Here is a 47241-nt window from a genome sequence, read left to right as displayed (position 1 = left end):
CGAGCGGCATGATCCGCAGTGCGGGTGCCTCGACGACCTGGGCGCCGTACCGGGCGAGCAGAGCGGTCAGCTCGTCGCGGCGGCGGACGGCGGTCTCCCCGCGCGGCCGACGCCGACCCCCGCTGCTGCTCCTGCTGCCGGCCGCGGTCATCATGATCCCGCTGGTGGCCTACCCGATCTACCAGCTCGGCCTGCTGTCCGTGCTGGACTTCGGGCAGGCGCAGGCCTCCGGCGGCGTGCCGACCAGCTTCGTCGGCTTCGGTAACTACCAGAAGATCCTGAGCGACGGGCAGTTCTGGTCGGTGCTGACCCAGACGATCGGCTTCGCCGCGTTCTGCGTGGTCGCCACCCTGGCCGTCGGCGCCACCCTCGCGGTGCTGCTGACCAAGGTGGGCCGGGTGCCCCGGCTGGTGCTGACCACCGCCGCGATGGCGGCCTGGGCGGCGCCGGCGATGACCGGCTCGACGGTGTGGAGCTTCCTGTTCGACACCAACCTCGGCCTGGTCAACAAGACCCTGGTGAGCATCGGACTGAACGGCTTCCACGAGTACAACTGGTTCTACGACAAGTGGACGGCGTTCCTGATCGTCGGCGCCGTCGTCGTCTGGCACTCGTTCCCGTTCGTCATGGTGACGCTGTACGCGGGCATCAAGGCGATCCCGGCCGAGGTCCTGGAGGCGGCGGCGCTGGACGGCGCCGGCTCCTGGAGCACCTTCCGCCGGATCACCGCCCCGATGCTCCGGCCGATCCTGACCATCGTGGTGATCCAGTCGGTCATCTGGGACTTCAAGGTCTTCACCCAGATCTACGTGATGACCGAGGGCGGCGGCATCGCCGGCCAGAACCTGGTGCTCAACGTCTACGCCTACCAGAAGGCCTTCGCCTCCTCCCAGTACGGGCTCGGCGCGGCCATCGGCGTGATCATGCTGCTGATCCTGGTGATCCCCACCGTCCTCTACATCCGCTCGCTGCGCAGGACGGGGAACGAACTGTGAACGCCCGTAGCCGCTGGCGCCTGGGCGCCAACACCACCGCCCTCCTGGTGGCCGTCGTCACCGCCTTCCCGATCTTCTGGATGGTGCTCTCGGCCTTCAAGCCGAAGGGCGAGGTGCAGTCGCTGAACCCCCGTCCGTGGACGGCGCACCCGACGCTGGAGAGCTTCCGCCAGGTGCTCAGCGTGTCCGGATTCGGCCGGTACTTCGTCAACAGCCTGGTGATCGCGCTGTCGGTGGTGGCGCTCTCCGCCGTGGTGGTCTTCCTCGCGGCGGTCGCGGTGACCAGGTTCAAGTTCCGCTTCCGCACCACCATCATGGTGATGTTCCTGATCGCCCAGATGATCCCGGTCGAGGCGCTGACCATCCCGCTGTTCTTCATGTTCCGCGACGCGGGCCAGTACGCGCCGGGCATCGGGCTCAACACCCTGGCCTCGCTGATCCTGGTGCAGCTGGCGTTCTCGCTGCCGTTCGGGATCTGGATGATGCGGGGCTTCGTCGCCGCCGTACCGGTGTCGATCGAGGAGGCCGCGCAGATCGACGGCGCGAGCCGGACCCGCATCCTGTGGACGATCCTGCTGCCGCTGGTCGCCCCCGGGCTGGCCGCGACCAGCGTGTTCTCCTTCATCGCGGCGTGGAACGACTTCGTCTTCGCCAAGACCTTCATCATCAGCGCGACCGAGAACCAGACCCTCCCCTCGGCCCTGCTGGTGTTCTTCAAACCGGACGAGAACGACTGGGGCGGCATCATGGCGGCCTCCACGCTGATGACCGTGCCGGTCCTGATCTTCTTCATCGCGGTGCAGCGCAAGCTGGTCTCCGGGCTGGCGGGCGCCGTCAAGGACTGAGACCCGGGCCTTGACGAAACCCCCGCGACGAGAAGCTGCGACGGGTATAGCGTCCGGTGCCGTGGAGGTGGGGTCCATGGACCGGGAGCGAGCCGACGGGCAACTCGCGCAGATCGCCGAGACGGTGGGCCTCGCCCACCGTCTCGGCACACGTGTGTGGCTGCGGGGCGGCTGGGCGATGGACTTCTTCCTCGGCGAGCAGACCCGCGACCACGAGGACGTCGACTGGTTCGTCCCGGCCGCCGACGCCGCCGCGCTCGCCGCCGGGCTGGACGCCCTCGGCTACCGCCCGCTGGCGGGCAGCCCGCCGGAGCAGCAGTTCGACGTCGTCAGGGACGGTCTGGAGTCCGGCTTCGCACTGGTCGACCTCGCGCCGGACGGCCGGGTGCTGGTGGCCGGCGGGCCCTGGGCGGGGACGGCCTGGCCGGCCGGGCTGCTGGACGGGCAGCCGGGGCGGCTCGGCGCTCTGGTCTGTCCGATCGTCGCACCGGCGGCGCAGATCGAGATCAAGCGGATGATGCCGGTCTGGGACCCGCGCCGTCCGCGCCGGGCGAAGGACGCCGAGGACGTCGCCCGGCTGCGGCAGGGGCTCACGCGGCAGGGGCTCACGCGGCCAGGGACTCCTCCGCCGACGGGAGGCCGATCAGGGTGAAGGCGGCGCCGGCGTCGTCGCGGACCACGGCGCGGCGGCCGTAGGGGGTGGGTTCGGGGGCGGTCAGGACGGTTCCGCCCAGGTCGCGGACCTGGTCGACCGCGAGGTCGGTGTCGGCGGTGCCGAAGTGGACCGACCAGCCGCTGTCGGGACGCCGGGCGATCGCGCCGGCCGGCAGGCCGTCGACCCGGAACAGGGTGGCGCCCTCGCTCTCGCGGCCGTACTCGTAGCCGAAGACCCGCCGGTAGAAGGCCCGGGCGCGGTCCGGGTCGGGGGAGTGCTGTTCGCTCCAGCTGAACGCGGCGGGCTCGTCGACCAGGCCGGCGCCCTGCCAGAGCAGTCCCTGCCGCAGGCCGAACACCGCTCCGGCAGGGTCGGCCGCGAGCGCGGCCCAGCCCTGTTCGGGCGGCACCTCGTACGGCTCCCGCAGCACGCGCCCGCCCGCCGCCCGGACCGCCTCGGCCGTCCGGGCGGCGTCGGCCACCGCCAGGTACGTCGTCCAGGACTGCGCGGTGCCCGGCGGCCGGGCGGTGAGGCCGGCGACCTGGGCGCCGCGCAGGGTGGCGACGCTCCAGCCGGGCAGCTCGACGAACTCCCAGCCGAACAGCCCGCCGTAGAAGCGCCGGGCCCGGTCGAGGTCCACCGCGCCCAGCTCGACCCAGCAGGGGACGCCCTCGTGGTACCTGCCGGCCTTCGGCATGCCGCGGCCTCCCGGGTCGGTGCGCCGACGGCCTCAGAAGACGCCGCGCGGCCGGAACTGGATGCTGATCCGGGGGCCCGCCGGGCGGGCCGTCTTGGGCACCGCGTGCTCCCAGGTGCGCTGGCAGGAGCCGCCCATCACCAGCAGGTCCCCGTGCCCGAGCCGGTGCCGCAGCACCGGGCCGCCGCCCCGGGGACGCAGCAGCAGCGGCCGGGGCTCGCCGACGGACAGGATCGCCACCATGGTGTCCTGGCGTGCGCCGCGCCCGGTGCCAGGCCACGCTGTCCCGGCCGTCCCGGTAGTAGCAGAGGCCGAGGGTGCGGAACGGCTCGCCCAGTTCCCGCGCGTAGTGCGCGCCGAGCGCCGCGCGGGCCTCGCCGAGCACCGGGTGCGGCGGCGCGTCCCGTTCGCCGTAGGAGGCGAGCAGCCGGGGGACGTCCACGGTGCGCTCGTACATCTCGCGCCGTTCGGCCCGCCAGGGCACCTCGGCGGCCAGCTGTTCGAACAGCCGGTCGGCCCCGTGCAGCCAGCCGGGCAACAGGTCCACCCAGGCACCCGAACCCAGCACCTCCCGGCGCACACCGGTCAGCGGCCCCAGGACGGGCCCGGCCGGGCCGGGGTCGTCGAACAGGGACGGCTGGAGGTGGACGGCGGCGGTGGTGCGCATGGCTCCAGCCTACGCCGAGAATCGAACACGCATACGAATGCGATCAGAGGGGGACGACCGTCAGCGTCCGCTCGAAGAAGTTGGTGACGTAGAGGCGGCTGCCGTCCGGGCTGACGGCGACGCCCCGCGGGCCGCCGGACACGGCGATGGTGCGGGTGACGGTGTTGCTGCCGAGGTCGATCACGGAGACCGTGTCGAACGGGAAGTGGGCCACGTACAGCCGCTCGTCGTGCACGTCGCCGGCGAGCCCGTACGGTCCCCGGTCCACCGTGATCACCGCGAGCGGCTCGGCCGGCTTGGGCCCGTCGACCTCGATGACCTCGGTCGCGTCGTACACCGACACCGTGTTGGCGAAGTGGTTGCTGGCGTAGAAGCGGTTGCCGTCCGCGCTCGCCGCCAGGCCGACCGGGAAGTCGATGCCGGTCAGGGTGCCGTGGCTCTTGGTGAGCAGGTCGGAGATCATCACCTGGTTGTCGATGGCGTTGGCGATCAGTAACTGCTCGGGGTGGACGGTGACGGCCAGACCGTACGGCCGGGCACCCATGCCGGTGCTGATGGTCTCCTTGCCGGTGGCGGCGTCGAAGACCTTGACGAAGGTGGAGGAGTTCTCGGCGACGTACACGTGGTCGCCGGCCGGGTCCACGGCCACCCCGTACGGGCCGACGGCGGCCGGGAAGGTCAGGGCGACGGTGTTCGCCGGGGTGTCGACGGCGGTGACCGTCCCGTCGAGGAAGTTGGTGACGTAGACCCGCCGGCCGTCGCGGCTCGCGGCCACGCTGTGCGGGCCCGTGCCCACGGGAATCGTCTCGAAGGTCTGGGGGCCGGCCCGGTCCGGGCCGGTCGTCGGAGTGGTGGAGAGTGACATGGTCCGCTCTTCCCTGTGTCGGGTCCTCCGCCGGCCTTCGACCGGGTGCGGCGCCGGGTGCCGCCGCAGGCGGCCGGGAAGCGTCCGGGGGCGCCGACCATCGCGTCCGCACCCCTGGACGAGGGGCGCGCGGGAGGCCGCCGCACTTCGATCGTACGCCGACCGGGTGCCCGGTCCACCGGGCACCCGGTCGGTGCGGGAGCGGCTCCGGCGCGGTGCCGAAGCGGGCTTCCCGGCGGGTTTCTCAGTGCGGATCCGGCTCGCCGTCCACGTCCGCGGTGCCGAGCCGGGCGTACACCTCCGGGCGGCGCGAGCGCAGCCGCAGGGCGAGCGCCACGCCGGCCAGGAACACCACCGGAACCACCGACACCAGCGGACAGTTGACCTCCGGTCCGGCCGCCGTGAACAGGTCGAGGCGCCAGACCACCAGCGCGGTCGCACCGCACAGCAGCGCCGTGGAGAGCAGCGGCGCGACCGCCGTGCGCAGCCGGCCCGCGCTCGCCGCGGCCGCCCGTTCGCGCCGGAAGAACGCGTACACGGCCAGCCCGGCCAGCGCCTGGAGCAGCAGGATGCCCACCACGCCGGGGGAGTTCACCCAGAGGAAGAACTGGTTGTACGGGTCGGCGCCGATCAGCGCGGCCACCACGACGGCGCCCGCCGCGAGCAGGCTCTGGGCGATCCCGCCGATCCACGGCGAGCGGTGCCGGGGGTGGATCCGCCCGAGCGCGGCCGGTGCGGCGCCCTCGGAGGCCAGCGCGTGGCCGTAGCGGGTGATGGTGTTGTGGAAGGCGAGCAGCGCGGCCAGCAGGCTGGTGACGATGAGGACGCGCTGCAGGTCCGTCGCCCAGCCGCCGACGTACTCGGTCATCGCGGTGAAGAACATCCCGGCCGGGTCGTCGGTCGCGGCGGCCACCGCCCCGGCGTCGCCGAAGGCCTGCACGATCGTCCAGGTGATGAAGGTGTAGAACAGCCCGAGGAAGGCGATCGCGGCGTAGGTGGCCCGGGGCACGGTGCGGTGCGGGGTGCGGGCCTCCTCGCGGTAGATCGCGGTGGCCTCGAAGCCCACGAACGCGGCGAAGGACAGGCCGAGCACGCCGCCCATGCCGCCGGTGGTCACGTTCCCGGGGGAGAACGAGGCGAGCGAGAGGCCGTGCGCCCCGCCCCTGGCCAGGATCGCGACGGCGAGCACCAGCAGGATGCCGGTCTCGGCGATCAGCAGCGCGCCGAGCACCTTGGCGCCGAGGTTTATCGAGCGGTAGCCGAGGAACCAGACCGCCGCGACCCCGAGCAGCGACCAGAGCGGCCAGGGCAGGTCCAGGCCGAGCAGGTCCCCCGCGGTCTCCTTGGCGAAGTAGCCGAAGGCGCCGAACATCCCGATCTGGATCGCGTTGTACGACAGCACCGCGAGCAGCGCGGCGCCGAGCCCGGCGGGGCGGCCGAGGCCGCGGGTGATGTAGGCGTAGAAGGCGCCGCCGTTGCGCACGTGAGCCGCCATGGTGGTGAAGCCGACGGCGAACAGGGCGAGGACGAGGCCGGTGGCCAGGTAGGCGGCCGGGGCGCCGATGCCGCCGAAGGCGATGGCGAAGGGTGCGACCCCGGCCATCACGGTGAGCGGGGCGGCGGCGGCCACGACGAAGAAGACGATGTCGCCGGTGCCGAGGACACCGCGTTCCAGCCCGGGCGCCGGGGCCGGGGCAGGGGCAGGGGTCGAGGACGGGGCCGGGGGTGCGGCCGCGGGTGCGGCCGTCTCGGAGGGCAGGTGCATGGGGGAGCTCTCCTGGGGTCGTGCGGTCGAGGGTAGGGCAGACCGTCCGGTGGGGGGCGCGGACGGCTTCGGCGTACGCCCGGCATGCGCCTTTGACGCGCCCGGTGCGCGCGCCGTCGATCGGGTCGGGGCGCGGGCGCTCAGTGGGTGCGACGGCCGCCCAGCCAGGTGCCGAGGACGGCGACCCCGGCCAGCTCGCCCGCCGGGACGGCGTACGGGTCGGCGGCCAGGTGCACCAGGTCCGCCCGCAGGCCGACCCGCAGCACCCCCCAGGCGTCCTCCTCGAACGCCTGGTGCGCCACACCGGCGGAGTAGGCGGCGAGCGCCTCGGCCAGGCCGATCCGCTCCTGCGGCAGCCAGCCGCCCTCCGGCAGGCCCTCGGGCGTCTGCCGGGTGACGGCAGTGGCCAGCCCGGCCAGCGGCTCGTAGCGGGTGACCGGCCAGTCGCTGCCGAACGAGACCCGTGCGCCGTCGCGCAGCAGGGCGGCGATCCGGTACTGTCGGGCGCCGCGCTCGGGGCCGATCCGGGGCAGCGTCAGCTCGGTCATCAGCGGGTCGGGCTGCGCCCAGAGCGGCTCGAAGTTGGCGATCACGCCGAGTTCGGCGAAGCGCGGCAGGTCGGCCGGGTCGACCAGCTGGACGTGCGCGATCACCGGGCGGCGGTCGCGGGGCCCGTTGCGGCGCGCGGCGGCCTCGATCGCGTCCAGGGCGATCCGCACGCCGCGGTCGCCGATGGCGTGGATGTGCGGCTGGAAGCCGAGCGCGTCGACGGCGGTGACGGCGTCGGCGAGCTCCTCGGCGGTCCAGTTGGCGGCGCCGTGCGAGTGCGGGCAGTCGGTGTAGGGCTCCAGCAGCGCGGCGGTGCCGGACTCCAGGACGCCGTCGGCGAAGAACTTGACGGCCCGCGCGGTGAGCCGGCCGCGCCCGGCGGCGTCGACCCGCTCGCGGTCGGCGGCGAGCCCCGGCAGCCGCTCGCGCCAGCCGTCCGGCTCCAGCAGCAGCGCGAGGTCGGCCCGCACGGCGAGGGCCTCGTCGTCCCGGCCGGCGACGGCGGCGATCCAGGTGTCGACCTGGGCCGGTTCGACCCAGGCGTCCTGGACCCAGGTGATCCCGGCGGAGGCGAGCATGCGGGCCGTTCCGCGCAGCGCGTCGACCTGCTCGGCGAGGTCGGGCAGCGGCACCAGGGCGAGCACGGGGTTGAGCGCGCCGAACTCGCGCAGGGTGCCGAGCGGGCTGCCGTCGGCGCGGCGGACGATCTCGCCGTGGGCCGGCTCGGGCGTGTCGGCGGTGTACCCGGCCCGGCGCAGCGCCTCGCTGTTGGCCCAGCCGGTGTGGTGGTCCATGGTGCGCAGCAGCACCGGCCGGTCGGGCACGACCGCGTCGAGCAGTGCCGCGTCGAACAGTCCGCCCTCGGCGAGCCACGGGTCGAAGGCGTCGCCGGTGATCCATTCGGCCTCGGGGTGCTGCTCGGCCCAGACGCGGACCGCCTCGACGACCTCCGCCAGGTCGGCGCAGTCCCGGACCGGGACGCCGCGCAGGCCGAGCCCGCCGAGCAGCGGGTGGACGTGGCCGTCGCCCCAGGACGGCAGCAGGGCGCCGCCGGCCAGGTCGACGGTCTCGGTTCGCGCGTCGCGCAGGGCGTGCGCCGCGGCGCCGAGGGCGGTGATCCGCCCGGCGGTGACGGCGAGGGCGTCGGTGACGGGGTGGGCCGGGTCGCCGGTGTAGATCCGGCCCCCGGTGAAGATCGTGTCGGCGCGCATGCGGGTGCGTCCTCTCCCGGTGCGGTCTGGTGTGACCTGGTTAACTGAATGGGATTCGGTAACCGTAGGTGCGATCGGCCGGAACGCGGAAGACTTTTATTGAAAGCCATTCGATTACGTTTTCATCACGATGATCTTGCGCGATGATCGTAGGGCCGTGCCGCCGAGCCGCGCCGCGCGGCGACACCGCCATCGTCATCGCCGACGAGCCGACGAGCCGACAAGGACGGAAACCCCATGGCCAGGCCGCGCACACCCCTGCTGGACCGTGAGCGCATCGTGCGGAGCGCGCTGCGGCTGGTCGACGAGGCCGGCGACCTCACCATCCCCGCCCTGGCGGGCGTGCTCAAGGTCAGCCCCTCGGCGCTCTACCACCACGTCACCGGGCGTGCCGAGATCGTCGCCCTGATGCGCGCCGAGCTCGTCCGGTCCATCGGCGAGCGGTCGCTCTGGGACCGGCCGTGGGACGAGGCGCTGGGCGGCTGGGCCCGCGCCTACCGCGAGGCCTTCGCCGAGCACCCCGGCATCATCCGGTTGCTGGCCACCGCGCCGCTCGCCGAACCGTTCATGCATGAGTTGTACGAGCGGGCCGTGGGCACCCTGGAGGCCGCCGGCTTCGCGCCGGAGGACGTGATGGGCATGATCACCGCGCTGGAGAGCTTCATCCTCGGCTCGGCGCTGGACCTCGTCGCGCCCGCCGTCATGGTCGATGCCGTCGACCGGGTCGCCACCCCGCGGCTGGCCGACGCGCTGGCCGCCGTCCCGGCCGGGCGCCGCCGTGCCGACCAGGCCTTCGAGGTCGGGCTCGCGGCGCTGATCGCCGGCTACCGGACGCTGCTGGCCGCCGGTCGCGGGCGGGGCGGGGGCGCCGGGGATCCGATTTCTGACCAGGCGTGATGGCCTGCTACTGTTCTTCTCGTCGGAAGGGAACGATCTTCGCGGAGCGGGGATCGGGACCGGATCGACCAGGCGTCAGTGGTGCTACCAGAGCACGTCCTACTTTCAGTAGGGAGAGTCCGTGCAACCCGGGCCTGGCGCTCCATCGGAAGCGGTCGTTCCCCTGTGGGGGACGGCCGCTTCGTCGTTTTGTCGCTTCTCCGGGACGTGCCGGTTCGGGGCGCACCGGTTCGGGGCGCACCGGTTCTATCGCAAACCCGGCCCCGAAACCCATGGGAGCGGCCGACAATCGGCCAAGGTGGCGCCCCAGGTGGATCATTCGTTCGTGTCACGCGCGGGTGTGCGGTCAGCGGTGATTCCGTCCGGGCGCAGCTGACGGAGCGTCAAAGGATGGCCGAAAACGCGCTGCTGTGATGTGACTATGCCATTGGAACGTTCCCTGCATGGATTCCATCAGTAGCCTTCCGTGTCGAGCCCGCCACGGGTCGTGGCAGTCCGGCCGGCGTCCGGCGGTCATGCCCCGCCGCGCCGCTTCCTCCCCGAACCCCCTCCGAAGGAGCCCGAGTGCCGGGTATCGACGAGTGCCTGTCCCGGGCGATGGCGATCGCCGGGGCCCGCGCCGCCAGTCTGATCGACTGGAGCAGCGGGCTCGCCCTGGGCAGTGTCGGAGTCAGTCCGACCGGCGACCACGACACCACGGCCGCAGAGGCAACCGACCTGGTACGGGCGGCCGTTGAGGCCGCGACCTTCACCGCGGGGGAGGAGCGCGCGGCGCCGATGCAGGACATCATCCTGACCGCCGGCCGCAGTTACCACCTGCTCTGCTTCATCGACACCGTCTTCGACAGCCGGCTCGTGCTGCACCTCTGGCTCGACCGTGCCGAGGGAAACCTCGCCGTCGCCCGGTTCCGGCTGCAGTCGATCGCCGAGGAACTGGTGCTCGGATGACGGACTCCGGTGCGAATCCCGTCGCGGGGGGCCAGGGGGATCCGGGAGCCGAGGGAGCTCCGGGAGTCCGGGGTGCCGTCGGGTTCCGGCCACCGGACGGGGCCCTCGTCCGCCCCGTCACCGGTGCCGGTGCCGGCTGGACGCCCGGGGCGGCCGTCGAACGGCTCGCCGGGGAACGCGCCACCGGCGCCCTGCGCGGCCCCGCCGGCACCGTCTACCTCGTCGACGGCCTGGTCGCCCACGCCGAATCCGACCGGGCCCCCGACCTCGCCACCCTGCTCACCGCCTGCGGGCGGCTCACCCGTGAGACCTGGCAGGAGGCGGTCCACCGGTTCGGCCCGCACGCCCGGGTCGGCGAGGGCCTGGTCGAACAGGGCCGGCTGACCCGGGGCGAGCTCGAACTCTGCCACCTCGGCGCGCTCTACGACGCCGCCTGCTTCCTGTTCGACGCGCCTGACCCGTCCGGCGTGCTCGGCGTTCCCAACGGGCGTCCCGTTCCGGCCTGTTGGACCTTCACGCCCGGCGTGCGGCACTGGCTCGGCCCGGTGACCTCGGTCGGCGCCCACCGGCTGCGCCGGGAGGCCGCCCGACGGCAGCACCTGCTGGACCGGATCTGGCCCTCGGCGCAGTTCGACACCGCGCCGCTGTGCCGGGCCGCCCCGACGGCCGCCCCGGCCCCCGCGCGCCACGCCCGCCGGCTGCGCCCGCCGACCCGCTGTCAGCGCGAGCTGCTCGACCACGCGGACGGCCGGAGAACCCCGGCGGAGCTGGCCCGACTGCTCGGCCGCTCCGCGTTCGCGACGACGGCGGACGTGCGGCGGCTCGCCGCCGCCGGTCTGCTGGCCGGTCCCGACACCGGGCCTGCGACGGCCGGTACGGCGCACGGTACGGCTGACGGGGGACCGGTGCCGCAGGCCCCCGGCGGGCTGCACCGGCGGGTGCCCGGCGCGGCGCTCGCCGCCCTCACCGGCGAGCCGCGCGGGCCGGACCCCACCGTCCCGCCGGACCCCGCCGTCCCGCCCACTGACACCGACCCGGACATCGCCCTGCTGATCCGGGTCCGAACCCTTCTGGAGGCCCGACTTTGAACCACGCTCCGCCCGCGACCCCGGCCTCACGGTCATGAGGCGGGCGCTCAAGCAGCGTGTCGGAAGGAGACAACTGATCGCCTTGGAGACCGATCTGCTCGCCGAACTCCGCGCCCTCAGGCAACGGGTGCCGCATCTCGCGGGCGGCCTGGTCGCCAGCGTGGACGGCCTGCTGATCGCCCACGACACCCACGGGGCCGAGCCCTCGGGCCTGGCGGCGATGACCGCCACCTCGCTCGGCCTGGCGCAGCGGCTCGCCGACAGCACCGGCCAGGGCGAGTTCCGGGAGTCGCTGGTCCGCGGCGAACACGGCTACGTCGCCACCTACGCGGCCGGCGGCAGCTGCGTGCTCACCCTGCTCGCCCACCCGGACGCGAACATCGGGCGCCTGCACCTGGAGGCCCGCCGCTCCGCCCAGCGCATCGCCGCACTCCTCAACGACGCGTTGCAGCCCAAGGAGACCCGGGAGCTCTGACGGGCCGGCTCGTCCCACCTGTGACCGCACGGCCTGTCCACCGAACGACCGAACGACCGATCCACTGACTCACCGACTCACCGACTCACCGACTCACCGACTCACCGACTCACCGACGAACGGGAGATACCACCATGACCGACGCCGCAGGCGCGCTGAAGCAGGCCATGACCGTGATCGAGGGCGCGATCGGCGCGGCCCTGGTCGACTACAACAGCGGCATGGCGCTGGCCACCCTCGACGGCCCCGGCGGCCTCGACCTCAACGTGGCCGCCGCCGGGAACACCGACGTGGTCCGGGCCAAGATGCGCACCATGGACATGCTGGGCCTCACCGACGGGATCGAGGACATCCTCATCACCCTCAGCAGCCAGTACCACCTGATCCGCCCGCTCACCAGCCGCAGCGGCAAGGGCTTGTTCCTCTACCTGGCGCTGGACAAGAGCCGGGCCAACCTGGCGATGGCCCGCCACCAGCTCACCAGGATCGAGGCGGACCTGGAGGTCTGACCGGGGCCGGCTCCCCGGACCCGGCCACCTCGCCGCCGGGGAGTCCCGCCCAGACCGTGCCGTCGGGCGTGACCACCCGCCACGGCGCGAGCAGCGCGTGCGGCGGGACGGACAGCGTCCCGCTGTCCTCGTCCTTGCCCTCGTCGCCGCCCGCGAAGGTCAGCTCCAGCCCTCCGGCCGGGGTGACCAGGGCGGTGCCGACCGTCCGGCCGACCAGAGCGAGCAGTGGTCCGGTGGGCCGGAAGGTCAGCGCGGGATAGAAGATCGCGACCCCGGCGGGTCCGGTGAGCCGGAACTCCTGTGCCACCCGGACGACGACCGGCCCGTCGAGCACGAGGTCGAGCCGGTCGCCGCCGCGGACCGCCGTCACCCGGCGACCGGTCAGGACGGCGTCGAGGCCGTCCCCGGCGCGCGGAGCGTGTTGCGTGTTCTGCATGCGGCCAGTGTGGACCGGCGGGACGCCGCCTGTCCTGCCGCCTGTCCCGCCGGGTGCCCGGCCGCATGCCCGGCGCGGGTCAGTCGGCCGGGTGGCCGCCGACCAGTTCGGCCGGGCCGCCCGGCCGGTCCCGCGCCGCCAGCGCGGCCGCCGTCCGGGCCCAGGACGCCGGCGTCAGCAGCGCCCGCGCCTCCACCGGGTCGCAGAGCCGCCACTCGGCCAGCTCGTCCTCGGCCAGGGTGATCGACGCGAACCGCTCGTCCGCCACCGTGCCGCCGTCGAACAGGTACACCAGCACGGCGGTGTCGCGGACCGCCGCCGGGTCCGCGGCCCGGCCGGGCATCCAGTCCAGCGCCAGCAGCCGCCCCGGATCGCCGGACCAGCCCAGCTCCTCACGGATCTCGCGGCGGGCCGCCGCCCGGGGCAGTTCCCGGTCCGCCTCGACCCCGCCGCCCGGAAGCGTCCAGTACGGCACCTCGCCGCCCGGCAGGTCCCACGGCCGCTGCCGCACCAGCAGCACGCGGCCCGCCCGGTCCGTGAACACCGTGCGGGCCTTGGCCCGGATCCGCGGCCGGCTCGCGATGTACGCCTCCCGGTCCAGCAACGGCGGGGCGTCGGCGGGCGGCTCGGGCGCCGTTCCCTGGGGCGGCCAGTGCTCGGACAGTTCGGACAGCCCCGCCGCGCCCGTGTACGCGGGGGCCGGTCCCGGCGACAGGTGGTCGAGCGTGTGCCCGACCGGCAGACCGTCCTCCAGTTCCACCGGCCCGGCCGCGCGGGGCGCCCGCAGGCAGGCCGTCACCCGCCGGGAGAGCCGCGGCGGCAGTGCACGGCCCGCCTGCTCGGGCGTCAGCCACGCCCAGCCGCCCACCTCGGCGCGGTCCGGCGTGAACGCCGCCGCCTGTTCCGGTGTCAGCGGCTCGGACCAGTACAGGTGGGCGGCGATCGGAGGGCGGTGGTGGTCCAGGGTCCAGTCCAGGCAGGCCAACGGTCCGAGCCGCGGCGTGAAGCCCAGCTCCTCCTCGACCTCCCGCACTGCCGTGCGACGCGGCGAGACGTCCTGCGGATCCCACCCACCGCCCGGCACCGCCACCGGATGCCTGCGGTCGTACGGCAACCGCACCACCAGCACCCGCCCCCGCTCGTCCGGAAACAGCACCCCCGCCGCCGCCAACAACTCCCGCCCCGTCACCCGCACTCCCTCCGCCACGCCATCCGGACCCTGGAAGACACCCCACCCCACCCCACCGGTTCCCCACACCCGGCGGGCCGACTTCCCGCTCTGGCAACTCCCGCCGTGAGATCCGGATGCGGAGAAGCGATTCTCCCCATTGGTTCCCCGCCCCGCCGAGCACTACGTGGAGTGGGAAGTCGGCGGGTCCGACTTCCTGCCGCCGGCAGTTTCCGCCCTGCTGACTGTGCTTCCGCTGCGACGTCCGGATCTGGGAGGGACCTGACCCCACCTCGCCGGTTCCTTGCGCGGCCGAGCGTGGAAGTCGGCGGCTTCGATTTCCTGTTCCGGGAGTCGCTGGTTGGCGCCGCGCGGGGTGGGAAGCCGGCGGCTTCGACTTCCTGCGTCGGCGACTTCCGCCGTGAGATCCGGGTGTGGAGGAGATTCGATTTTCCGCATTGGTTCCTCGGCCCCGCTGAGTACTACGTGGAGTGGGGAGTCGGCGGGTCCGACTTCCTGTGCAGCTTGTTCGGGGGTAGCGCCATTGCTGCCGCCGGCAGTTTCCGCTCTGCTGACTGTGCTTCCGCTGCGACGTCCGGATCTGGGAGGGACCTGACCCCACCTCGCCGGTTCCTTGCGCGGCCGAGCGTGGAAGTCGGCGGCTTCGACTTCCTGTTCCGGAAGTCGCTGGTTGGCGCCGCACGGAGTGGGAAGTCGGCGGGTCCGACTTTCTGTTCCGCGGGCGGCCGGTGAGGGTGTTGGGAGGAGTTGGCGGGGTCAGTGGCGGGGGGTTGGGAGGGTGGCGAGGGCGGTGGTGGTGGCGTGGGCCATTCGGCGGTCGTGGTGGTCGGTGGTGCCGCGGAGGCGGGCGTAGCCCTCCACGGCGGCGAGGGCGACCAGGCCCGGCAGCAGGTCGGTGCTGCGGTCGGCGACCCAGCGGGTGCCCTTGGTGGCCATCCACCAGACGTCGGCCAGGGTGCCGGGCGGCGGCTCGGCCGGTTCCGGGGCGGGGGCCGGGCCGAGCGGGCGGCCGGCGGCGGTGAGCAGGTCGTGGAACCCGCGGGCGATCAGGTGGTGGCCCTCGGCGCTCGGGTGGAGGCGGTCGACGCTCAGCAGCCGGCGCTCCGCCGTCCAGGGCAGTTCGGCGATGTGCAGGTGGACGGCCCCGTGGCGGACGGCGAGCGCGTGCACCACGGTGTTCACCGCGCGCATCCGCCGGGCCAGCGGCCGGGCGAGCGGACGCGGCAGGCGCAGCAGGGCGCCCGGGTCGGGCAGGCAGGCGGTCAGCACCACGGCGCCGCTGTGTGTGAGCCGGCCGAGGACGGTGTCCAGGGCCAGGGTGGTGCGGCCGACGTCGAAGCCGGACCGCAGGGTGTCGTTGCCGCCGGCCACCACGGCGGCGAACTGCGGGCGCAGGGTGAGCGCCGCGGGCAGCTGCTCCGCCGTCAGGTCGGTGGTGAGCGCGCCGCTGCGCGCGAGGTTGGTGAACTCGACGCCGGGCTGCGGCGGGGCCAGGGACCGGGCGAGCAGGGCCGCCCAGCCGCGCCAGCCGTCGGCGATCGGGTCGCCGACGCCCTCGGTGAGCGAGTCGCCGAGGGCCACGAAGCGGACCGGCTCGCCGGTCCGCCTCCCGCCCCCGCGGGTCTCGCCGTGTGCGGCCCCCGGTACGGTGCCGCCTCCTCCGTCCACTGTGGTGATGGTGTTCATCGGACCTCCCACCCGTTCCCTGCTGTTCCGTTCCTCCCGTGCCGTCCGGCCGTGCGCGCGGACCCGCGCTCAGCGGGCGGTGACGGGTGCCGCGCCGTGGGCGGCGAGGAAGGCCGCCACGGCCACCGGCCAGCCGTACCGTTCGGCCTGGGCGCGCGCGGCGGCGCGCCGGGCCGGTTCGGGGCGCGCGAGGAGTTCGCGCACCGCCTCCGTGAACCCCGCGCCGGTCGGTTCGGCGGCGACGCCGGCCGTGCCGACCAGCTCGGGCAGGGCGGAGCCGCGGTGGACGGCGACCGGCGTGCCGCACGCGAGCGCCTCCAGCGCGGCGAGCCCGAAGGTCTCGACCGGCCCCGGCGCCAGCACCACGTCGGCGCAGCCGAGCAGGCGGGCGACGGCCGGGCGTCCCGCCAGGTGGCCGAGGAGGTGCACCGGCAGCCGCTCCCGCGCGGCCCGGGCGGCCAGCCGTGACCGCAGCGGGCCGGTGCCGGCCACCGCCAGCACCGCGTCGACCCCGGCGGACCGCAGCGCGGTCAGGGCGTCGAGGGCGAGTGCGGGGCGCTTCTCGGTGGAGAGCCGGGAGCAGAGCACCAGCAGCACCTGCCCGGGGGCCGCGTACCGGGCCCGCTCCGCCGCCCGGTCGTCGCGGGACGGCGGGCACAGCGCGGCGAGGTCCACGCCGAGCGGGGCGCGCGCGAGGTTCCGCACGCCCAGGCGGCGGAACTCGGCGGCGGCCCAGTCGGTCGTGCAGATCACCGTGTCGTACGACCGGGCGGTGCGGCCGTTGAGCCGGTCGGCCGCCGCGTCGGCGACCGGGCCGGGCGCGCCCCAGGTGCGGAGCACGCCGACGGCGCTCTCGTGCGACACCATCGCCGAGCGCACCCCGTGCCGCCGGGCCCAGGCGCCGGTCCAGCGCAGGGTGGTGCGGTCGGAGACCTCCAGCCGGTCGGGGGCCAGCCGTTCGAGTTCGGCCGCCACCGCCCGGCGGTCGGTGAGCAGCCGGTACCCGCCGCTGCCGGGGAGCACGGGGCCGGGCAGCGTGACGACCAGCCCCTGGTCGTCCTCCTCGACGGTGCGGCGCTCCCCGGGCACGACGAGCACCGGGGTGTGCCCGGCGGCCCGGTAGCCCGCGCCGAGGTGGCGCAGCGCGGTGCGCAGTCCGCCGGAGACGGGGGTCACGAAGTTCGCCACCCGGACGATCCGCAGCGGTGCGGCGGTCATGCGGGCAGTTCCTCCGTCAGCGGGGCGGTCGGCCGGCCGGGCCCGGACGCGGGAGCCGGAGCCTGCGACCCGGCGGGGGAGCCGCCCGAGGCGGGGGAAGCCGGGGAGGCCGCCACCCCGTGGTGCTCCGCGAGCACCTCGGCGTAGTGGCGCAGCAGCAGGTCCCCGACGGCCTCCCAGGTGCGGGCCGTCACCTCCGCCCGCCCGGCGCGCCCGTACCCGGCGCGCAGCTCCGCGTCCCCGGCCAGGGCGGTCACCGCCCGGGCCACCGCCGCGCCGTCGCGCGGCGGGACGAGCAGACCGGTGCGGTGGTGGGCGACCAGGTCGAGCGGGCCGCCGGCCGCCGGGCCGATCACCGCGACCCCGCTGGCCATCGCCTCCTGGATGGTCTGGCAGAACGTCTCCAGCGGCCCGGTGTGCACGAAGACGTCCAGGGTCGCGAAACATCGGGCCAGTTCCTCGCCGGTGCGCCGGCCGAGGAAGACGGCGCCGGGCATGGCGGCCTTCAGCCCGGGCGCGGACGGCCCGTCGCCGATGATCACCACCCGCACGCCGGGCAGCGTGGCGGTCTCGGCGAGCAGGTCGACCCGCTTCTCCGGCGCGAGCCGCCCGACGTAGCCGACCAGGACCTCGCCGCCGGGGGCGAGCGCCCGGTGCAGCGCCTCGTCGCGGTGGCGCGGGTGGAAGCGCACCGAGTCCACGCCGCGCGGCCACAGCTGGACCCGGGCGACCCCGTGCGCGGTGAGGTCCTGGGCGGCGGGGGTGGACGGCGCGAGCGTGCGGGCGGCGAGGCCGTGGACGGCGCGGATCCGGTGCCAGGCAGCCGCCTCGCCGAGCCCGCGCCCGGCCCGGTAGGCGTGCGCGTACCCGGCGAGGTCGGTCTGGTAGACGGCGACGACGGGCACGCCGAGCCGGGCGGCGACCTGCCCCCCGCGCGCGCCCAGCACGAACGGGCTGGCCAGGTGGACGAGGTCGGGCCGGTGGCCGCGGATCGCGGCGGCCAGTTGCCGGCTGGGCAGCGCGATCCGGACCTGCGGGTAGCCGGGCAGCGGGACGGAGGGGACGCGCACCACCGGCAGCTCGTCCGGCACGCCGCCGGCGCCGAAGGTGTGCGAGGGACTCTGCGCGCCGCGCGCGGGCGCCGGCGTGACGACGAGCGGCTGGTGTCCCCGGCGCAGCAGGTGCTCGGCGGTGCGCAGCACGCTGTGGGCGACGCCGTTGACCTCGGGGGGAAAGGATTCGGTGACGATGACGACACGCATGTCCGTGTTCTCTCCACCCCCGGCGTGCACGCGGCCAAAGGGATCTGTCGTACAAACGAACGCGGGTCGGCGAATTGTCCCGCCGACCCGCGTCCCGCCCGGTGAGGGGCGCCGCCGAAGTGCTCAGGCCGGCCCGGCGGCCGCCTCCTTCAGCTCCGCGTAGGGCGCGAGCTTGCGGATCGACTCGATGCTCTTGAGGCAGTCGTCCCGGCTCTCCTCCGGGTCGCCCGTCACCACGATCGATCCGTTGCTCGCCTTGAGCCGGAACCGGTGCATGCCGTGATCATCGGTGTACAGCTCGAACTTTCCCGCCATGGCAGTTGACACCTCTCGTTCAGGAAGCCCCCCGCAACCGCACCGTAGGGGCAAATCCCTTGCCACGCGCGCCAGATGGACCATCCGGGTGCGGGGTCGCCGGGTGTGCCCGCCCGGTGGACCACTGCGCTCCCCGGTACCCCGTCCGACCTGGGACAATGACCACTGCGCTCGTTGAGAGGCCGCCGTTCCCAAGGTGGTCGCGGACGGGCGTGGAACGAAAGGAAGTCCCATGATCTTCATCACCGTCAAGTTCGCGGTCCGCCCCGAGCGCGCCGACGAATGGCTCAGCCTCGTCGACGACTTCACCCGGGCCACCCGCAACGAGCCCGGCAACCTCTTCTTCGAGTGGTCGCGCAGCGTCGACAACCCCCACGAGTTCGTCCTGGTCGAGGCGTTCCGCGACGGCGACGCCGGCAAGGAGCACGTGGAGTCCGCGCACTTCGTGAAGGCGATGGAGGACATGTCCTACGCGGTGGCCGCCAAGCCGCAGATCGTCTCGATCGAGATCCCCGGCATGGACGGCTGGGGCGAGATGGGCGAGATCACCCCGCGGTGACCTCCGCGCCCTCCGGCAACGGCCGGTCGGTCCTCGGACCGTCCGGCCGTTGCGGTGTTCGGGGCTCTGTCAGTGGTGCGGATTAGGCTGGGAAGCCCGTTCTGCCCGTCCCCGCCCTGCCCGTCCCCGCCCTGCCCGTCCCCGCCCCGGAGAGGTGCCGCCCGCCGATGTACGCCCTGCACGCGCTCTGGCGGGCCGACGGCCGGCTCGCCGTCTGGGCGGAGGACGCGTCGGTGTACCGGGGCGACGCGCCCGCCCGCGGTGAGCGCGGCGGGACGGCGCACCCGTTCGCCTGCCCCGCCGCTGAGGTGGCGCGGCTGCTGGCAGCGGTCGGGCCGGGCCTCGGCTGGCTGGCCGAGCAGGCCGCCGAGCGGTGGACCGGGCTGCTGCTGCCGACCCTCGGCACCCGGCCCGTGCCGTCCCCGGACCTTCCGGTGGGCGCCGTGGCGCGGGGCGTGGCGCTGAGCCCGTGGCGGGTGCCCGCGCTGCTCTTCGACCGCTCGCAGGCCGCCCAGCTGCTCGGCGCGCTGCACGATCCGCACTGGCCGGGCGCGACCGTCCAGCTGCCCGACGGCACCCCGGCCGAGCTGGCGTACGGCGCCTCGGTGCGCTGGCTGGCCGCCGTGCACGACCTCGCCTGGCGGCTGGTCGGGCGGGGGCGGCTGCTGCCGGTGCTGGTCGAGGAGGCAGGGCGGTGGTACGCGCGCTGGCGGCCGGCCCCGGACGCGTTCGCCGGACGGGAGGCGGCGGCGCTGGCCGCCGGCTGCCCGCCGGTCTGCCGCGCGGAGCACCTGGCGGGCGCGCACCCGGCGGGCGGGCCCGGGGCGGGCGGGACCTCGACCGACGGGCCCTCGGCGGACGCGCCCTCCGCCACCGCGCTGCTCGCCGGGCTGCTCGACGCCCTGGTCGACCAGGAGGCCCGGGTCGCCCTCGCCGACCTCGACCCGCCCGCCGACCCCTTCCTCGCCGCCCTGCACGGCCCCGACGGCCGGCTCGACCAGGCCCCGCCCGCCGGACTGCCCGACCGGCTGGCCGCCTGGCAGGGCGCTCGCCCGGCCGACGCGCCGCTGCGGCTCGACTTCCGCCTCACCGAACCGCTCGGCCCCGACCAGGACGACCCCGACGGCGGGGTGCGTGCCGAGACCTGGCGGCTCGACCTGCTGGTCCGCGCCACCGACCGCCCCTCCCTGGTGGTCCCCGCCGCCGCCCTGTGGCCGGGCACCGCCGACCCCGCGTACCAGGCGCTGGCCGACGCCGTGCCCGCCGAGGCGGGCGACCCGGCCGAGGCCTACCGGGCCGAGCTGGCCCGGGCCCTGCGGGTGGACCCCGGGCTGCGCGCGCTGCTCCCGGGGGTCTTCGCCACCGAGGCACGGCTCGACCGGGCGGGCGCCCTGCGCTTCCTGCGCGAGGGCGCGCCCGCGCTGGCCCGCGCCGGATTCGGCGTACTGCTGCCCGCCTGGTGGCAGCGCCGCCCCCGGCTCGGCCTGGCCCTGACGGCCGGCACCCCGCCCGGCGACCCGTCCGCCGTGGCGCGCACCGCACAGGTCGACCGGGACGCCGTGCTGGCCTTCGAATGGCGCCTCGCCCTGGGCGAGTCCACGCTCACCGAGCGGGAACTCGCCGACCTCGCCGCCGCCCAGCAGGGGCTGGTCCGGCTGCGCGGCCGGTGGATCGAGGTCGACCAGTCCCAACTCGCCGCCGCCGTACGGTTCCTGGCCGAGCACGGCAGCGGCACCATGGAGCCGGTCGAACTGCTGCGGCTGGCCGTGGACGACACCGCCGTGGTGGACGGACTGCCGGTCACCGCCGTGCACGCCACCGGCCCGCTCGGCGACCTGCTGGCCGGCCGGCCCGGCCCCGCCGAGCGCGCCCCGCAGCTGCCCGCCGGCTTCACCGGCACCCTGCGCCCCTACCAGCGGCGCGGGTTGGCCTGGCTGGACGCGCTGGGACGGCTGGGCCTCGGCGCCGTGCTGGCCGACGACATGGGCCTCGGCAAGACGGTGCAGACCCTCGCGCTGCTCGCCCTGGAACAGGAGCGCGGGGCCCGCGGACCGGTCCTGCTGGTCTGCCCGATGTCGATGGTCGGCACCTGGCAGCGGGAGGCCGCCCGGTTCGCCCCCGGCCTGCGGGTGCACGTCCACCACGGCCCCGACCGCACCGCGCCGGACGCCACCGCCGACCTCGTGATCACCACCTACGGCCTGGTCCAGCGGGACGCCGCCGAACTGCGCCGCGTCCACTGGCGGCGGATCGTCGCCGACGAGGCCCAGCAGGTCAAGAACCGGTCGGCCCGGCAGTCCCGCGCCCTGCGCTCGCTGCGTTCCGGCCCGCGGATCGCGCTCACCGGCACCCCGGTGGAGAACCGACTGGCCGATCTGCACGCCGTGCTGGACTTCGCCAACCCCGGGCTCTTCGGCGGCCCGGAGGCGTTCCGCGAGCGGTTCGCGATCCCGGTCGAGCAGACCGGCAGCGTGGACGCGGCGGCCCGACTGCGCCGGGTCACCGGCCCGTTCCTGCTGCGCCGGCGCAAGACCGACCCGCTGATCGTCCAGGACCTGCCCGCCAAGCAGGAGTTCACCGTCCGCTGCGCGCTCACGGCGGAACAGGCCGGGCTCTACCGGGCGGTGGTGACGGACCTGCTGGAGCGGCTGGGCGGGCTGCGCGGCGTCGAGCGCAAGGGCGCGGTGCTGGCGGCGATCGGCCGGCTCAAGCAGGTCTGCAACCACCCGGCCCAACTCCTGCACGACGGTACGGCGGTGGCCGGCCGCTCGGGCAAGGTGGAGCGGCTGGTCGAGCTGCTGACGGAGGCGCTGGCCGAGGGCGACCGGGTGCTGGTCTTCACCCAGTACGCGGAGTTCGGCACCATGCTCCGGCCCTACCTGCGGCGGAAGTTGGGCGAGGAGGTGCTCCATCTGCACGGCGGGGTGCCGCGCGGACGGCGCGAGGAACTGGTCGCGCGCTTCCAGTCGCCGGACGGGCCGCGGGTGTTCCTGCTCTCGTTGAAGGCGGGCGGCACCGGGCTCAACCTGACCGCCGCCAACCAGGTGGTGCACCTGGACCGTTGGTGGAACCCGGCGGTGGAGGACCAGGCCACCGACCGCGCGCACCGGATCGGCCAGCGCCGGGCCGTGCAGGTCCGCCGGCTGGTCTGCGCCGGTACCGTGGAGGAGCGGATCGGTGAACTCCTCGACGCCAAGCGCACCCTGGCCGAGGCGGCGGTCGGCGACGGCGAGCAGTGGCTCGCCGAGCTGCCCGCCGAGCGGCTGCGCGAACTGCTGGCCCTGTCCGCCGACACGATCGGGGAGTGACCCGTGGCCGACTTCGAGCAACGACCGGACCGACCGGACCGGCCCCTGGCCGAGCTGATCGACGTCTTCTGGCAGGGCTCCGTCCCCGCCCCGGCCGACGATCCGGAGGGTGAGGTCGCCACCGCTCTCGACGAGTTGGGCCCCACCGGCCTGACCTCGCGCGGACGCCCGCCGGACGCCGCGCTGGCCACCGCCTACCGGCGGTTCACCGGGGCCGGCTGACCCGGGTGAACCGCCGCAGCCGCCGCAGCCGCCGCAACCGGCAAGCCGCCGCAGCCGGCGAGCCGGTCAGCCGGCGGTGACCGGGTAGTGGTCGGAGAGGTCGTTGTAGGTGTAGCCGGTGCCCCAACTGCTCACCGTCCACGGCGCGCTGTGGAAACGGACCACCGTGTTGGTGTAGGTCGCCGGGCGCGCGTGGTCGGCCCGGTAGAGGACGTAGTCGAGGTCCTCCTTCGGCTCGCCCGGGTAGCGGTAGGCGGCGATCGAGTTGTCCGCGGTGTCGAAGGAGTCGGCCCAGCCGTCGCGGGTGGTGGCCGGCGCCACGCCCGCGTTGGCCAGCAGCGCCGGGTACTCGGTGCCGTGCGAGTCGATGTTGAGGTCCCCGGCGAGCAGGATCGGCTCGGCGGCCGGGATGTTCTTGGCGTCGACGAAGGCCTTCATCGCCTTGAGCTGGGCGGCCCGGATCGCCGCCGGCCGGCCGGCGGAGCAGCCGGTGTCGGTGGACTGCAGGTGGGTGCCGATCACGTGCGTGCGCAGGCCGTTGACGTTCAGCACGGCGTAGACGAAGCCCTTGTTCGACCACCAGTCCGAGCCGCACGCGTCCTTGAACACGTACTGCTCCTTGCGCAGGATGGGCCACTTGCTGAGCAGGGTGACGCCGCCGTCCTCGGGGGTGGCGGAGCTGTAGCTGCCGGAGGTGGCGTCCCAGCCGCTGGTCGAGCGGCCGACCACCGGGGTGTGGTACGGGTACGCGGCCGAGGCCTGGGCGACCAGCGCGTCGGAGGCGGCGTTGTCGAAGGCCTCCTGGAGCACCACGACGTCCTGGCCCTGGAAGACGTCGGCGGCGGGGATGGCCTTGGCCCGGTAGTCCTGGCCCCAGTTGGGGTAGAGGTTCGTGCTCATCAGGAAGACGTTGTACGTCAGCACCTTGAGCGCGGGGACGGACGCGTTCCCGGTGGCGGCGGCGTGGGCGCCCGGCGCGGCGGCGACGGGGGCGAGCAGGGCTGCGGCGGCCGTGCAGACGGCGGCGAGGCGCGCGGAGGGAGTTGGCATGCCCGCAGTGAAGCGACGCAGGGCCACGTTCGTCCAGACGGTGAACGATAACCATATGAACGCATCGGTAACTTAAAGCTGTCTGGCCAACTCCTCCTTGGGCGGAGGAACTTGCCTGGACAACTCGCTCGGCCACCACATGTGGCGGTCCAGGTCCAGGGTCACCGCGGTGACCAGCACGGAGCGCACCACGAGGGTGTCCAGCAGGACGCCGAGCGCCACCGCGAAGCCGATCTCGGCGAAGCCGACGATCGGAAGGGTGCCCAGCACGGCGAAGGTGCTCGCCAGGATCAGACCGGCCGAGGTGATCACACCGCCGGTGGCGGCCAGCCCGGCCAGCGCGCCCGGCCGGGTGCCGTGCTGGACGGACTCCTCGCGGACCCGGGTCATCAGGAAGATGTTGTAGTCGATGCCCAGCGCGACCAGGAACACGAAGACGAACAGCGGGAAGGCGTTGTCCTGGCCCTCGAAGTGGAAGACGTGCGCGAAGAAGAACGCGCTGATGCCGAGCGCCGCCGCGTAGGAGAGCACGACGGTGGCGATCAGCACCAGCGGCGCCGTCACCGCACGCAGCAGCAGCGCCAGGATCACCAGGACGACGCCCAGCACCAGCGGGATGATCGTCCGGTTGTCGGAGGTCGCGGCCCGGCCCGCGTCCAGGATCACCGCCGTCGAGCCGCCCACCTGGGCGTCGGCGTTCGGTACGGCGTGCACGGAGGTCCGCAGGCGGTCCACGGTGTCCTTGGCGGCCTGGCTGTCCGGCGGGTCGGTGAGCGTCGCCTGGAACATCGCCCGTCCCTCGTGCGTCACCGGTTGCGTGGTGCCCGACACCCCGGCCGTCTGCTGCGTCACCGCGCGCACCGCCTCCGCCTCGCCGGCCGCGGAGATGACCGTCAGCGGCGCGCCGGTGCCGGCCGGGAAGTGCGCCGCCAGCACCTCCTGGCCGACCACCGAGTCCGGTTTGCCGGTGAAGGTGCCCGCCGTGCTCAGACCGGTCGCGTTCAGCGAGACCAGCCCGATGCAGCAGGCCGCCAGGGCCAGCGTGGTGCCGGTCCAGACCTTGCGCGGACGGCGCGCGATCCATGCGCCGACGTGCGCCCAGCGGCCGGTCCGCGTCGGCTCGGGCGTCCCGAACGCGGGCCGCACCGGCCAGAACACCCAGCGGCCGACGATCACCAGCAGGGCCGGCAGCAGGGTCAGCATCGCCAGCAGCGCCACCAGCACGCCGATCGCGCAGACCGGACCGAGGCCGCTGGTGGAGTTCATCTCGGCGACCAGCAGGCAGAGCATCGAGACGATCACGGTCGCCGAGGAGGCCAGGATCGCGGGCCCGGCCCGGTGCAGCGCGAAGGCCATCGCCTCGTGCCGGTCCTCGTGCCGGCGCAGTTCCTCCCGGTAGCGGGCGGTGAGCAGCAGCGCGTAGTCCGTCCCCGCGCCGAGCACCAGCACGATGAGGATGCCGGCGCTCTGCGCGTTGACGGTCAGTCCGGCGTGCTTGGCCAGCAGGTAGATCACCGCCTGTGCGACCACCAGCGCCCCGGCCGCCGAGAACAGCGGCAGCATCCACAGCACCGGGCTGCGGTAGGTGAGCAGCAGGAGGACGATCACCACGGTGACGGTGGCCGCGAGCAGCGTGGAGTCGATCCCCGCGAAGGCCTCCGCCTGGTCGGCGCCGACCCCGGCCGGGCCGGTGACATGGGTGGTCATGCCCTGGCTGTTCGCGGCGGCGGTGGCCCGCAGACTGTCCACGGCCGGGCGCAGGTCCTGCCAGCCGCCGGTGCCGATGTCGATCGGCACGATGGTCTGCAGCGCCTGGCCGTCCGCCGACTCGACCGGCCCCTGCACCGGGCCGAGCACGTGCGGGGCGGAGGCGAAGGCCTCGGCGTCCCGGGCCGCCTCGGCCCGGTCGGCGGGGGTGATGCCGCTCTCCCGCACGTAGACCACCACCGCCTGGGCGGTGTCCACCGGCTGGAAGGCCCGCTGCTCGTCCAGCACCCGGGTGGACTCGGCGTTGCTCGGCAGCCAGCTGGAGGCCTGGTTGTCCTCGGCGCCGGCGAGCTTTCCCGCCAGCGGGCCCGCCACCACCAGCAGCACCAGCCACAGGGCCAGTACCACCCACTTGCCGCGGCGGCCGCACGGCAGCTCGGCCAACTTCCGGGTCGGGCTCATCGGGAGATCCCCCGTCCTGGGGCGCATGATTCGCTCCAGCGTGCCACCGGGGGCGCGCCCCGGCAGCCCGGTGCGGGCCGGGTGGCCTACAGGGACCGCGCGGCGCGGGCCGGTCGGCCGACGCGGGCCGGGTCGTTCACGCCGGCCGTCCGGCGCGGGCCCGCAGCGCCTTGAGCGCGGTGATGTCCCGGGCGTGGCCGGTGCCGTCGCCGCCGTGCTTGCGGTCCGGGGTCTCCACGAGCAGCGGGACACCGGCCGTCGCCGGGTGCTCGAACAGCTCGCGGAACGGCTCGGCGCCGATCAGGCCGTCGCCGATGTTGGCGTGCCGGTCCTTGCGCGCGCCGACGGCGTCCTCGGAGTCGTTGGCGTGGATCAGCCGCAGCCGGCCCGGACCGGCGGCCGCGACCAGCGCGTCCAGCGTCCGGCGCACGCCGCCCGGCTCCGCCAGGTCGTGGCCGGCCGCGAAGGCGTGGCAGGTGTCCAGGCAGACCCCGACCCTGGGGTGGCCGTCCAGCGCGTCGACGTACTCGGCGAGGTCCTCCATCCGCGAGCAGAGCGAACGGCCCTGGCCGGCGGTCGGCTCCAGCAGCAGCCACGGCGCGTCGTCGCCGAGCGCGTCCAGCTCCTCCAGCAGCGGGCGCACGTCCGCCCGGACCTGCGCCATCGCCTCGGCCCGGCGCGAGCCGCCGTCCGCCGCCGCGCCGACCGCCGATCCGGTGTGCAACACCACGCCCAGCGCGCCGATCGCATGTCCGCGCAGCAGCGAGTGGCGCAGCGAGACGGCCGAGCGTTCGCGGGTGGCCGGGTTGTCCGAGCCGAAGTTGATCAGGTACGGCGCGTGCACGTAGGCGGGGATGCGCTGCTCGGCGCAGGCCGCGCGGAACTCCTCGTCCTGCGCCGGGTTGCCGGGCGGCGTCGCCCAGCCGCGCGGGTTCGCCACGAACACCTGCACCGTCTCGGCGCCCACCCGCCGGGCGTACGCCAGACCGGTGCCGGCCAGGCCCCGGGCCGCCACCGGCACGTGGGCGCCGACCGGGTTGCGGCCGGCCGGTGCGGGCCCCTCGGGGGCGGTCGGCGCGACGGGGGCTGCGGTGGTGGTGGCGGTGCTCATGGCTCCGAGCATGGCACGCGGGCGGCGGGACTCCCGACGGCGGTCGTTCCCACCCGGTCGGGCGGGCCGGCCGTCCCCGGACGGCGCGGGTGCCGCCGCCGCGTCCGACGCCCCGTCAGCCCGGCAGCCCAACCCTGGTGGCGCGGGCACCGGAGCGCACCTAGCGTCGGTTCGGCCGACACCCACCGGCCGTCATCTCCCGCTCACCTTGCGTCACCGTGCCGATGGCCCCCACGAACGAGCGCGTCGGGGCTCCCACGCGGCGGCGTGCCAGAAAGCAGGTCATCACCCATGCCCACGCGACGGGTCCACCACCTCGCCGCGGCCACCGCCGCCGCCACGACCGCCCTGACCACCGTCCTCACCGCCGTCGGCGCCGCGCCCGCGCACGCCGCCGGCGAACTGCACCTGGTCCAGCCCGGGGGGTCGATCCAGCAGGCCCTCGACGCCGCCCACCCCGGTGACACCGTGCAGCTGCTCCCCGGCGAGTACCGGGGCAGCGTCCGGATCACCACACCCGGCCTCACCCTGCGCGGGGCCGGCCCGGACAGCGTGATCCTCCCCGCCGACAGCGCGACGGCGCTCGCCACCTCCGCCGCGCCCGCCACGGCGCCCGCCGCGCCCACCGCGCCCGCCGCCAAGGCCGCCACGTCCGCCGCCGACACCGCCGCGGCCTGCTCCGCCGCCGGCCACGGCCTCTGCGTGGTCGGCACCGACGACCGGCCGCTCGACGGCGTCACCGTCGAGGCGCTCGCCGTCACCGGCTTCCGCAAGAACGGCATCAACGCCACCGGCACCACCGGCCTGACCGTCCGCGCCACCTACGTCCACGACAACGGACAGCAGGGCATCAGCCAGGAGAAGTCCACCCGGGGCGTGATCACCGCCAACGAGTCCGCCCGCAACGGCCAGTCCGGCGTCTTCCTCGCCAACACGGTGGACAGCGAGGGCGGCGCCCTCTCCACCGACGGCACCATGGTCACCGGCAACCTGCTCACCGACAACCGGATCGGCGTCACCGTCCGCCGGCTGCGCGACCTGAGCATCGAGCGCAACCGGATCCACGGCAACTGCGGCGGCGTCTTCATCGTCGGCGACGAGGGCGTGCCCCGGGCCGGCGCGCTCACCGTCCACCGCAACCAGGTCGTCGCCAACAACCGCTACTGCCCGCCCAACCCCCGGCTGGACCACATCCAGGGCGCCGGCATCGTGCTCACCGGCGCGGAGGAGACCGCGGTGACGGAGAACGAGGTCCGCGACAACGTCGGCGCCTCGCCGTTCTCCGGCGGCATCGTGCTCGTCCACAGCGTGGTCGGCGTGCCCAACGCCCGCAACACCGTCGCCGACAACCTCGTGCTCGGCAACGGCCCGGCCGACCTCGCCGACCGCGACACCGGCACCGACAACGCCTTCACCCGCAACCAGTGCGCGGTCTCCGAGCCGGCCGGCCGCTGCTGACCGGTCCGCCCGCCCCACCGCACCCGAAGCCGACCGAGGCCCCCCGCGCCATCCCGCTCCCGCAGAAAGCAGAGAAACGGTCCATGACCACCGCACCCGCCACCACCCCACAGGCCGCCATGCGCCTGCGGGAGCTCGTCTTCGGCGCCGCCTGCGCCGCCGCCGTCCGCGCGGCGGCCCGGCTCGGCGCCGCCGACGCGCTCGGCGACACCCCCGCCACCGTCACCGACCTCGCCGCCGACCTCGGCACCGAGCCCCGGCAGCTGCGCCGCCTGCTGCGCGCCCTCACCTGCTACGGCATCTTCGAGGAGCTCGACGGCGACCGCTTCGCCCACACCGAGATGTCCCGGCTGCTGCGCGAGGACGCCCCGAACAGCCTGCGCTACATCTCCCTGTGGTGCACCGAGCCGTGGACCTGGGAGGCCTGGCCGAGGCTGGACGAGGCGGTGCGTTCGGGCCGCAACGTCTTCCCCGAGCTGTTCGGCAAGGAGTTCTTCGACTACCTGCACAGCGACGGGGGAGAGTCCGCCAAGGTCTTCGACAAGGCGATGACCACCTCCAGCCGGCAGTCCGCCGCCGACTTCGCCGCCTACCTCGACCTCACCGGCATCGACGCGGTGGTCGACATCGGCGGCGGCCAGGGCCATGTCCTGGCCAGCCTGCTGGAGAAGCACCCGGCGCTGCACGGCACCCTGCTCGACCTGCCCAAGGTGGTCGCCGGCGCCGACCCCCGGCTGCGCGCGGGCGGCGCGTTCGCCGACCGGGCCCGGCTGGTCCCCGGCGACTGCCGGGTGGAGATCCCGGTGCTCGCCGACCTCTACATCATCAAGAACATCCTGGAGTGGGACGACGAGAGCACCCGCCGCACCCTGGCGAACGTGGTCGCGGTGGCCCGTCCGGGCGCCCGGGTCGTGGTGGTCGAGAACCTCGTCGACGACAGCCCCTCGATGCGGTTCACCACCGCCATGGACCTCATGCTGATGCTCAACGTCGGCGGTGCCAAGCACTCCGAGTCGAGCATGGTCCGGCTGATGACCGCGGCCGGCCTGGAGGTCCGCGAGGTCCGCCCGGTCAACCCGTACCTGCACGCCTTCGAGGCGGTCGTCCGGGGCTGACCCGCCCGCGCCGCCCGCCGACGCGCCACGGCCGCCGGTCCCCTCCCGAGGGGGGACCGGCGGCCGCGTTGCCGCCGGAGGCGCTCACGCCGGGCGCGAGGACTCCAGGTGCGCGAAGACCACCACGTTGTCGAGGTAGTCCTTGCGCTTCTTGTCGTAGGCGCCGCCGCAGGTGATCAGCCGCAGCTGCGCGTCGGGCGTCCTCCCGTAGACCCGCTGGTCGGGGAAGGCGTCCTTGGCGAAGGTCTCGACGGCGTCGACGGTGAACACGGCGACGGTTCCGTCGGCCCGCTGGACCTCCACCTTGCTGCCCGGCAGCATCAGGCTGAGCAGCAGGAACACCGCGGGCCCCTTGGTGGTGTCGACGTGCCCGGCGACCACCGCGGCGCCGCGCTCGCCCGGCGTCACGCCGTCGCGGTACCAGCCGACCAGGTTCTTGTCGTCCGGCGGCGGGGCGTTGAGCTGCCCGGAGGGGTTCAGGGTCAGCTCGCCGACGGGCGCGTCCACGTTGATCTGCGGGATGCGCAGCCGGACCGGCCTGGACCGCTTGAGCGGCGGCGCCGCCTTGACCGGTGCGGCGGGGGCGGGCGCCGCCGGGTCGGCGTCGCCCGGCGCGGTGGTGGCGGTGGCGGCGGCCGGGGGCGCGGCCGGGCCCGGCACGGACCCGTCCGCCGGGAGGGTGTCCACCGAGTTGTAGATCAGCAGCAGGCCGAGCGCCGCGGCACCCATGCCGGTGCGCAGCAGCCGGGACGTACCGGGGATCGGACCGGCCATGGTCGCTGGTACTCCTCTCCGTGGCCCGCGCCGCCGAGGCCGCGGGCCCGACACGGCGAAGCGCCGCCCCGCGCGCCTCCGCCGCGTCCGGCGGACCGGACGCGGGCCACGAAGGGAGGCGGCGGGAACGGCGCGGGGTCAGACGGCGGCGCCGGCGGTACGGCGACCGCGACGCAGCGCGAGGGCGCCGGCCCCGAGACCGCCGAGCAGCAGGACCGCGCCGGAGGCGAGGCCGCCGCCGGAGAGCGCGAGCCCGCCGCCGCCGGTGTGCACGCCGCCGTGCGGGGCCTTCTCCTCGCCCTTGCCCTCGTGGCCCTTGCCTTCCGAGCCCTTGCCCTCGGAACCCTTGCTCTCCGAGCCCTTGCCCTCGGCCTTGTGCTCCTCGGTGCCGGAGGAGCCCTGCTGCTTCTCCTCCCAGGTCTTCTGGCCCTCGGGGCTGGCCGCCTTCTCCTGCTTCTCCTGCCAGGTCAGGTTCTTGCCCTGGTCGGAGGCGCCGTCGGCGAAGGCGAGCGGGGTGCCGACGGTCAGGGCCGCGGCCACGGCGGCCCCGGCGAGCAGCGTGCGTGCAGAACGCATGATGATGATCCTTCCGGCGCGGTATCCGTGATCGCCGACACGTCGTCGGCCAGGGGATTCACGGGCGGGCGCCTGATCCAACGTCAACCACGGTGGCGGCAGGTGCCACCGGAAGGTGGCAACGGCAGCGCGGTCGGTGCGCCCTTCGGGTGGAAGTCCCGGGCGTGTTCACCCGATCGCCCTGGGCGGTCCGGGTGACCGCCGGGCGCGGGGAGCGGAGTGCGCCCGGACGGGGGCGGGCAGACTCGGCGCATGGTCGAGATCTCGAAGGACGTCCGGGAACGGATCGAGGCGGGGCACATCTGGTACGTCGGCACGGTCAACGCCGACGGGTCGCCGCACGTGAGCCCGATGTGGGTGGGGATGGAAGGGGACCTGCTGCTCTTCAACACCTCCGTCGGGCGGGTCAAGGAGCGGAACCTGCGGCGGGACCCGCGGGTCTGCCTGGCGCTCGCCGATCCCGCCGACCCGTACGACCGGGTGCAGATCCGGGGGCGGGTGGTGCGCTTCGTCGAGGGCGAGGAGGCCGAGCGGAACATGGACCGGCTGGCCCGCACCTACCTCGGCGTCGAACGCTTCGGCTGGGGGGTCCCGGGGGAACGGCGCGTGGTGGTGCTGATCGAGCCGACCAGGGTGAGCCGGGTGACCGGTGTCGAGCCGCTGCCCCCGGGCGCCCCCGGAGCCGTCCCGTCGGACGGTCCGTGAGCCGGAGGGTCCGTGAGCCCGCGCCCCGGGGAACCGGTGGCTCCGGGGCGCGTCTATCTTGAGGGGCCACGGACACGAGAGGGGCGGGACATGGGCAGGGCCGGTCGGAAGGTGGCCGCCGCGGCGGCCACGGGTGCGCTGCTGGCGGCGGTGGCGGCCTGCGGCTCGGGGAGCTCGGGGCACTCCGGGGAGGCGGCCAAGGGCGCGCCGGCGGTGTCGGCGAGCCCGGGCGCGACGGCGGAGGCGGCCACCGGGAGCGCCGCCGCGACCCCGGCGCCCGGCGACGGGACCGCGGCCCCGGCGGGCACGCCGGCGGCCGCGACGGTGGGCGGTGCGACGGCTCCGGGCCCGTCGGCCGGCGCCGGAACGGCAACGGGCGGCCCGTCCGGGGGAACGCCCGGGGGAACGTCCGGGGGCGGCGGTGCCACAGCAGGTGCCACGGCGGGCACGACGGCGGGCGGCGCGACGACCGGTGGCGGGCAACCGGCCACCGGACCCGACTCCGACACCCCGCTGCTCGACTCCGCGCTCGTCGCCCAGCTCCTGCCCGACCGGACGGCGATGACCGGCTGGGAGGAGGAGAAGCGGCGGGTCGACACCGCCGACCACGCCACCACCTGCTCCATCGCCGCGCCGTGCACCGGCAGGCCGCTGAGCGGGCAGGCCCGGTTCAGCGCCGGCGACACGACCGTGCGCTTCGGCGTCGACACCCTGCCCGACCGCGCCCAGGCCCAGGACCGCCTCAAGGAGGCGTACGCCTCCTACGGCGACACCGGCAAGTACGGCCCGGCGGACATCGGCCCGCTGGGCACGGAGAGCCGGGCGTTCCAGGGCAGTTGGCGGGCCGGGACGGCGTGGCGATCGTGCTGCGCTCCGGCACGCTGGTCGCGACCGTCACCACCGAGGGCGGCCCGGTGGACCTGGCCGGCACCCGTCGGCTCGCCGCGATGCTGGTCAAGCGCATCGAGCAGGCCCAGGCGGGCCGCACCCCGGACGCCGGGCTCGACCCGGCCTGACCCGCCGCCCCGGGCGGCCGACGGTGACGGAACGTCAAGAGCGCCGGCGTTCCGGCCAAGTTGAAGGAGACCGTCCGCCGCCGTGGCCGCCGCCGTCCGGACGGCGGGCGCGGCGTCGGCGGGCGGCGCCCGGGGGACGGTCCCCGCGTCACCGCTGGTCGTGCCCGCCCGCCCGGGCACCGGGCCGCAGCCGGCGACGCGGGCCGCCGGTGCGTCAGGGCCGCGGAGCCGGCGGCATCCGGCCGATCCGGGCGGGGGCCGGAATCCGGCCAGCCGGTTGCCCGGCGGTGAAGCGGTGACCGAGAGTCGTTCGATGAACGGCACACCTCTCCCGTCCCGTGTCGGGACCTCGCGGGACCGGGCGCCGGCGGAGGGCGGGCGCACGGTGCCGGCGGCCGGGTGCGCGGTCACCCGCCGGAGTGCCCCTACCGCCGCGTCCGGATGACAACCATCATCAAGGGGACCTCCGAGGCCCGGAAGGTGATCGTGGCCCGGGCCACGGGTCCGGGCCGGCCCCGTACCGACGACCCTCGACCGACGTCCGGAGGACCGACCATGACCAGCACCCCGGCCCGCCCCGTGCCCGGACTCCTGCCCGGCCTCTCCCTCGCCCACGGCCGCCCGCACCGCGACGGCGCCGTCCTCGACCTGTTCACCAGCTGGGCCCGCCGCACCCCGCACGCCCCCGCGCTGATCGACGGCGAGCTGACCCTCGGCTACGCCGAACTCGACCGCCTCGCCGACGAGGTCGCCGAGCAGCTGGCCGAGCGGGTGCGGCCCGGCGACCTGGTCGGCCTCTGCCTGGACCACTCCGCCGCCCTGGTCGCCGCCACCCTGGCCGTCGCCAGGATCGGCGCCGTCCACCTGCCGCTCGGCCCGCGCCCCGGCGAGCGCCGGCTGCGGGCCGTCGCCGAGCGGCTGCGCCCCGCCTGCCTGATCGGCGACCCGGCGCTGCTGCCGCCCGCCCACCGGGACGGCCGGCACCGCCCGCTCGCCGCCCCCGGCCCGCCCGGAACCGTGGCCGCCTTCGCCGCCCCCGCGACCGGCGGAGCACCCGCCGTCCGCGCCCCCAAGGGCGCCCAGTACACCGTGCTCACCTCCGGCTCCACCGGCCTGCCCAAGGCCGTCGCCGTCGGCCAGACCGCCTTCGGCGCCCTGCTCACCTGGTACCGCGAGCTGACCGGCCTCGGCCCCGGCGACCGGCACAGCCTGCTCGTCGGCGTCGCCTTCGACCCGCACCCGATGGAGCTGTGGGCCGCCCTCGGCTCCGGCGCGGCGCTCTGCATCGCCCCCGGGGCCGTCCGCCGGGACCCGGCCGCGCTCACCGGCTGGTGGCGCACCGCCGGCGTCACCGTCGGCGTGCTGCCCACCCCGCTCGCCGAACCCGTCCTCGACCGCCCCTGGCCCGGCGACCTGCCGCTGCGCCATCTGATGATCGGCGGGGACCGGCTGCGCCGGGGCCCCGGCGCGGACGTCACCGCGACCGTGCACAACGCCTACGGCCCGGCCGAGGCCACCGTCGTCACCACCGTGCACACCATGGCCCCGGGCGTCGACCACGGCGCCGGCGCGCCGCCGATCGGGCGTCCGATCCCGGGCGCGATCGTCCTGGTCACCGACGAGAACGGCCGCCCGCTGCCGCACGGCGAGGCCGGCGAACTGCGGATCGGCGGACAGGGCTTGGCCATCGGCTACCTCGACGCCGAGGCGACCGCCGAGCGCTTCGTCTCCGCGCCCGACGAGGTCGACGGCACCGACCGGGTCTACCGCACCGGCGACCGGGTGCTGATGCGCCCGGACGGGGTGCTGGAGTTCCTCGGGCGGCTGGACGACCAGGTCAAGGTCGGCGGTGTGCGGATCGAGCCGGCCGAGGTCGAGGCCGCCCTCGAGCGCGACCCCCGGGTGCGGCGCGCCGTCGTCGTCGCCCGCCCGGCCCAGGCCGGGGGCGGCGCCCAACTGCTCGCCTTCGTCCAGCCGACGGCCGCCTCCGACGAGCCGGTGGACGGTGCCGTGCTGCTGGCCGCCGTGCGGCCCTGGCTGCCCGAGCAGGCCGTGCCGAGCGTCCTGCGGCCGGTCGAGGCCTTCCCCTTGGACGCCAACGGCAAGATCGACCGGGCCGCGCTGCTCAAGGCCGAGGAGGCCGCCACCCCGCAGGACGGCCGGGGCGACGGGCGCCGTCCGGGCGCCGCCGGCTGAGCGCGTGCCGACACGGCGGACACCCCGTGGGCCTTCCGGTCCCGGGGTGTCCGCCGTGGCGGCGGCGGCGCGCTCAGCCCTGCCGCTCCCAGCGGTAGAACTCGCGCGCCATCGCGTCCTTCGGTCCCCGCCAGGTGGCCGGGTCGTACGCCTGGACGTACGCGGTGAGCGCGTCGCTGATCGCCCGGAACTCGGGGTGGCCGGTCACCTGGGCGACGGCCGGGCCCGGCGGGCGGTCCGCCTCGATCAGGTGCAGGTAGACGTCGCCGAACTGGAACAGGCTGCGCCCCGTCACCCCGATCAGGTGCGGGAGTTCGCCCCGGTTGTCGGACTCGGCGAAGACCTCGGCGATGCCGGCGGCCGCGTCGGGCTTCATCCGGGCGACGATCAGGGCGCGGTGGGTGTGCGCGGTCCCGGGCACGCTCCCGGGGGTGGTCACGGGGGACACCATGCTCAGACCTCCGCCGCCTTCTTCTCGACCTTCTCGCGGATCAGCTGCAGCTGGATCCGGGAGTTGCGGTTGATGTGGTTGACCATGCCGTCGTCGTCGACCGGCGCGGTGGGCTTCATCGCGAAGTCCTGCACCCAGCGCATCCGGGTGCCGGCCGGCACCTCGGCGTACTCCCAGCGGATGTCCATGAACTCGAACGGGCCGGGCTCGACCCGCCGGGCGCTGACCGCCAGCTCGGAGCGGTCGGTGGTGCGCTCGGAGACCCAGCTCCACACCTTGCCGTCCTCGTCGGGGTGCATGGTCAGCCGGAACCGCACCCGGTCGCCCTCGCGCTCCAGGACCTCGACGGAGGCGTACTCGCTGAACAGCTGCGGCCAGTTCTCCAGGTCGTTGGTGATCTCCCAGACCAGGTCGAGCGGGGCCGCGATGACGATCTCGTTGTCGGTGTGTCCGGGCATCTCAGGCACCCGCCTTCGCGGTGGCGACCGCGGAGTTGACCAGCTCCAGGAACTCGGCCGGGGTCTTGGCCGCCTCCGCGCCGTTGGTGACCTTCACGCCGTGCCGGTTCTCCAGCTCGCCGACCACGCCGAGCAGGCCGAGGGAGTCCACGCCGAACTCGTCGAAGGCGGCGCCGGGGCGCTCCAGCGCGGCCGGGTCGATGACGACGCCGGCCCGGGCCTGGATGAGCGCCGCGAGTTCGGGATAACTGAGGGTGTTGCTCACGGGGTTTCCCTTCGTAACGAGCGAGTGGTGAGCGAGTGGTGAGGGGTGGAGCAGGACGGCGCGGAGAGCTCAGGACGGCTCGCCGCGCCGGAGCACCAGCGCCGCGTTGGAGCCCATCAGCCCGCGGCTGAGCACCAGCGCGGTGCGCAGTTCGGCCGGGCGGGCACGGCCGGTCACCAGGGCGAGGTCGTGGGCGACCTCGGTGACGTTGGGGGTGGGCGGCAGCACGCCGTCCTCCATGGCGAGCACGGCGGCGGCGGTGTCCAGCGCGGGCGCGCCGCAGTAGGCCCGCCCGGTACCGGACTTGGGGGCGGTGACCGGGACCCGCTCGGCGTAGGGGCCGAGCGCGTCGGCCAGCGCGAGCGCCTCGGCGCGGTCGGCGGCCGGGACGCCGAGGGCGTCGGCGAAGACCACGTCGATCTCCTCCGCCGCGATCCTGGCCCGGTCCAGGGCGATCCGGATCGCCGCGGCCAGGCCCTCCCGGGACTCCGCCCAGCGGGAGGCGCCGGTGAAGGTCGCACCGTGGCCGGCGATGTGCGCCCGGACGGCGGCCCCGCGCCGGCGGGCGGTCGCCTCGTCCTCCAGCAGCAGCATCGCGCCGCCCTCGGCGGGGGCGAAGCCGGCCGCGTCGGGGGAGAACGGAAGGTAGGCCCGGTCCGGCCGGTCGGCGAGGCTCAGCTCGGGGTAGCCGAGCTGGCAGACCATCGAGTAGGGCGCGAGCGGGGCCTCGGCGGCGCCGACCACCACCGCGTCGGTGCCCTGCTCGACGGCCCGGGCGGCGTGCGCGACGGCGTCCAGGCCGCCGGCCTCGTCGCTGGCCACCACCGCGCACGGGCCCTTGTAGCCGCCGCGGATGGAGATCTGGCCGGTGCTGGCCGCGTAGAACCACGCGATGGACTGGTAGGGGCCGACGAACTGCGGGCCCTTGCCCCACAGTTGCTGGAGCTCGCCCTGGCCGAACTCGCCGCCTCCGGAGCCGGCCGCGGTCACCACGCCGACCGCGTAGGGCTGTTCGGGGTCGGCGGTGAATCCGGCGTCCGCCACCGCCTGGTCGGCGGCGGCCATCGCGTAGTGCGTGAACCGGTCGGTCTGCACCAGGTAGCGGTTGTCGACGACGGCCCGCGGGTCGAAGTCCCGCACCTGGCCCGCGATGCGCAGCGGGAGGTCGGCGCAGCCCTCGCGGGATATCCGGTCCAGGACGCTCACGCCCTGCCGGGTGGCCTTCCAGAAGGCGTCGGCCCCGACCCCGTTGGGCGCCACCACGCCCAGGCCGGTGATCACCGCCCGGCGCTCCTGTTGACGTGACGTCATGGATCTCACCCCGTTCTCGTGAGCACGACGGCGGACTGGAATCCGCCGAATCCGCTGCCGACCGACAGGATGTTGCGCAGCGGCAGCTCCCGGGCGGCGCGCGGCACGTAGTCGAGGTCGCACTCCGGGTCGGGCGTCTCGTAGTTGGCGGTCGGCGGCACCACACCGCGGTCCAGCGCGAGGGTGCAGGCGACCACCTCGATGGCGCCGATCGCGCCGAGCGAGTGCCCGACCATCGACTTGATCGAGCTCATCGGCGTCCGGTAGGCGTGCTGGCCGAGCGAGCGCTTGACGGCCGCCGTCTCGTGCCGGTCGTTCTGCTTGGTGCCCGAGCCGTGCGCGTTGACGTAGTCGACGTCGGTGCGGTCGGTCCGGGCGTGGTCGAGCGCGTGGTCGATCGCCCGCGACATCTCCAGCCCCTCCTGGGTGAGGCCGGTCATGTGGTAGGCGTTGCCGAAGGTCGCGAACCCGCCGATCTCGCCGTAGATCCGCGCGCCGCGCCGGCGGGCGTGCTCCAGCTCCTCCAGGACCAGGACGGCGCCGCCCTCGCCGAGCACGAAGCCGTCCCGGTGGGCGTCGAACGGGCGGGAGGCGTGCGCCGGGTCGTCGTTGCGTTCGCTGGTCGCCTTGATGGCGTCGAAGCAGGCGACGGTGATCGGCGAGATCGGCGAGTCGGAGGCTCCGGCGACGCAGATGTCGGCGCGCCCGTCCTCGACCGCCTGGAAGCCGTACCCGATGGCGTCCAGGCCGGAGGTGCAGCCGGTGGAGACGGTCTGCACCGGGCCGTGCGCGCCGGTCCGTTCGGCGACCGCCGAGGCGAGCGTGCTGGGCGCGAACGCCCGGTGCAGCTGCGGCTCGGCGAGCCGGTGGTCGACGTCCCAGCGGGCGCCGCCGGCGCTGACCAGGGCGTAGTCGTGCTCCAGCCGGGTGGTGCCGCCGACGGCGGTGCCCAGCGAGACGGCGATCCGCCACGGGTCCTCGGCGGCCAGGTCGAGTCCGGCGTCGGCGATCGCCTCGTCGGCCGCGACCATCGCGAACTGCACGTAGCGGTCGGCCCGTCGGACGTCGTCCGGGCCGAGCCCGTGGGCCGCGGGGTCGAAGTCGCACTCGGCGGCGATCCGGGAGCGGAATCCGGCGGGGTCGAAGAGCGTGATGCCCCGGGTCGCCGTCCGCCCGGCGGTGAGGAGGTCCCAGAACGCCGGGACCCCGACCCCTCCGGGCGCGACCACGCCGATTCCGGTGACGGCGACCCGACGGCGGCTCACGAGCTCACCTTGGCGTGTTCCGGCGGGCCTGAGTTGACCACCGGCCCGGTCTCCTCGGTGTCGACGTGGCCGAGTTCGGGGCGCGGCGCCAGCGGGCCGAGGTGGAAGACCATCTTGGCCACGGTGTCGCCGACGTTGCGGAACCGGTGGCGCATGTCGATCGGGATCATCAGGCCCTGCTCGGGCTTGAGCACGCGGGTCTCGCCGTCCAGGTCCACCTCCAGGTCGCCGGTGACGACGAACACGAACTCCTCGGAGTACGGGTGGTAGTGCTCGCCGATCCGCTCGCCGGGCTGCACGATGGCCAGGCCCATGAACCCGCTGGTGGCGCCGCAGGTGGTCGGGGTGAGCATGGCGCGCAGGTCGCCGCCGCGCCGGCGGTTCTCCGGCGCCTCGGAGACGTTCACGATCCGTGGGTACTGCGTGGACATGGTTTCTTCCTTCTTGCCGAGTCTTGCCGGGGCTTGCCGGAACTTGCCGGGGACGGTGGTGGTCAGGAGTCCTGGGACGTCCGGTCGGTGACCGGGTTCATGCTGCGGGCGGCGAGGAAGGCGCGCAGTCCCGCCTCGGTCCGCAGGTCCCCCTCCGGGCCGAGGTCGAGCAGCCGGCCCAGCACGGTGGCCTCGCGCTCGCCGGCCACGCCGAGCGCCGCCGCCGGGTCCGCCTCCGGCGGCAGCCGCAGGTCCACCAGCCGCACCACGACGTCCCCGCGGTGGAAGACGGTGCTCGCGGCGACCGGGCCGGTCGGGTCGGCGGTGGCGAGGTCGTCGTACTCGGCCAGCACGTCGGTGACCGCCTTCCCCTTGCCGGGCTTCACCGGGTACAGCACGGCGTGCCGGTGCAGCCGCCCGGAGGCGGGGGAGCCGGCGACGGCCTGGTTGGCGGCCGGCAGCGCGGCCCGGGCGAAGAAGGCGCGCGCCGCCTGCGGGTCGCCCAGCTGGCGGGCCTCCTCCAGGTGCGGATTGATCGCCTCCTCGACGGCCCGCACCTCCGGCTGCATGGCGACGTGCCGCAGCGCCTCGCCCAGGCTGCCGATCACCTCGACCGCGCGGACCACCCGGTTGCCGTGCATGAACAGCGAGGTGCGGCGCAGCCGGGTGGTCTCGTCCACCTCCGCGCGCGGGGAGGCGTAGCCGGACAGGATCCGGGCCACCTCCGGCTCGCTGCCGGGCTTGACGGTGAAGGTGAGCGCGTGGCGCACGACGCCGTCCGGGCCCGGGTCGGCCTTGGGCGGCCCGGCCTGCCCGGCGGGCGCGGAACGCGGCAGGTCGGCCGGCACCTCCCGCGGGGGCCGGCTGCCGGTGGCGCCGGCGGCGGAGGTCTCCCGGAGGATCGCGTAGCGCAGGGAGCGGAAGGTGTCGCTGACGCAGCCGTGCATCGGCTTGACCATCTCCCGGTGGGCGGGGCTGTCCACCCACTGCAGGAAGGTCTCCTGGTCCTCCCACTCACTGGTGATGAGCCACTGGCGGGGGTCGTTGATCGACTGGCAGAGCTGGTCGCTGACGTGGCCGGGCACGGTCGCGACCTGGTGGCGCAGCTGCTCGTACACGTCCATGAAGCGCTGCTGGGCGCCGTCCTGGATCTCCAGCATCAGCACCACCCGCAGGCGCGTCTCGGAGGGGGAGTGCTGCCGGGCGGGCGGTTCGGACAGAGTCGTCATGATCCACTTTCTGCTTCTGGGCCGCGCGCGTCGGGGGCCGCGTGCGGCGGCGCCGGTGCCGGAGGAGGCCGGGCGGCCCCCGGCGGGAGGGGTGCGGCGGTGGCCGTCGGCCACCAGGCCTGAGGTCGATCGTGCGCGGCGCTTCCGGGCGGCGCGAGATATGCGGGCCATCCGGGCGAAGAGACGGCACAACGCGCCCGGCGCGGGGGACGGTAGGAGCGGGCCACCGCGTCCGCGGGCCCGCGAGAGGGCCCCGCCGAGCCTCGCACCAGGCCCCGAACTCCCGTACAGGCTGGAGCAATTGATGAATCCGAAGGTGGACGACCGGGTGCCGGTCCTGATCGTCGGCGGCTCGCTGGTCGGGCTGTCGGCCTCGCTCTTCCTGGGCCGACTGGGTGTCAGGCACCTGCTCGTCGAGAAGCACGCCGACACCTCGCATCACCCGCGTGGCCGAGGCAACAACGTGCGGACGATGGAGCTGTACCGGGTGGCCGGGATCGAGGCGGCGATCCGCGAGGCGGCGTCCGTCCTGGCCCCGAACCACGGCATCCTGCAGGCCCCCTCGCTGACCGGCGAGGAACAGGAGTGGCTGTTCCGGGAGATCGACCCGGGCGGGCGGCTGGCCCGCTTCAGCCCCAGCTCGTGGTGCCTGTGCAGCCAGAACGACCTGGAACCGGTGCTGCGCCGGACCGCCCGCGAGCTGGGCGCGGAGATCCGCTTCGGCACCGAGCTGGTCTCCTTCGAGCAGGACGCCGACGGCGTCACCGCGCTGCTGCGCAGCCGGGAGACCGGCGAGGAGCGGGTCGTCCGCGCGCAGTACCTGGTCGCGGCGGACGGCCCGCGCAGCCCGGCCCGCGACCGGCTGGGCATCGGCCGGAGCGGCAAGGGCGAGCTGTTCCACAACGTCAGCATCACCTTCCGGGCCAAGCGGCTGGCCGAGGCCGTCGGCGACCGCCACTTCATCGCCTGCTACCTCACCAACCCGGAGGCCGACGGCGCCCTGCTGCCGGTCGACAACCGGGAGGAGTGGGTCTTCCACGCGCCCTGGCACCCGGAGCAGGGCGAGCCGCTGGAGGCGTTCACCGACGAGCGCTGCGCCCGGCACATCCGGGCCGCCGTCGGGATGCCCGAGCTCGACGTCGAGGTGACCGGCAAGGCCCCGTGGCACGCCGCCGAGCGGGTCGCCGAGCGCTACTCGGGCGGGCGGGTGTTCCTGGCCGGGGACTCCGCGCACGAGATGTCGCCGACCGGCGCGTTCGGCTCCAACACCGGCATCCAGGACGCGCACAACCTGGCCTGGAAGCTCGCCGCGGTGCTCTGCGGCTGGGCCGGTCCGGGCCTGCTGGAGACCTACGGGCGCGAGCGCCGGCCGGTGGCGCAGGTGACGAGCGAGCGCGCCTCGGCCCGCTCCGCCGAGCACAGCCACCCCGGGTACGCCGTCGTCCCGGGCGTCGGCCGGCAGGCCGGGGTGCTGGCGGTGGCGCTCGGCTACCGCTACCGGGAGGGTGCGGTGCTCGGCGCCGACCCTTCCGGCCCGGTGGTGCCGGAGTCCTTCGAGTCCGCGGGCGAGCCGGGCAGCCGGGCGCCGCACCAGTGGCTGCTGCGGGCGGGCGTGCGGCTGTCCACCCTCGACCTGTACGAGCAGGCGATGGTGCTGCTGACCGGCTCGGCGGGCACCGCCTGGCAGGACGCCGCCCGCCGGGCGGCGGACCGGTTGGCCGTCCCGCTGGACGCCTACCGGATCGGCGGCGGCGCGGACGACGACCTGGCCCCCGAGCCGGGCGCCGACTTCGCCGCCCTGCACGGCATCCGCCCCGACGGCGCCCTGCTGGTGCGCCCCGACGGCTTCGTCGCCTGGCGCTCCGAGCACCCGGCCGACGACCCGGAGGCCGCCGTCGAGCACGCGCTGCGCACGGTGCTGTCGCTGTAGTGGAGGCATGAGGAAGGGCCCGCCGGTGCACGGCGGGCCCTTCCTCATGCCTGTCGCGGGGTCAGTGGCCGCCCTCGTCGACCACCTCGACGTCCTCGATGTTCCGCTCGATGATGTCGGCCGGCAGCGCGACCCGGATCGCCCAGTAGTAGATGGCCAGGGAGAAGACGGCGACCGCCGCAATGTCCCACCACATCGGGATCCGGCCGGTGCCGTCGCCGAATCCGCCCTGCCAGGAGATCAGGCCGAGGCCCAGCAGGTAGGCCGGCAGCCACTGGGCGGCCCGCCAGTCCATGTGCGGGGCGTTCGGCAGGCCCTTGCGGATGGCGTAGGTGGCGTAGCTGCCGAGCAGCAGGTAGCCGATGACGATGGCGATGCCCAGGCGGGACAGGGTGTGCCAGCCGGACCAGTAGATGATGAGGCTGGAGACGATGAAGGAGGCCGGGGCGATGGCCGCGCCGCCGGGCAGGCGGTAGGAGCGCTCGCGCTCCGGCAGCCGGCGGCGCAGGGCGCCGAAGGCGAGCGGGGCGCCGGCGTACATCAGCACGCTGGCCGAGGTGATGAAGCCGACCAGCTCCTGCCAGCTCGGGAAGGGCATGAAGCAGATGACGCCGGTGACGAAGGACATGATGAGGCCGAACCACGGCGCGCCGCGCTTGTCGACCCGCTCGAAGAGCTGCGGCGCGTAGCCGTTCTTGCTGAGGCCGTACGCGATGCGCGAGGTGGAGGTGGTGTAGATGAGGCCGGTGCCGCCGGGGGAGACGATGGCGTCGAAGTACAGCACCCAGGCCAGCCAGCCCAGGCCGACCACGGTGGCGAGGCCGGCGAACGGGCCGTCGATGCCGGGGAAGTCGAGCTTGTCCCAGCCGTTGGCGAAGGAGGCGGCGGGCAGCGCGGCGATGAAGACGACCTGCAGCAGCACGTAGATCGCGGTGCCGATGGCGACCGAGCCGAGCACGGCGCGGGGGATGTCGCGCTTGGGGTTCCGGCTCTCGCCGGCCAGCTGGATCGCCTGCTCGAAGCCGAGCAGGGCGAAGATGATGCCGCTGGCGCTGACCGCGGTCAGCACGCCCTTGATGCCGAACGGGGCGAAGCCGTGCGAGCTGAAGTTGGAGCCGTGGAAGTTGGTCACGGACAGCACGAAGATCGCGAACAGCGGGACGAAGATCTTCAGCCAGGTGGCGGCGCTGTTGGTGCGGGCGAGCACCCGGACGCCGAGGAAGTTGACCGCGACGAACAGGCCCATCAGCAGGACGGCGACCACCATGCCGCTCGGGGTGAGGGTGCCGTTGGCGTTGAGGAAGCCCTGCGCGAACTCCCAGTGCCCGGCGTAGCCGATCATCGCCTCGACCTCGATGGGCGCGACGGTGGCGGCCTGCAGCCAGGAGAACCAGCCGAAGGACATGCCGGCCAGCCCGCCGAAGGCGTAGTGCGGGTAGCGGGCGGTGCCGCCGGCGACCGGGAACATGCCGCCGAGCTCGGCGTGCACGAAGGCGAGCAGGACGATGGCGACCGCGCCGATGCCCCAGGAGACGAGCGCCGCCGGTCCGGCGACGACGACGGCGTTCTTGGCGCCGTAGAGCCAGCCCGAGCCGATGATCGAACCGACCGAGGCCCACATGAGGCCGATGAGGCCGACTTCGCGGCGGAGCGACCGGTGGGTGGTGGTTCCGGTGCCGGAACCGGTGCCCGTGCCGGGCGGGGTGAGCTGGTTGAGGGAGGCCATGCGCAATCTCTCTGTGCTGTGGGGGCTCCGGTCGTGCGGAGCGCGGAGAGTTGCCACACGGTAGGCGTATGCAGGGACATCTGCACAGATTTCATTACTGAATGTTTACCTACTTCGCAGGATATTTCCGCAGGTAGGCGGCCATCTGGCCATGCGCCCGTTACGTGACTCATGAGTAGTTCCGGTATTTGAGCCCGATTTGAGCATGGGTTTGCACTTGTGCAGGATGGACGGGGGATCCGGGCATGGAAATGGGACTGTTCGTATAGAGATGCAGTCGTCCTCGGGATGCTTCCGTGCGCCGGCCCGCCCCCCCGGTGTCAGGGCACCGGGCGCAGGGCCGGCCGGGCGGGGACCAGGGCGCGCAGGACCAGGTCGACGTGGACGTGGGCGGCGCCGGCGCGGAGCAGGGCGGCGGAGACGGCCCGTAACTCCTCCGGGCCGGTGCAGGCGAGCCGCAGCTCGAGGTCGGCGCCGCCGGCCAGGGCCAGCCCGCTCTGCACCGCCGGGATCTCGGCGGCCAGCCGCTCGAAGTCGAGCGGCACCGGACCGTAGCTCACCCGGGCCAGCGCCTGCAGCGGGCGGGCCGGCTCGGGCTGCGGCGCGTCCGGGACCAGGTGGAGTGCGCTCACCGGCGCTGGAGGCGGGCGCCGGAGCGGGCGGCGGGGTGCCCGGTGGCCGGGCGGGCGGCGTCGGGGCCGGCCGGGCCGTTCACCGGTGGGGCGACCAGGCGCGGATCCAGCACCAGTTCGTCGATGCCGAGCGGCGCGGTGAGCGCGCGCAGTGCGGGTTCGCCGAGTTCGACGGCGGCCTGCTCCGGGCCGAGCAGTTCGGCGAGCGCCTCCGCCGAGCCGAAGCCGACGGCGCAGCGGCGGCCGTCGCGCAGACGGAAGAGGCGGAGGGAGGTGGTGCGTCCGGTGACGGTGACCGGGACGTGCCAGACGACGACGCGGGCCATGCGGGTGCTCCCGAGTGGTGGAGTGGGGCCTGCCGGAACTGCTCGGTACTGCTCCACACGACGCTAGGGCGGGCCCGGGCGCACGGAGAACCGTCCTGACGCAGCGTTGACCGAATGCCGCACGGTGTTGACGGAGTCCTGACGGTGGGGTGCACCGCTCACCGGACGGCGCCCGGCGGCCCGCTCCGGTTGCCCCGCGTCCGCGCCGGGACGACGGTGGAGCTGATCCGTGTCCGGGGGGAGGTGGAGCGGAGGGGCGGTCACGAGATATCTTGACGTCAAGACGTTGGAGACGTGAAGCGGAGTACCGATGACTGACTCGACCATCATCTATACGCACACCGACGAGGCGCCGGCCCTGGCCACCTACTCGTTCCTGCCCGTGGTCCAGGCGTATGCCTCGACGGCCGGCGTGAAGGTGGAGACTCGCGACATCTCCCTCGCCGGGCGGATCATCGCGAGCTTCCCGGAGCGTCTGACCGAGGAGCAGCGGATCGGCGACGCCCTCGCCGAGCTGGGTGCGCTCGCCAAGACCCCGGGTGCCAACATCATCAAGCTGCCGAACATCTCGGCCTCGATCCCCCAGCTCAAGGCGGCCATCGCCGAGCTGCAGGCGCAGGGCTACGCGCTGCCGGACTACCCGGACGACCCGCAGACCGACGAGGACAAGGACGTCCGCGCCCGTTACGACAAGGTCAAGGGCAGCGCCGTCAACCCGGTCCTGCGCGAGGGCAACTCGGACCGCCGCGCCCCCGCGTCGGTCAAGAACTACGCCAAGACCCACCCGCACCGCATGGGTGCCTGGTCGGCCGACTCCAGGACCAATGTCGCCACCATGGGCGAGAACGACTTCCGCTCCACCGAGAAGTCGGCCGTCATCGCCGCGGACGGCGCGCTGCGCATCGAGCTGGTCGCCGCGGACGGCGCCACCACCGTGCTGCGCGAGTCCGTCCCGGTGCTGGCCGGCGAGGTCGTGGACGCCTCGGTCATGCGCGCCGCCGAGCTGAACGAGTTCCTGGCCGCGCAGGTCGCCCGGGCCAAGGCCGAGGGCGTGCTGTTCTCGGTCCACCTGAAGGCCACCATGATGAAGGTCTCCGACCCGATCATCTTCGGCCACGTGGTCCGCGCCTTCTTCCCGCAGACCTTCGCCAAGTACGGCGAGGTGCTCGTCGCCGCGGGCCTGAACCCGAACAACGGCCTTGGCGGCATCCTGGCCGGCCTGGAGAACGTCCCGCACCTGGGCGCCGAGATCAAGGCCTCGTTCGAGGCCGAGCTGGCCGAGGGCCCGGCCCTGGCCATGGTCGACTCGGACAAGGGCATCACCAACCTGCACGTGCCGAGCGACGTCATCGTCGACGCCTCGATGCCGGCCATGATCCGCACCTCCGGCCACATGTGGGGCCCGGACGGCCAGGAGGCCGACACCCTCGCCGTGCTGCCGGACAGCAGCTACGCGGGCGTCTACCAGGCCGTCATCGACGACTGCCGCGCCCACGGCGCCCTGGACCCGGCCACCATCGGCTCGGTCCCGAACGTCGGCCTGATGGCCCAGGCCGCCGAGGAGTACGGCAGCCACGACAAGACCTTCGAGATCGCCGCGGCCGGCACCGTCCGCCTGGTCGACACCGAGGGCAACGTCGTCCTGGAGCAGGCCGTGCAGCCGGGCGACATCTTCCGCTCCTGCCAGACCAAGGACCTGCCGATCCGCGACTGGGTGAAGCTGGCCGTCACCCGCGCCCGCGTCTCCGGCACCCCGGCCGTCTTCTGGCTGGACGAGACCCGCGCCCACGACGCCGTGCTGATCGAGAAGGTGAAGACCTACCTCGCGGAGCACGACACCGACGGCCTGCAGATCGAGATCAAGTCCCCGGTCGAGGCCACCACGTTCTCGCTGGAGCGCATCCGCCGCGGCGAGGACACCATCTCGGTCACCGGCAACGTGCTGCGCGACTACCTGACCGACCTGTTCCCGATCCTGGAGCTGGGCACCAGCGCCAAGATGCTGTCGGTCGTCCCGCTGATCAACGGCGGCGGCCTGTTCGAGACCGGCGCCGGCGGCTCCGCCCCGAAGCACGTCCAGCAGCTGGTCAAGGAGAACTACCTGCGCTGGGACAGCCTGGGCGAGTTCTTCGCGCTGGCCGCCAGCTTCGAGCACCTGGCCCGCACCACCGAGAACGCCCGCGCCCAGGTGCTGGCCGACACGCTGGACCGCGCCACCGGCACCTTCCTCAACGAGGACAAGTCGCCGAGCCGCCGCCTCGGCGGCATCGACAACCGCGGCAGCCACTTCTACCTGGCCATGTACTGGGCCCAGGAGCTGGCCGGCCAGACCGAGGACGCCGCGCTCGCCCAGGCCTTCGAAGGCCTGGCCAAGACGCTCACCGAGCAGGAGCAGGCGATCGTCGAGGAGCTCATCGCGGTGCAGGGCTCCCCGGTCGACCTGGGCGGTTACTACCAGCCGGACCCGGCCAAGGCCGCGGCCGTGATGCGCCCGTCGAAGACCCTCAACGAGGCGCTCGCCAACCTCGGCTGAGCCCGGGGGCACAGGGGTTGAACCCGGGAGGCCCCGGAGGTCCGACAGCGGACCTCCGGGGGGCGCCCCCGGTTTCCACGCCGGGGCCCGGGGGCCCCGGCCCCCCCACCGGACGGGGAAACCACCCCAAAAGGAGAGGCGGGGGGGGGGGAA

44 protein-coding genes and 1 pseudogene are annotated in these 47241 nt (G+C 74.6%); 18 read left to right on the top strand and 27 right to left on the bottom strand.

Features of this window, described 5'->3' with window-relative positions:
• Positions 1-122: 122 nt before the first annotated feature.
• From ABZW10_RS34220 to ABZW10_RS34210, 3 genes are all read left to right on the top strand, one after another.
• Positions 123-995 carry a sugar ABC transporter permease gene (locus tag ABZW10_RS34220; RefSeq protein WP_355374086.1) on the top strand — a complete coding sequence of 291 codons (873 nt, stop codon included), beginning with the start codon at positions 123-125 and terminating at the stop codon, positions 993-995.
• Positions 992-1840: a carbohydrate ABC transporter permease gene (locus tag ABZW10_RS34215; protein WP_355374084.1), complete on the top strand. Its 849-nt coding sequence runs from the start codon at positions 992-994 to the stop codon at positions 1838-1840. Before ABZW10_RS34220 ends, ABZW10_RS34215 begins: the two co-directional genes overlap by 4 nt.
• Positions 1841-1916: 76 nt before the next feature.
• Positions 1917-2492 carry an aminoglycoside adenylyltransferase gene (locus tag ABZW10_RS34210; protein ID WP_355374082.1) on the top strand — a complete coding sequence of 192 codons (576 nt, stop codon included), beginning with the start codon at positions 1917-1919 and terminating at the stop codon, positions 2490-2492.
• Here the strand turns inward: ABZW10_RS34210 and ABZW10_RS34205 are convergent.
• The 5 genes and pseudogenes from ABZW10_RS34205 to ABZW10_RS34185 form a co-directional block, all read right to left on the bottom strand.
• Complete coding sequence (locus ABZW10_RS34205; RefSeq protein ID WP_355374079.1) at positions 2446-3192, bottom strand: VOC family protein; 747 nt, start codon at positions 3190-3192, stop codon at positions 2446-2448. The genes ABZW10_RS34210 and ABZW10_RS34205 overlap by 47 nt on opposite strands.
• Before the next feature lie 33 nt (positions 3193-3225).
• Positions 3226-3859, bottom strand: a pseudogene (locus tag ABZW10_RS34200) (alpha-ketoglutarate-dependent dioxygenase AlkB).
• A gap of 43 nt (positions 3860-3902) precedes the next feature.
• Positions 3903-4724: a YncE family protein gene (locus tag ABZW10_RS34195; protein ID WP_355374077.1), complete on the bottom strand. Its 822-nt coding sequence runs from the start codon at positions 4722-4724 to the stop codon at positions 3903-3905.
• Between the two features lie 244 nt (positions 4725-4968).
• Complete coding sequence (locus tag ABZW10_RS34190; protein WP_355374074.1) at positions 4969-6489, bottom strand: APC family permease; 1521 nt, start codon at positions 6487-6489, stop codon at positions 4969-4971.
• 140 nt (positions 6490-6629) lie between these two features.
• Positions 6630-8249, bottom strand: coding sequence for an amidohydrolase (locus ABZW10_RS34185; RefSeq protein WP_355374072.1), 1620 nt, complete (start codon positions 8247-8249; stop codon positions 6630-6632).
• 237 nt (positions 8250-8486) lie between these two features.
• Here ABZW10_RS34185 and ABZW10_RS34180 point away from each other — a divergent pair, with 237 nt between their 5' ends.
• The 5 genes from ABZW10_RS34180 to ABZW10_RS34160 all read left to right on the top strand — a co-directional run bounded on the left by ABZW10_RS34180 (position 8487) and on the right by ABZW10_RS34160 (position 12166).
• Positions 8487-9146 (top strand): TetR/AcrR family transcriptional regulator C-terminal domain-containing protein, encoded by a 660-nt coding sequence (locus tag ABZW10_RS34180; protein WP_355374069.1) that lies wholly within the window; start codon positions 8487-8489, stop codon positions 9144-9146.
• Positions 9147-9710: 564 nt separating this feature from the next.
• Positions 9711-10094: a hypothetical protein gene (locus tag ABZW10_RS34175; protein WP_355374066.1), complete on the top strand. Its 384-nt coding sequence runs from the start codon at positions 9711-9713 to the stop codon at positions 10092-10094.
• Positions 10091-11182, top strand: coding sequence for a hypothetical protein (locus tag ABZW10_RS34170; RefSeq protein ID WP_355374064.1), 1092 nt, complete (start codon positions 10091-10093; stop codon positions 11180-11182). Before ABZW10_RS34175 ends, ABZW10_RS34170 begins: the two co-directional genes overlap by 4 nt.
• Before the next feature lie 34 nt (positions 11183-11216).
• Entirely contained in the window at positions 11217-11657 is a 441-nt protein-coding gene (locus ABZW10_RS34165; RefSeq protein ID WP_355374062.1) for a roadblock/LC7 domain-containing protein, read from the top strand.
• A 134-nt stretch (positions 11658-11791) separates the two neighbouring features.
• The gene (locus ABZW10_RS34160) at positions 11792-12166 is read left to right on the top strand and encodes a hypothetical protein (RefSeq protein ID WP_355374060.1); all 375 of its coding nucleotides are present in this window, start codon (positions 11792-11794) and stop codon (positions 12164-12166) included.
• Here ABZW10_RS34160 and ABZW10_RS34155 read toward each other — a convergent pair.
• The 6 genes from ABZW10_RS34155 to ABZW10_RS34130 all read right to left on the bottom strand — a co-directional run bounded on the left by ABZW10_RS34155 (position 12135) and on the right by ABZW10_RS34130 (position 18272).
• Positions 12135-12602 (bottom strand): DUF6188 family protein, encoded by a 468-nt coding sequence (locus tag ABZW10_RS34155; protein ID WP_355374057.1) that lies wholly within the window; start codon positions 12600-12602, stop codon positions 12135-12137. The genes ABZW10_RS34160 and ABZW10_RS34155 overlap by 32 nt on opposite strands.
• 79 nt (positions 12603-12681) lie before the next feature.
• Complete coding sequence (locus tag ABZW10_RS34150; protein ID WP_355374054.1) at positions 12682-13791, bottom strand: NUDIX hydrolase; 1110 nt, start codon at positions 13789-13791, stop codon at positions 12682-12684.
• 756 nt (positions 13792-14547) lie between these two features.
• On the bottom strand, positions 14548-15477 hold the full coding sequence (locus ABZW10_RS34145) for an SGNH/GDSL hydrolase family protein (protein WP_355374052.1): 930 nt from the start codon (positions 15475-15477) through the stop codon (positions 14548-14550).
• A 69-nt stretch (positions 15478-15546) separates the two neighbouring features.
• Complete coding sequence (locus ABZW10_RS34140; RefSeq protein WP_355374050.1) at positions 15547-16695, bottom strand: glycosyltransferase; 1149 nt, start codon at positions 16693-16695, stop codon at positions 15547-15549.
• Positions 16692-17957 (bottom strand): glycosyltransferase family 1 protein, encoded by a 1266-nt coding sequence (locus ABZW10_RS34135; RefSeq protein WP_355374047.1) that lies wholly within the window; start codon positions 17955-17957, stop codon positions 16692-16694. The genes ABZW10_RS34140 and ABZW10_RS34135 overlap by 4 nt, the downstream gene beginning before the upstream one ends.
• Before the next feature lie 123 nt (positions 17958-18080).
• The gene (locus ABZW10_RS34130) at positions 18081-18272 is read right to left on the bottom strand and encodes a DUF1508 domain-containing protein (RefSeq protein ID WP_355374045.1); all 192 of its coding nucleotides are present in this window, start codon (positions 18270-18272) and stop codon (positions 18081-18083) included.
• A gap of 232 nt (positions 18273-18504) precedes the next feature.
• On the opposite strand from ABZW10_RS34130, the gene ABZW10_RS34125 reads away from it, so the two are divergent.
• The 3 genes from ABZW10_RS34125 (at position 18505) to ABZW10_RS34115 (ending at position 22361) form a co-directional block, all read left to right on the top strand.
• Positions 18505-18831, top strand: coding sequence for a putative quinol monooxygenase (locus ABZW10_RS34125; RefSeq protein ID WP_355374042.1), 327 nt, complete (start codon positions 18505-18507; stop codon positions 18829-18831).
• 167 nt (positions 18832-18998) lie between these two features.
• A complete protein-coding gene (locus ABZW10_RS34120; RefSeq protein ID WP_355374039.1) occupies positions 18999-22139 on the top strand; it encodes a DEAD/DEAH box helicase in 3141 nt (1046 codons plus the stop codon).
• Between the two features lie 3 nt (positions 22140-22142).
• Complete coding sequence (locus tag ABZW10_RS34115; protein ID WP_355374036.1) at positions 22143-22361, top strand: hypothetical protein; 219 nt, start codon at positions 22143-22145, stop codon at positions 22359-22361.
• Positions 22362-22427: 66 nt separating this feature from the next.
• On the opposite strand, the gene sph is transcribed toward ABZW10_RS34115, so the two are convergent.
• The 3 genes from sph to ABZW10_RS34100 form a co-directional block, all read right to left on the bottom strand.
• Positions 22428-23411, bottom strand: a complete 984-nt coding sequence (sph, locus tag ABZW10_RS34110) for a sphingomyelin phosphodiesterase (protein WP_355374033.1) — start codon at positions 23409-23411, stop codon at positions 22428-22430.
• Between the two features lie 72 nt (positions 23412-23483).
• On the bottom strand, positions 23484-25580 hold the full coding sequence (locus tag ABZW10_RS34105; RefSeq protein WP_355374030.1) for an MMPL family transporter: 2097 nt from the start codon (positions 25578-25580) through the stop codon (positions 23484-23486).
• 136 nt (positions 25581-25716) lie between these two features.
• Positions 25717-26691: a deoxyribonuclease IV gene (locus tag ABZW10_RS34100; RefSeq protein ID WP_355374028.1), complete on the bottom strand. Its 975-nt coding sequence runs from the start codon at positions 26689-26691 to the stop codon at positions 25717-25719.
• 291 nt (positions 26692-26982) lie between these two features.
• On the opposite strand from ABZW10_RS34100, the gene ABZW10_RS34095 reads away from it, so the two are divergent.
• Positions 26983-28149, top strand: a complete 1167-nt coding sequence (locus tag ABZW10_RS34095) for a right-handed parallel beta-helix repeat-containing protein (protein ID WP_355374025.1) — start codon at positions 26983-26985, stop codon at positions 28147-28149.
• Positions 28150-28232: 83 nt separating this feature from the next.
• Positions 28233-29264: a methyltransferase gene (locus tag ABZW10_RS34090; protein WP_355374023.1), complete on the top strand. Its 1032-nt coding sequence runs from the start codon at positions 28233-28235 to the stop codon at positions 29262-29264.
• Positions 29265-29348: 84 nt separating this feature from the next.
• On the opposite strand, the gene ABZW10_RS34085 is transcribed toward ABZW10_RS34090, so the two are convergent.
• Both ABZW10_RS34085 and ABZW10_RS34080 read right to left on the bottom strand, forming a co-directional pair.
• On the bottom strand, positions 29349-30038 hold the full coding sequence (locus ABZW10_RS34085) for a class F sortase (RefSeq protein WP_355374020.1): 690 nt from the start codon (positions 30036-30038) through the stop codon (positions 29349-29351).
• Positions 30039-30176: 138 nt separating this feature from the next.
• Positions 30177-30614: a hypothetical protein gene (locus tag ABZW10_RS34080; RefSeq protein WP_355374017.1), complete on the bottom strand. Its 438-nt coding sequence runs from the start codon at positions 30612-30614 to the stop codon at positions 30177-30179.
• A gap of 252 nt (positions 30615-30866) precedes the next feature.
• On the opposite strand from ABZW10_RS34080, the gene ABZW10_RS34075 reads away from it, so the two are divergent.
• Positions 30867-31319 carry a PPOX class F420-dependent oxidoreductase gene (locus ABZW10_RS34075; protein ID WP_355374014.1) on the top strand — a complete coding sequence of 151 codons (453 nt, stop codon included), beginning with the start codon at positions 30867-30869 and terminating at the stop codon, positions 31317-31319.
• 53 nt (positions 31320-31372) lie between these two features.
• On the opposite strand, the gene ABZW10_RS34070 is transcribed toward ABZW10_RS34075, so the two are convergent.
• Complete coding sequence (locus ABZW10_RS34070) at positions 31373-32029, bottom strand: hypothetical protein (RefSeq protein WP_355374011.1); 657 nt, start codon at positions 32027-32029, stop codon at positions 31373-31375.
• A gap of 144 nt (positions 32030-32173) precedes the next feature.
• On the opposite strand from ABZW10_RS34070, the gene ABZW10_RS34065 reads away from it, so the two are divergent.
• Together ABZW10_RS34065 and ABZW10_RS34060 are read left to right on the top strand one after the other, a co-directional pair.
• Entirely contained in the window at positions 32174-32335 is a 162-nt protein-coding gene (locus tag ABZW10_RS34065; protein ID WP_355374009.1) for a hypothetical protein, read from the top strand.
• Positions 32336-32890: 555 nt separating this feature from the next.
• Positions 32891-34531, top strand: a complete 1641-nt coding sequence (locus ABZW10_RS34060; protein WP_355374006.1) for an AMP-binding protein — start codon at positions 32891-32893, stop codon at positions 34529-34531.
• A gap of 73 nt (positions 34532-34604) precedes the next feature.
• On the opposite strand, the gene ABZW10_RS34055 is transcribed toward ABZW10_RS34060, so the two are convergent.
• The 7 genes from ABZW10_RS34055 to ABZW10_RS34025 all read right to left on the bottom strand — a co-directional run bounded on the left by ABZW10_RS34055 (position 34605) and on the right by ABZW10_RS34025 (position 39941).
• Entirely contained in the window at positions 34605-34970 is a 366-nt protein-coding gene (locus ABZW10_RS34055; protein ID WP_355374003.1) for a TcmI family type II polyketide cyclase, read from the bottom strand.
• Between the two features lie 14 nt (positions 34971-34984).
• Positions 34985-35440, bottom strand: a complete 456-nt coding sequence (locus ABZW10_RS34050) for an SRPBCC family protein (protein ID WP_355374001.1) — start codon at positions 35438-35440, stop codon at positions 34985-34987.
• Position 35441: 1 nt separating this feature from the next.
• Positions 35442-35705, bottom strand: coding sequence for an acyl carrier protein (locus ABZW10_RS34045; protein ID WP_355373998.1), 264 nt, complete (start codon positions 35703-35705; stop codon positions 35442-35444).
• 69 nt (positions 35706-35774) lie between these two features.
• Positions 35775-37016, bottom strand: coding sequence for a beta-ketoacyl synthase N-terminal-like domain-containing protein (locus ABZW10_RS34040; protein WP_355373995.1), 1242 nt, complete (start codon positions 37014-37016; stop codon positions 35775-35777).
• Positions 37017-37021: 5 nt separating this feature from the next.
• Positions 37022-38281: a beta-ketoacyl-[acyl-carrier-protein] synthase family protein gene (locus ABZW10_RS34035; protein ID WP_355373993.1), complete on the bottom strand. Its 1260-nt coding sequence runs from the start codon at positions 38279-38281 to the stop codon at positions 37022-37024.
• Positions 38278-38712, bottom strand: coding sequence for a cupin domain-containing protein (locus ABZW10_RS34030; RefSeq protein WP_355373990.1), 435 nt, complete (start codon positions 38710-38712; stop codon positions 38278-38280). The genes ABZW10_RS34035 and ABZW10_RS34030 overlap by 4 nt, the downstream gene beginning before the upstream one ends.
• 62 nt (positions 38713-38774) lie before the next feature.
• The gene (locus tag ABZW10_RS34025; protein ID WP_355373988.1) at positions 38775-39941 is read right to left on the bottom strand and encodes a SchA/CurD-like domain-containing protein; all 1167 of its coding nucleotides are present in this window, start codon (positions 39939-39941) and stop codon (positions 38775-38777) included.
• 304 nt (positions 39942-40245) lie between these two features.
• Here ABZW10_RS34025 and ABZW10_RS34020 point away from each other — a divergent pair, with 304 nt between their 5' ends.
• Complete coding sequence (locus ABZW10_RS34020; RefSeq protein ID WP_355373985.1) at positions 40246-41871, top strand: FAD-dependent monooxygenase; 1626 nt, start codon at positions 40246-40248, stop codon at positions 41869-41871.
• Between the two features lie 61 nt (positions 41872-41932).
• Here ABZW10_RS34020 and ABZW10_RS34015 read toward each other — a convergent pair whose 3' ends face one another.
• From ABZW10_RS34015 to ABZW10_RS34005, 3 genes are all read right to left on the bottom strand, one after another.
• A complete protein-coding gene (locus ABZW10_RS34015) occupies positions 41933-43597 on the bottom strand; it encodes an APC family permease (RefSeq protein ID WP_355373982.1) in 1665 nt (554 codons plus the stop codon).
• Positions 43598-43917: 320 nt separating this feature from the next.
• Positions 43918-44229: a hypothetical protein gene (locus tag ABZW10_RS34010; RefSeq protein ID WP_355373979.1), complete on the bottom strand. Its 312-nt coding sequence runs from the start codon at positions 44227-44229 to the stop codon at positions 43918-43920.
• A complete protein-coding gene (locus tag ABZW10_RS34005) occupies positions 44226-44555 on the bottom strand; it encodes an SAV_915 family protein (RefSeq protein ID WP_355373976.1) in 330 nt (109 codons plus the stop codon). The genes ABZW10_RS34010 and ABZW10_RS34005 overlap by 4 nt, the downstream gene beginning before the upstream one ends.
• A 310-nt stretch (positions 44556-44865) precedes the next feature.
• On the opposite strand from ABZW10_RS34005, the gene ABZW10_RS34000 reads away from it, so the two are divergent.
• Positions 44866-47088, top strand: a complete 2223-nt coding sequence (locus tag ABZW10_RS34000) for an NADP-dependent isocitrate dehydrogenase (RefSeq protein ID WP_355373973.1) — start codon at positions 44866-44868, stop codon at positions 47086-47088.
• Positions 47089-47241: the final 153 nt, after the last annotated feature.

Source organism: Kitasatospora sp. NPDC004723 (assembly GCF_040609255.1).
Lineage (GTDB): Bacteria > Actinomycetota > Actinomycetes > Streptomycetales > Streptomycetaceae > Kitasatospora.
Note: the sequence above shows the minus strand (reverse complement) of the source record. Positions and strands in the feature narration are given on the sequence as shown.

What these genes read in the sequence shown, in the direction of transcription:
- ABZW10_RS34210 (WP_355374082.1), top strand. Translation starts at nt 1,917, where the DNA reads ATGGACCGGGAGCGAGCCGACGGGCAACTCGCGCAGATCGCCGAGACG.
- ABZW10_RS34205 (WP_355374079.1), bottom strand. Translation starts at nt 3,192, where the DNA reads ATGCCGAAGGCCGGCAGGTACCACGAGGGCGTCCCCTGCTGGGTCGAG.
- ABZW10_RS34195 (WP_355374077.1), bottom strand. Translation starts at nt 4,724, where the DNA reads ATGTCACTCTCCACCACTCCGACGACCGGCCCGGACCGGGCCGGCCCC.
- ABZW10_RS34190 (WP_355374074.1), bottom strand. Translation starts at nt 6,489, where the DNA reads ATGCACCTGCCCTCCGAGACGGCCGCACCCGCGGCCGCACCCCCGGCC.
- ABZW10_RS34185 (WP_355374072.1), bottom strand. Translation starts at nt 8,249, where the DNA reads ATGCGCGCCGACACGATCTTCACCGGGGGCCGGATCTACACCGGCGAC.
- ABZW10_RS34180 (WP_355374069.1), top strand. Translation starts at nt 8,487, where the DNA reads ATGGCCAGGCCGCGCACACCCCTGCTGGACCGTGAGCGCATCGTGCGG.
- ABZW10_RS34170 (WP_355374064.1), top strand. Translation starts at nt 10,091, where the DNA reads ATGACGGACTCCGGTGCGAATCCCGTCGCGGGGGGCCAGGGGGATCCG.
- ABZW10_RS34165 (WP_355374062.1), top strand. Translation starts at nt 11,217, where the DNA reads ATGAGGCGGGCGCTCAAGCAGCGTGTCGGAAGGAGACAACTGATCGCC.
- ABZW10_RS34160 (WP_355374060.1), top strand. Translation starts at nt 11,792, where the DNA reads ATGACCGACGCCGCAGGCGCGCTGAAGCAGGCCATGACCGTGATCGAG.
- ABZW10_RS34155 (WP_355374057.1), bottom strand. Translation starts at nt 12,602, where the DNA reads ATGCAGAACACGCAACACGCTCCGCGCGCCGGGGACGGCCTCGACGCC.
- ABZW10_RS34145 (WP_355374052.1), bottom strand. Translation starts at nt 15,477, where the DNA reads ATGAACACCATCACCACAGTGGACGGAGGAGGCGGCACCGTACCGGGG.
- ABZW10_RS34140 (WP_355374050.1), bottom strand. Translation starts at nt 16,695, where the DNA reads ATGACCGCCGCACCGCTGCGGATCGTCCGGGTGGCGAACTTCGTGACC.
- ABZW10_RS34135 (WP_355374047.1), bottom strand. Translation starts at nt 17,957, where the DNA reads ATGCGTGTCGTCATCGTCACCGAATCCTTTCCCCCCGAGGTCAACGGC.
- ABZW10_RS34130 (WP_355374045.1), bottom strand. Translation starts at nt 18,272, where the DNA reads ATGGCGGGAAAGTTCGAGCTGTACACCGATGATCACGGCATGCACCGG.
- ABZW10_RS34125 (WP_355374042.1), top strand. Translation starts at nt 18,505, where the DNA reads ATGATCTTCATCACCGTCAAGTTCGCGGTCCGCCCCGAGCGCGCCGAC.
- ABZW10_RS34120 (WP_355374039.1), top strand. Translation starts at nt 18,999, where the DNA reads ATGTACGCCCTGCACGCGCTCTGGCGGGCCGACGGCCGGCTCGCCGTC.
- sph (WP_355374033.1), bottom strand. Translation starts at nt 23,411, where the DNA reads ATGCCAACTCCCTCCGCGCGCCTCGCCGCCGTCTGCACGGCCGCCGCA.
- ABZW10_RS34105 (WP_355374030.1), bottom strand. Translation starts at nt 25,580, where the DNA reads ATGAGCCCGACCCGGAAGTTGGCCGAGCTGCCGTGCGGCCGCCGCGGC.
- ABZW10_RS34100 (WP_355374028.1), bottom strand. Translation starts at nt 26,691, where the DNA reads ATGAGCACCGCCACCACCACCGCAGCCCCCGTCGCGCCGACCGCCCCC.
- ABZW10_RS34095 (WP_355374025.1), top strand. Translation starts at nt 26,983, where the DNA reads ATGCCCACGCGACGGGTCCACCACCTCGCCGCGGCCACCGCCGCCGCC.
- ABZW10_RS34090 (WP_355374023.1), top strand. Translation starts at nt 28,233, where the DNA reads ATGACCACCGCACCCGCCACCACCCCACAGGCCGCCATGCGCCTGCGG.
- ABZW10_RS34085 (WP_355374020.1), bottom strand. Translation starts at nt 30,038, where the DNA reads ATGGCCGGTCCGATCCCCGGTACGTCCCGGCTGCTGCGCACCGGCATG.
- ABZW10_RS34080 (WP_355374017.1), bottom strand. Translation starts at nt 30,614, where the DNA reads ATGCGTTCTGCACGCACGCTGCTCGCCGGGGCCGCCGTGGCCGCGGCC.
- ABZW10_RS34075 (WP_355374014.1), top strand. Translation starts at nt 30,867, where the DNA reads ATGGTCGAGATCTCGAAGGACGTCCGGGAACGGATCGAGGCGGGGCAC.
- ABZW10_RS34060 (WP_355374006.1), top strand. Translation starts at nt 32,891, where the DNA reads ATGACCAGCACCCCGGCCCGCCCCGTGCCCGGACTCCTGCCCGGCCTC.
- ABZW10_RS34050 (WP_355374001.1), bottom strand. Translation starts at nt 35,440, where the DNA reads ATGCCCGGACACACCGACAACGAGATCGTCATCGCGGCCCCGCTCGAC.
- ABZW10_RS34040 (WP_355373995.1), bottom strand. Translation starts at nt 37,016, where the DNA reads ATGACGTCACGTCAACAGGAGCGCCGGGCGGTGATCACCGGCCTGGGC.
- ABZW10_RS34030 (WP_355373990.1), bottom strand. Translation starts at nt 38,712, where the DNA reads ATGTCCACGCAGTACCCACGGATCGTGAACGTCTCCGAGGCGCCGGAG.
- ABZW10_RS34025 (WP_355373988.1), bottom strand. Translation starts at nt 39,941, where the DNA reads ATGACGACTCTGTCCGAACCGCCCGCCCGGCAGCACTCCCCCTCCGAG.
- ABZW10_RS34020 (WP_355373985.1), top strand. Translation starts at nt 40,246, where the DNA reads ATGAATCCGAAGGTGGACGACCGGGTGCCGGTCCTGATCGTCGGCGGC.
- ABZW10_RS34015 (WP_355373982.1), bottom strand. Translation starts at nt 43,597, where the DNA reads ATGGCCTCCCTCAACCAGCTCACCCCGCCCGGCACGGGCACCGGTTCC.
- ABZW10_RS34005 (WP_355373976.1), bottom strand. Translation starts at nt 44,555, where the DNA reads ATGGCCCGCGTCGTCGTCTGGCACGTCCCGGTCACCGTCACCGGACGC.
- ABZW10_RS34000 (WP_355373973.1), top strand. Translation starts at nt 44,866, where the DNA reads ATGACTGACTCGACCATCATCTATACGCACACCGACGAGGCGCCGGCC.